A 56346-nucleotide genomic window follows, 5' to 3' on the forward strand; every position below is an offset into this window, starting at 1 on the left:
TCGAAAGACCTCAAGGCCGGCTGCGGCAAGGTCTCCCAAGTTTCTTCTTGACAGTCAGAGCAGAACAGCGTAATCCCATATATTCAAACGATTGAATATTTCAAAATCATTTCTGTTCCACCAGACCGGGCCAGTAGCGCTCGATCGCCGTCCACTATCATGACGCGCGCGCCCCGCAGCCCTGTTTAAGAGAGGTACTACCCTGCATGTGGTCTAGATTTGTCGCCCTGCCTGTGTTATTCGCCATCGGCTCCAGCTGCCTCGCTTTGTCTGCGACCCTTCCGTTACGGGAAGGCTGGGAACTCCAATCTGGCTGCAAGACTCCATCGCAAGGGGATGCTATCTCCACTGCCGGCTTCGACGCCAAGGGCTGGTCCACGGTCAATGTGCCGTCGACCGTCCTGGCTGCTCAGGTCGCCTCGGGAGAGTTCAAAGACCCTTACTACAGTGACAACCTCCGCAAGATTCCGGGAACGACTTACCCGGTCGGCGACAATTTTTCCAATCTGCCCATGGCCGCCGATAGCCCTTACCGCTGCAGCTGGTGGTACCGGAAGCAATTTAACGTGCCCGCCGCCGAGAAGGGAAGCAGACTCTGGCTGCGATTTGGCGGCATTAACTACCGGGCCAATCTGTGGGTCAACGGCAAGCGCATCGCCGAGGCGACCCAGGTGGCGGGTGCCTATCGCACGTATGAATTCGATGTTACCGAGAGCGCGCTTCCGGGGAAGACGAATGTCGTCGCGGTCGAGACTTTCGCTCCCACCGAAACCGATCTCGGCATCAACTGGGTCGACTGGAATCCCTGTCCGCCTGACAAAGACATGGGTCTCACTGGAGCCGTAGACTTGGTGAGCAGCGGTCCCGTAACCGTGCGCTCTCCGCTGGTAGTTACCCACATAACCGGCAGTGACGGAGCTGCCGCGGACCTTACCGCCTATGTGCAGCTGCACAACGCTTCTACCGAAGCGGTCAAAGGGAACGTTCTTGCAACCATCGCCGGCGTGTCATTGAAACAGGCGGTCGAGTTACAACCCGGCGAAGACAAGGAAATCCTCTTCGATCCGCAGACTTACCCAGAGCTACACCTCAAGCACCCAGCACTCTGGTGGCCGTATCAGATGGGCTCGCCTCACCTTGAGACAGCGTCGGTCTCCTTTGTAACCGCTGGAAAAGTCTCCGACGAGCAGTCAGTGCGGTTCGGTATTCGGGAAGTTACTTCAGAATTGACGGACAAAGGCTTTCGCCTATTCAAAGTCAACGGCAAGCCGATTCTGATTCGCGGTGCGGGGTGGTCCCAGGACATGCTCCTACGCGAGAATCCGCAGCACCTGGAACAGCAGTTTCGACTCGTCGAAGATATGCACCTGAACACTATCCGTCTCGAAGGGAAGTTAGAGACCGAACATTTTTTCCAGTTGGCAGATGAACAGGGGATTCTCGTGATGCTCGGCTGGTGCTGTTGCGATCAGTGGGAGCACTGGGACAAGTGGACCGCGGAAAATCACGCCGTCTCGACAGCCTCGCTGCGCTCCCAAATGTTGCGACTGCGCCATCACGCCAGCCTGCTCGTATGGCTCAACGGCAGCGATAACCCTCCTCCGGCAGATGTGGAGAAAACCTATCTTGATGTCGAATCTCAAACCCGTTGGCCAAATCCCATCCTGTCTTCCGCCACGCAAGCTCCTACAACGGTGACCGGGAAGAGCGGTGTCAAGATGACGGGTCCTTACGACTACGTCGCGCCGTCCTATTGGCTCACAGATGCGAACCGCTACGGCGGAGCCTACGGCTTCAATACCGAAACCAGTCCCGGCCCGGCGATCCCGACCTTAAGCAGCTTGAAGAAGTTCATTCCTGCAAGCAATATCTGGCCTCCAGACGATATCTGGTCTTTGCACTACGGAGGCGAGGGATTCAAGAAGCTTACCGTTTACAACGAAGCACTCGAGGCGAGCTATGGCCCGGCGAAAGACCTCGACGACTATCTTCGCGTCTCGCAAACCATGGCTTACACCGGCGAACGGGCCATGTTCGAAGCCTATGGCAGGAATAAGTACACTTCGACCGGAGTTATCCAATGGATGCTCAACAACGCTTGGCCATCGATGATCTGGCACTTGTATGACTACTATCTCGATGCCGGCGGCGGATACTACGGCGCCAAGAAAGCCTGCGAGCCCCTCCATGTGCAATATTCGTATGACGATCACAGCGTCTTCGTTGTGAACAGCGACTATCATTCGGCCGGCAAGCTGAATGTCAGCGTGGAACTCTACGATTTGCATATGCAAAAGCTGTATTCTCAGCAGGCGACGGTTGTTCCTGAATCCGACTCGTCTGTGAAAGCTTTGACAATTCCGCAAGAGCAATTCTCCGACAAGTCTCCGATCTATTTTGTCGAGCTGCTGCTCAAAGATGCGCAAGGAGCTACCGTCTCCCGGAACTTCTACTGGGTACCGTCGAAACTCACCGAGTTCGCATGGGAGAAAACCGACTACACTCATACGCCTGCCGTGAGTCATGAGGACCTTACTGCGTTGAGGCAATTGCCGAAGACCAAAATCGAATCTTCCCTGCAGGTTGAGAAGGATGGTACCTGGCGGGTCAACCTGCATAACCCTTCGACGGCGTTGGCCTTCCAGGTGAGCGTGGATGCAGTGGATGCAACCGGGCAGGATATGAGCCCCATGCCTTGGTCGGATAACTATGTCGAGCTGATGCCCGGAGAAACACGCACCCTTAGCGCCAAGCCGCCAGCTGCGAACGCCGGCGCTTCCATTGTGGTCTCCGGATGGAACATCCCTTCGGAAACCTTGAAGGCGGCCCCTCAAAAAAGCGTGCCTCAAAACAGCGCTATGTAGAGTTCGTCCGACCATCTGAACTAGTATTGTCCCTAAACGAAGGAGCTCGATGGCAGGCCCAACGACGCCGGCGACGACCGGCGCAACCCTTAAACGAAGTCTGCGCTTTCGCGACCTCGTTCTCTACGGCATCATTCTCATCCAGCCGACCGCACCGATGCCAAGTTTCGGGGTGATCTACCAGGAAGCTCGCGGCCATGTCGTCACCGCTATCTTATGTGCGCTGGTCGCGATGCTGTTTACCTCGATCAGCTATGGCCGCATGGCCCGCGTCTATCCGGAAGGCGGTTCGGCCTTTATGTATGTGGGACGAGAGTTGCACCCGGCACTCGGCTACATCACCGGCTGGTGCATGGCCATGGATTACATCCTGAATCCCCTGATCTGTACGATCTGGTGCAGCAAGGCCGCCCAGAACTTCTTGCCCGAAATCCCTTATGTTCTCTGGGCGATCTTTTTTGCCGGTTTATTTACTCTCCTCAACCTGCGTGGCGTGGAGACATCGGCGCGTATCAATGCGATGATGGCCGCTGCGCTAGGCGTCGTAATCGTTCTGGTCGTCGCTTCGATCCTCCGGTACCTGCTCAAGTTGCCGCACCAGCCCGGTTCGTTCTATACCACTCCCTTCTATGACCCGTCCACGTTCTCATCCAAGGCGCTCTTTCGAGGGACCTCGATTGCGATCTTGACGTACATCGGCTTCGATGGGATTTCGACTTTGACGGATGAGGCGAAGGACCCTGCCCGCAACATCCCGCGAGCGATTGTGCTGACCTGCCTCATCACCGGCGTGCTGGCCTCGATCGAAGTTTACCTGGCGCAGCTGGTCTGGCCCCGGGGGATGGCGTTCCCGGATGTCGATACCGCTTACGTCAGCATCTCCGGCCGGGCTGGAGGCGTGTTCATGTTTGCGCTCGTCAATGCTTCTCTGCTGCTCGCGACGATTGGCTCGGGAATGGCCTCGCAACTCGGCGCCGCCCGCCTGTTGCTCGCGATGGGCCAGGATGGCGCGATCCCCGGTAAGTTCTTCGGGGCGGTCCATCCCAAAAATCGGATACCGCGGAACAATGTCCTGCTCATCGGAGCGATTTGCTTGGCCGGCGCTCTCGTCTTCAGCTATCAGCTAGGCACGGAGCTGCTTAACTACGGGGCCTTGCTGGCCTTTATGGGAGTCAATGTCGCCTCCGCAGTTCTTGCTTGGCGGGCGGCGAGGCTGAAGCAATGGCTGCCAATCCTCTCGTCACTCTTCGGCTTCGCAGTCTGCTTTTTCATCTGGCTCAACCTCGGTCATCTCGCTCGCATCGTCGGCACGACCTGGGCGGTCGTCGGTATCATCTGCTGGGCGTTCTATGGACGCAAAGCAGGGACAATGCGAAAGGCTTCAACCGGAAACCCGCCCTACTAGACACTTTCGCTTCGAGTCTGCACGACGCATGTCAGTGCGCCATACCCGCCAGAACTCCTCGCATATAAGCGAAGCTGGAGGTCACGCCCGGCATTGGATCATCGCCGTGCACCTCATATTCAAGATCCACGAAGCCGTCGTAGTTGATCGCGGTGAGCGCCTCAAATATGCCGCGAACCGGCATAATACCTTCTCCGACTGCTACCTGGCTTTCTTTACTCTGAAAGTCGGTGAGGTCCTTCATGTGCATGTTGAAAAGCCGGGGTCCTACTTCATGGATTGCCTGGACCACGTCTGTGCCAGCACGGACTGTATGTCCAACATCAATGCAGCATCCGAGGCGAGCATCCATATTCTTGACGGCTTTCAGTACATCGAGCGGCGAATGCCAAAGCTTATCTTCCGGCCCATGATTGTGAATAGCGAATCGGATGTCGTATTCCTTGACGAACTTCTCAATTCGCGGAAGGACTTCGGGCGCGGGATCTCCGGCAACAATCACGGTGATACCCGCCCGTTTGCAATAATCGAACTTGCTTCGAATGTCTGCATCCTCGTCCTTGGGAAAATAGATGGTTCCGGCGGCATGCAGCTTGATCCCGGCCGCGGCATAGTCCGCGAGCGCCTTCGCCTCCTCCCCGGGATCCATAGGAAGGTGGTCCTTCACGTCTTTAGCGTTCAACGCAGAAACCTTGAGCTGCTTCATAAAGCCAATTAGCTGCGTTCGATTGAACTCACGAAAGGTATAGCTGGCGACGCCGAGATGGGTGGGGAGCATCCGCTCCTTTGTGGAGGCTTGCGCGACCGCTTGCGTATCACGCGATGTGAGGGATACTGCCGCGGCAAGAGTACCGGAACCAATGAAGTTGCGACGGGTGAGCTTATTGTTCATAGATGTGCATGTTCTCAAGATGTCCGTCCGACAAATTTCAATCTCTCGGCAGGACGCTTCTCATTATGCTACAAACCAGGCCCTCACGAGTCTGGCGTGCCAGCGATAAAGAACGCCCAAATTCCTGTCGACGGCCCTCGGCGCGTTAGAATTGAAGTGCGCAGAACGGTAATCTGCCTGTTCATTTGAAGGGGTTGTTGTTCCATGTCCAGTGCTCCTGCTCGCCCCCGAGACGTTAGCCCCTCCCGGCCGGAGCCCTTGCCCGTTGTTTCCGGTAAAGCGCGGGAAGCAATCGCCTGGTCCAGTTTTCTCTTTGCCATCCTGCAGAGCATTTGCACCTTCTTTGCCGCCCTGAGTGGTCTCCGTCTGGTGATCGGTATTGGGTCTTTAGCATTAAGCACCGGCGTTGTGACTTCTCTGGAGAGGCTTCATTCGGATTGGATCCGGGTGCCGATGATTGTGGTAGCTCTGGTCGGGGCGCTCCTGAATCTGGTCGTGATCATGCAGATACGACGCCTTCGCAATCGCCCTGCTTCGCGTTGGCGGCAGCGACCTTTGGACCCGCGAAAGCTTCGGATGGAACGCCTGCAGCTCATTCTTTCCTTCGGGACTCTGTCTCTTATCGTGATCGAAGAATACCTGCATTTCCTCAAATGTCATCACCTCTAGCAGCTAGCTACGCACGAACGCACCCGGCAAGTCGCGCCACAAAAACGTAATCTAAGTGTATGAGCAGGATCAAAGTCATTGGTGGTGGTCTCGCCGGCCCCGAGGCCGCCCTCACCGCAGCAAAATTGGGAATTCAGGTAGACCTGTATGAAATGCGGCCGGTCAAGATGACGCCGGCGCATGAGTCGGCAGAGTTTGGCGAGTTGGTTTGTTCGAATTCCTTGAAGTCGGAGAGCGAACACACCGCGCCCTGGCTCCTCAAGCAGGAGATGCGCAGGGCTGGTTCGGAGCTCCTCAAGTGCGCCGATCTAAGCGCTGTTCCTGCCGGCCATGCGCTCGCCGTAGACCGAGTGGAATTCTCAAGGAGAATCGCCGCCGCGATTGCCGCGGAATCCCTCATCTCCGTCCACCGAGAGGAAGTTACCACCCTCGATGCAGAGTCAGGGATTGTCGTTCTGGCGAGCGGGCCGTTAACTTCCTCCGCTCTCGCCGCCGAGATCGTCAGGCTTACCGGCAGCGAACACCTTGCTTTCTATGACTCAATCAGCCCGATCGTAGAGGCTGACTCGATCGATATGGAGCAGGTCTATTTCGCCGCCCGATACGACAAAGGAACTGCCGACTACATCAATTGCCCGATGACTCGCGAGCAGTACGACGCTTTCTACGACGCGTTAATGGCTGCAGAACAGGTGCAGGAGAAAGAGTGGGAAAACCTCGCTTATTTCCAGGCCTGCCTTCCGATTGAGCAGCTTGCCCGGAGTGGACGCGACACTCTACGCTTCGGCCCGATGAAACCTGTCGGTTTACGCAATCCTCGCACCGGAGAAACGCCCCACGCAGTGGTGCAGCTGCGATGCGAGAATCTGCGAGCAGACTCTTACAACCTCGTCGGCTTTCAGAACCACCTTAAGTTCGGCGAACAGGCGCGTATCCTGCGGATGATTCCGGGGCTTGAGCATGCCAAGTTCCTTCGCTACGGCCAAATCCATCGCAATACCTATATCAACTCGCCGACCGTGCTTACCGAGAAACTTCACCTTCGTAGTTGGCCAAACATTTTTATCGCCGGGCAGCTCTCTGGCGTAGAGGGTTATACCGAATCGATCGCCACTGGGATGCTGGCAGGAATGTACGCAGCGGCGGCGGCCGATGGCGTTGAGATCGCCACTATCCCACGCGAGACGGCGTTGGGCTCGCTGGTGAACTACATCAATCATGCCGAAGCCAAGCGCTTCCAGCCAGCCAACATCACCTTCGACCTGCTGCCTCCGCTCGAAGAATCCGTTCGCAAGAAAATCCGTGACAAACGCGAGCGGCACCGTCTGCAATGCGAGCATGCCCTGCAGCGATTTGACGAATGGCTGATGCAGTTAAGAATCGCAACATCCCATCGACAGGTCTGCTGAAAAGCGGTCCGGCTTCGAGAATGCATCTAACGCGCAGAGACCCCAATATGACTGAGCCGCTGTCGCATCTTCGCTCCCACATTGAGATCATCGCGAAACATGAGCAGGAGTTTCTGGAGCGCCGTACCCGGTCGGAACGGCTGGGCGATTCGCTCGGGACGTTTATCGGCAGCTTGACCTTCGTTGCAATTCATCTCTGCTGGTTTTCCGCCTGGATATTGTTCAATGTATTCCCGCTCGGGATCCAGCACTTCGACCCATTCCCATTTTCCCTTCTGGATTCGATTGTCGCCTTGGAGGCGATCTTTCTGGCCAGTTTTATCGTGATGCGACAAAGCCGGGCGAGCCGGCGCTCGGATGAGCGCGATCACCTCATGTTGCAGATCCTCATGCTGACAGAAAGAGAAATCACGGCCGTGCTCGGCGTAGAGCGCCTGCTCGCTGCCAGAATGGGACTCAAAGAAGTTGAAGCCAACGAAGAGATCGAGCAACTGAGCCAGGAAACATCAATCGACGAAGTTGCTCAAACGCTTCAAGAGCACTTGACTGAGGATTGAGTTACTGCGAGTTACTGAGCATTCAATCACTGAGGATGTGTTCTTTCCGCGGGAGCATCGTTGTTCGATCCCCGACTGCACTCGCACTCCGGCGCTCTTGAATCCGCCCGCTCAACGATTCCCCGTGAGACTAACCCGCGAGCTGAACCCTCAAGATGAAAGATACGAGCGCTGAGTCTGGTCAGCTCCGGAGGTCTGCCTTCTGAGCTAAAAGCTTGTACGCATCCCTTACCCTGCTTCTCGGTGTATTGTGTTCGCATGACTTCACTCTCGCCGCTTGATGCGCTCGGTCCGGCATTCCGCCGAACCCGCGAAGTGCTGGCGCAGCCTTTCCGGCTTGGGTTCTTTCTAAAGATTGCCCTTGTGGCGGCCCTGACCCAGCCAAGCTTCTACTCGATGTCGCTCTCCTATCCAACCCAGGGAGCCCAGTTTGCGGTTCTCCCGCACCTGGGCGGTCGCTCGAGTTTCGGGGAGTCGAGTTTTGCTGATCACTTTCTGACAGCGCCGCGATTAGCTGTCTTTGGGGCGGCTGCCTTGGTCGTCGGAGTGCTCTTCGCGCTGGCGGTATGGATCGTGCTCGCCTATCTATACTGCCGGCTGCGTTTCACGCTCTTCGACCTGGTTGTTTTTAAACGAGGCCGGGTCCGGCAGGCGTGGTCGGAGTATGGACACCCGGCTTGGCGCTACTTCGGCTTGGTGATCCTGGTTTCGCTTGCGTTTATGGTAGTTGCGGCTTTGATCCTGGGGCCAGTGGTGCTGAACCTCGTCCGGGTGATGCGGCCGTTGATCGCGGCGGGTACGAATGCCAATCCATTTCCCGTTCTCGGAGCTATGCTGCCTCTCATTGCAGCGATCTTTGGCGTAGTGGCCCTTTGGGCGGTGATCGATGCCTTGATGCAGGACTTTCTGCTGCCCCCGATGGCGATCGAAGATGCTCCGCTGGAGTCGGCATTTGCCAGATTTTTTACCTTGCTGAAGAACAGTTTTGGCTCGGTGGTGCTGTATGTTCTGCTGCGGTTTGCGGTAGGGATCGGCTTGAATTGGATATTGCTGTTGATCGTATTCGTCGGACTGTTGATAGCCGGCCTGGCTATTTTCGGGGTCGGCTTCTTGCTCTACCACGCCCTGTGGGCGAGCGTTCTTGGGCAGGTCGTCTGTGTTGCCCTGGCAATCGTGGTCGGATTCGCAGTCATTGTTGTTTATTTGGCGGCGATGGTCAGTGTTTTCGGGATCTCGGCTGTATTCAAACAGTCCTATGCGGTGTATTTCTTTGGCGGAAGATACTCAGCACTCGGAATCAGGCTTGAGCCGCCGCCAACGTTGGCATCGGTCGACCTCATTCCGCCGATGCCGGCGAATGAACCGCCGACAGATCTTTTCCCGTCTGGCGACACTCCGGCCGTCTGGTGACCAGAGAGAACGCCGGGCATCCCCCTACGGCTGGCCCTTCTGGTTTCTCGCGCGAACTTTGAACCAGATAGGAGAGCCTTCAAAGCCGAATGCGGCACGAACCTGGTTTTCGAGGAAGCGCTCGAACGAGAAGTGTAGCTTCACCAGCCGGTTGGCAAAGAGGATGAAGGTGGGGGGCGCCACCGCTGCTTGGGTCATGTAGTAAATGCGAATCTTCTGCGCCATCGGCACCCCGGCGCGCTGGAAGTCGACCTGTTCGAGGAACCGGTTCATCTGCCCGGTGGTAACGCGTTTCCGGCGCTCCTTGGCGACATGGTCGGTGACTTCAAGGACCTTCTTGAGATTATTGCCCCGCGACGCCGAGATGAAGATGAGCGGCGCGTAGTGGAGATATTTGAGCGCGTGCCGAACCTGCTCCTCGAAGACGTCCTTGTCGGCAGGCGGCTTTCCATCCGTCCGGGCGGTGGTCACCAGGTCCCACTTGTTGATCACGATCACGATCGACCGGCCGCTTTCATGGGCGTAACCGCCGATTGTCGCGTCAGCAGCGGTAACCCCCTCTTGCGCATCGATCACCAGCAGGGCAACGTCGGCGGCTTCGAGATGGCGGCGGGCCATCACCACGGAGAGCTTCTCGGCCATCTCGTGGGTCTTGCCCTTGCGGCGGATACCGGCAGTGTCGACAATGCGGAATCGGGAACCCTGGTAGTCGATGACTTCGTCGACGGCGTCCCGAGTCGTGCCGGCAATCGGGGAGACGATGGCGCGGCTGGTTCCAGTAAGGGCATTGAGCAGCGTGGATTTACCGACGTTGGGGCGTCCAATGATGGCGACTTTGGTCTCGAACTGCTCGAATTCGCCGTGAGTTCTGTGGAGATTCCGTTCGTCTTCTTCCGCGGCTTCAACCTCACTCGCGGCTGTCACTTCATCGACCGGCGCTTCAACTATAGGAAGCGCCTCGAAGACCGCATCGAGCAGGTCGCCGATGCCAAGGGAGTGTTCGGAGGAGATGGGGAAGATGGTTTTGAAGCCGAGTCGGCGGTAGTTTTCAGCGGCAGCGGTCATCTGCTGGGTGTCGATTTTGTTGACCGCCAGCATGACCGGCTTGCCGCCGCGCAGCAGAAACTTGGCGAGGTCGTAGTCGGGCGAAGCAAGTTCGGTCCGTCCATCGACGACCATCACGATCACGTCAGCCTCGTCGAGCGCGACGCGGGCCTGACGGTGAATCTCTGATGGGATCAGCGCCTCGTCGTCGGGAACCATGCCGCCGGTGTCGACGATGCGCGCGGCCCGGCCCATCCAGCGGACCTCGCCATAGATGCGGTCGCGGGTGATGCCTGGTTCGTCTCCGACAATCGACCGGCGGGTTTCGGTGAGCTTATTAAAGAGCGTGGACTTACCGACATTTGGCCGCCCGCATATGGCGAAGAGCGGCTCGTGATCGGCGCTGCCCGGTTTATCGGGCACATCCCGGCGGTCCTTGCGGGCCTTTGACGGGGTTGGAGCGTAGAAGGCGAGGTCGGCTTCGGCGACTTGCTCGGGCTCGGGCTTCGCAGCGACCGGGCGCTTGCGGCGAGCTGATTTGGTCAGGAATCTGACTGGCTTCGCTTCGACAGCGTCGGTGCTCGCGGCTTTCTTGGGGCGCGGGGCGGCATGGCCCCGGCGGACGGCTTTCTCTTTGGCGGCTACTTTGCGGGCTGTCTTCTTAGCGCCGTCGCGATTTCTTTTGACTGCTTTCAATGTTTCTACCTATTTGAATGGTACAGATACCTCAGTGAAACTGCCTGGAGTTGCAGCATCCTAGGCTGTTGCGTAACTCAATGCAGCAGATCGCTGCAAGATGCAGAACGGCCACGCTTGAGAAACGACCTCACTTTAGGCCGCACAACCATCGCCCGAAACGCTGCAGATAAACGTCTGTCTCGATTATCCTGCTATCACTGACGGTGCAATTCGGCCGCCGCCAAAGGAGCTACTGGCGCGATTGATCTCTGCGAAGAACACCATGATATCGTTCGAATCAATGCCGGCGTTGTCGAGCGCTTCGACCAAGCCTGCCAGCAGACGCGTCTTCTTGTCGGCCTCAGTCCCGGAAGACACAAGGACTTCGATCATCAATATCCTTTCCGTTCGGGGTTTCGGCAAACCAGGATAGGTAAGATCGACTCTCAGGTCGGCCTGCTCAAGAGAAAGAAAGCGTTGAAACATGTCGTCGTCGGGATACCCTGCCTTAACGCTTGCTTCGTGTATGGCACGGGAGATCGCATTTTTTTCGTCAGCGGTTCTGCCCGCTTTCATTGTGACAGTGAACAATGGCATGAGAGTTTCAATCATAAAGGATTCCATAAGCCAACGTGCACTGCCGAACGTCCGGCAGCAACAATGCGATCGTCCAGGAACTGCCGCCATTGGTCATTAAGACCTTCCAAGTACGACTAAGGAGGTTCTGCGATTCGTCAGGTCTTGTTGGTATCGGATGTTCTTGTCGGTGGTCGATGACTTCGAATCCAGCTAGTTCAGCCGCATCGATCACGGTACCACTGGCGAGTTCCTCCCACTATGGGAACGCGCTTCCTTTAGCGTATGGCCTAGGAGATAGCTGGCTAGACCCGCGGCGTTCGTTATCGAAGAATCAACACCGCACGGCGCAGCAGCATTAGATATGCTGTTGTCGCGAATGCGAGCGCGAGCGCTGAAATCGTTAACGAAATAGGATCAGTCATGTTCGCCGCTTCTCTATTATAGGAATAAGCGATGCTGATCAGGATCGCGGATTCCGTCCACTTGCCAATCGACTCCCCAACAGCGACTGCGATCCCATCCCTCTACGACTTCTTCGCGCCGGGCGGCCTGCTCTCGCGTTCGACGCTGCCTTACGAATTTCGCAAAGGGCAGTTGGAGATGGCGCAGGCGGTCGAGCGTGCGCTCGATGAAAAAAGCCATTTGATCGTCGAAGCGGGTACCGGCACCGGTAAGACGCTCGCCTATCTCCTGCCGGCGTTGCGTTCGGGACGCCGAGTGATCATTTCCACGGGCACGAAGAACCTGCAGGAGCAGCTATTTTTCAAAGATGTGCCGTTTCTTGAGTCTCTGCTTGGGCCGCTGAGCGTTTGCTATATGAAAGGCCGAACAAACTACCTCTGCCGGCACAAGCTCTATCAGATCACCAAGCAGCCAATCCTCAATGGCCTCGAGGAGATCAGCCAATATAACGCCATCGCCGAGTGGGAGAAGACGACCGAGACCGGCGACCGGGCTGAGATCGATGAGCTGCCGGAGGCGAGTCCGCTCTGGGCGAAGCTGGACGCGCGGAGCGAGGCTTGTCTTGGTTCATCCTGTCCGGACTACGAGCGCTGCTTCATAACCGAGATGCGGCGCAGGGCGCAGGAAAGTGATGTCATCATCGTCAACCATCACTTGTTTTTCGCCGATCTGGCGGTGAAGCAGCAGGCGCAGAATGCTCCTGACGCCGGAGTGCTGCCGGAGGCGAGCGCCGTGATCTTCGACGAGGCGCATGAGCTCGAAGACGTCGCCTCGAGCTACTTCGGCATCAGCGTCAGCAACGTAAAGTTCGAAGAACTGGTTCGAGACCTGGAGATCACGCTGCGGTCGAAGTCTTCGCTCGGTGGTTCCGTGCAGTCGGCCGGGCAATTGCTGCGGGAGCGGGCGCGCATGCTCTTCGCGGTCCTGCCTATCGGCATTGGCTACGGCGGCGGAGAGGGGCGAATGGCCTTCGAGGGCCGGGAGGAGTTTCTCGAGGCGCAGGGCGACATCTATTTGGGCGTGATGAACGCGCTGCATCGCCTCGAGGGGGAACTCGAGAGGTTGCGCGGTGTGGAGGAAGCGTCCGCGCTGCGTAAACGCACGGCTGGGATCCGCGAGCAGCTGAAGTTCCTGATGGAAGCGGACAGCAATAATACGGTCTTCTGGATCGAGCGTCGCGCTGGCCGTGGACGTGAAGGTGGCAGGAATACGTTTCTACAGGCCACGCCGATCGATATCTCCGAGCTCCTCGGCGAGGTGCTTTTTGAGAATTTTCCAACCGTGGTCCTGACCTCCGCAACCATGACCGTACAGAGCGGCTTCGCCCACCTTCGTAAGCGTTTGGGGATGCAATCGGCACGGGAGTTGGTCGTGCCCTCGCATTTCAAATACGACCAGCAGGCCATCTTGTATCTTCCAGCCGACATGCCCGACCCGCGCGATCCAGGCTTTCAGGATGCCGCGGTCAAGCGGATCCGGCAGGTACTGGAAATTACCAAAGGCCGCGCCTTTTGCCTTTTCACCAGCTATAGCCAGATGCGGGACTTTTACGAGCGACTCCTCGTGCAGCTGAGCTATCCGCTTCTCTTACAGGGAACGGCGCCCCGCAAGGCGCTGCTGGAGGAGTTCAAGGTAACTCCAAACGCGGTGCTGTTTGGGACTTCAAGCTTCTGGCAAGGCGTCGATGTGCAGGGGGAAGCTTTGAGTTGCGTCATCGTCGACCGGCTGCCTTTCGCGGTCCCCAGCGATCCCGTAGTCGCGGCCCGCATGAAGGCCATCGAGGCTGGCGGTGGCGCACCTTTCTTCGACTACCAGGTGCCGTCAGCGGTGATTACGTTGAAACAGGGCTTTGGCCGGCTCATTCGATCGCTCGAAGACCGTGGCGTCCTGATGCTGCTCGACCCTAGAATTCAACGGCAGCGGTACGGGCGGGTTTTTCTGGAGAGCCTGCCCCCATACCGGACGACCACCGATATTCGTCTCGTGGAACAATTTTTCGAAGCGGGTGCAGTCGCTTCGAAATCAGCGCCGGGAGCGTCGTAGGATTGGCAATAGGTGGCGGTATGTCTCGCAATCTCTATGTCCTCGGTGCGACGCTCTTCGTATTTGCAGTCATCTCCTTTGGCATGACCTTTACCACCGGGCCCTACCAGATCGGGCTGCCCGGGAACGGCTCGCTGTGGAAGACGGTCGCGCTCTTCGTGCTGCTGGCAGCGCTGCTTTCAGTCTTAGCCGGGGTGATGACGCATATGTTCGAGCAGGTGGACCGGCGGGCAGCGCAGCGAGCGGCAAGAGAGCGGGAGGGGCGCCGTTAGATCGTCTTCACTTCAGGTACATACAAGGGAATTGGTCAGGGCGTCGCGGGCGGCCAGGCGCGAAAGTCGTCAGCCGCCCGATTTGCCAGGCAAAAGCCAGGCACAATAATCATTATTGAGGCTGGGGAACGATGCGCAGGTACGGCTTTACCGTCTTCCAGCCGTCGGCGTACTTCTCCCTCGCCTCTTCATCGGAGACCGAGGGTAAGATGATCACGTCTTCGCCTTGCTGCCAGTTGGCCGGAGTCGCCACCTTGTGTTTCGCGGTCAGCTGCATAGAATCCAGCACTCGCAGGATCTCTGGAAAATTGCGGCCGGTGCTCATCGGGTAGCTCAGCTGCAGCTTGATCCGCTTATCCGGGCCGATGATGAAGACGGTTCGGACGGTCGCATTATTGGCCGCTGTCCGGCCTTCTGAGCTGGCGCCCGCGTCGGCGGGAAGCATGTCGTAAAGCTTGGCAATCTTGAGCTCCGGGTCGCCGATCATTGGATAGTCGACGCGATGACCCTGCGTCTCCTCGATATCGACAGCCCACTTCCCGTGGCTGGAAACGGGATCGACGCTTAAGCCGATGACCTTGCAATGGCGCTTCTGAAATTCGGGATAGAGGCCGGCGACGCTTCCGAGTTCCGTGGTGCAGACCGGGGTAAAGTCCTTCGGATGAGAAAAGAGCACCGCCCATCCATCTCCAATCCATTCGTGGAAATGGATCGTTCCTTGGGTCGTCTCCGCGGTGAAATCTGGGGCAATGTCGTTAATCCTGAGTGACACGCAAAATCTCCTTCTTGCTTGTTTCTTATCGTTAGACGTCTTCAAGCGCCGGTTAGCAGCTAAGTCTTGTCGACATCCTGGTTGCAGGGCAAACGCGCTCCCTTGCGCGTTAGCAGATTTTAAGTAGTTGGCCGCGGTTTAACGGCGAAAAACTGAACCGGCACCGGCGCCCCAGATGGGTCGACGAGACCTGGGTTAATGGCTTTGATGTCCGTCAATGACGGGATGTCTACAAAGTGCACGAGGTTGTCGCCGGCGGTGCCGACAAAGAAAGTCTCGTTGTCAGGACTGAAAGTTCCAGCGAGTGGCACGGTCGCGGTTCCGGACAGCGGCACCGTCCCCACGGTCCCTTGGGTGAACGCAGGTGACAGCTGATAGTAGGGCAATAGCGCCTGGCCGGTGTTGGACTTGCCGGTGTAGGTCACGAACGCGATAGTCGAATTTGACGAAGCAACCACCTGGTCGATGGCAGTCGGCGCGATCGAGGCCGGAAGCGCCGGGTTGAAGACCGTACTCGTATTGAACTGCAAACCAGCCACGGTATTGATGCTGGGTCGAATGCAGGTCCCGCTGGCAGCCGTGGGACTGTTCCCGGTGGGTACGCCGGGAGCGTCAAGCGTTCCCAGAAAAATGTCGGTCAGGTTGGTAGTGTTGGCGCCGAGAACATGCAGCCGGTCCGTGCTCGCAATGACGTGGTCGGTTGCGGGAAGCACGGTCCCCGGTATGAGCGCCGAGGGGTAATAATCGAACGGATTCACCGTCGTATTGGGGCAGAAGCCATAGGCCGTCGTCCCCGTTCCGGCTGGGCCGCTGAGAAAGATGCCCTCCGCGGGAATGGTCACAGTCAGATCGGGCGAGCAGAAGGGTGAAGTTCCGGAGTTATCCAGGGTGCAGCCGTCGCCGTTCTGAGTGGGGAGGTTCGGGTAGACGCTCCATCCGGTCAGGGTGTTGTGGATGTAGAGCGCATTGGGCCCGGTGACATAGAGGGTCTTTCCATCGGGACTGAAGACAGCGCGAGTGGCTAAACCGCCGATCGAGGTGTTAGCACCGGTCGCGGCGGTATAAAGATAAATGACTTGGCGAACCTGGTCGGCGATCACGACGGTACTCGAATCGGGAGAGACGGTGAGCACGACGCCAGGAACAGTGGTGTCTTCCTTGGTCAGCGAGTTGCTGCTGGCGCTGTACTCCATTAGTTCGCGGTAATTGCCGAAATAGAGATTTGTCCCCGCCGGATCGATGACCATGGAGTTCGGCTTGTAGGGCAGCTTGATCGGCGAGCCGATAGTGCCCGTACTCAGATCGATCGGTTCGAAGAACGACGACTGCGGACTGGCCATCCATAAGAAATTACTGATGCGGCCGGTTGAGGTGATCTGCACCGAATTGCCAACAATCGGAACACCGTTCCCTTGCTGCCCAATCTGGGTAATGATCGAGGGATTGCAGGTGGGTGGGTTGCATACTGCTGTAATCGCAGCCGTGGACGGGAACGTGGTAGTGACGCTACCCCCGCTGCCGACGGAAATCTCCTGCGAATTCGTTGACGAGTAGTCCAGGGCGACGCCGGTGATCTGATTGCCCTGGGTGTCTCGAACCACGGTAGCCAGGGGCACCGGAGTTCCCGGAGTTACGGTTCCGACGGTGCCGCCGTTGGTGCTGGTGATGGTGCTCGGAATCTGCAGCTGGATCGAAGCCGGGGGGCATGTATAGAAGGTTCCGGCGGTGGAGCTGACATTGGAGATCGCGGCGGTGATCGCCGTCGAACCCGGCTGGTGCGCGGTCGCGACGCCGTTCGGATCGATCGTAACGACCGTGGAATTGACCGGGGTGTAGGTCAGATGGCCAAGGTTCGCCGTGCAATCAGGAACGCCATAAGGATTGCCGGGAGGCGCGCAAAAAGGCGTTTGACTGGCGCCGTTGCCGATAAATGCCGTGGCGTCCAGCTGCGAGGTTTGGTTCTGTGAGAAACATCCGGTGAAATTCGATACATTTGCCGGCGCCGCCGTGTCGAGCTGGATCGTCGTCACCGGAGGATGCACATAAACAGCGACAGTGTTGCTGGTGACTCCAGCTCCGGAAGCCGTCATCAAGGCGACGCAGGTATTTCCCGTGCAGGCGGACTTCATCGCCTGCGCCGTGGGTGGCGTGCAGATCGTGAAGTCGGCAATGCCGCCCGGGCTCGTCCGGTTCCAGGTGCCACCACAAAGAGCGCCAGTGGGCGAGACGTCCGCGAGATTCAAATTGGTGGTGCCGTAGGTGTAGGAACCGACTGTCTCTGACCCGCCATTACAGTTGGTTGCGGTAGGAGCCTGTAACTGCCCGGTTTGTCCATAAGCCAGCGAAATACCGGTCGTTGCCGGTTGCAGACTGATCGCGGCGACCTGGTTCGTCTTCAATCCGTATCCGAAGCCCGTCTTATTGCAATAGTTGTTGGGATTGGTACCGGCACAGCCTGCGATCGAAAAACCTACTGGAAGGGAAAACACGAGCAACAAACTCAAAATCAGGAACCGCTTCATGAAACCTCCCCGTCCAGGCAAACTCGCAGCGTTGGACGGTCACACCACTTTGAAAGTAACCCTGAGTGTAAAAGGTGTAACGGGTGGAAGCAACTTCCGCCGCGGCGGATCGGGCGGCGGCTCGCTTCAGGCATGGTCTTCATCGTGGCAGGTCAGGGCAGACAAATTCCTTGTCGATAGCAGTGAAGGTCATTTCGCGGACCTCGCGACTGCCGAATGCCAGGGTTTGGCGGAGATGCAGGCTCTGGTCGTCGACCGCAGAGATGATGGCGGTGAACGCCAGTCGTCCGTCCTCGGTGACATCGATTGCGTCGGGAACTTTTGGATTGGCTTTCCAGGTCGCAATTCGATAGGTCTCAACGCACGAGGTCTCGAGCAGGGTGCCGCCGGGCATAAAAATATAGATGCTCGCCGAGGCGGAATTCGACATGGCGCTGGTGATCCGCCATATGTGGGCGAAAAGCGGACCGGGCTCGGAGTTCGCACCGCCAGCGGACTCGGCGGTTTGCGCTGACACGGCACCGGTGACGAGGAGGAGCAAACATAGAGTTTGGCGAAACATAAACTGTCTCCAATTGAGGACCCCACTCAGGATTCCGGACCCGCGCCACCAGAGTGTCACTGAGCAGGCATGTATTTCTGAAACCAAGCCAGGGCGCGGGCGATCACGTCCCTCTGGTGTTCGGGATCGACGAAGTGGTGGCCTTCATTCGGGTAGACGACCAGTTGGGCTGGAACGTGCTGGGCTTTTAGCGCGTGCCAGAACTCAAAAGACTGTGGCGCCGGGCATTCGCCATCGCGGTCCCCAACCACCGCAAGCGTTGGCGTCTTCACGTTGTGAATGAAGTTAATGGCAGACATCTTCGCGTAAACTCCAGGATCGTCATAGACCGAGGCGCCCATGAAGGGAGTCATCCACTGGTCAATCGAATTCTGGCCGTAATAGCTCTGCCAATTGGAGATGCCGGCGCCGGCGACTGCAGCGCGGAAGCGGTTGGTCTGGGTGACAGCGAACATCGTCATAAATCCGCCGTAGGACCAGCCGGTGATGCCGACGCGCTCGGGATCGATATTGTGCGACTTGGTGACGGCGTCGACTCCGGCAAGGATGTCGCGGAGGTCGCCATAGCCAAAGTCCTTGCGGTTGGCCTGGGTGAAGGCTTCGCCCTGTCCATAGCTGCCGCGGGGGTTGGGCATGAGCACGAAGTAGCCGAGGGCGGCGAACGGCGCAGGGCCGTAGCCAACCTCGGGCCAGCGAGGGAGTTCGGCGGAGGATGGTCCTCCATGCACATGGACGATGAGCGGGTACTTCTTGGCGGGGTCGTAGTCGGCGGGGTAGAGAAGCCAGCCTTGGACGTTGAAGTCTTTAGTTGCGTCGCTGGCTGGGATGGTGGGGGAAGGTTGAATGGAGCTAATCCATGTGATGGATTCAGCTTTGCCCCAGGCTGGCTTCAGGCTGTCGTTGTAGTGGGTGATTTGCTGCGGGTGATAACAGTTGCCCTGGCACTCAGCGTCCACGCTCTTCTCCACCCACACTTCCGGCGGCGAAGCAAATGAACTCTCTATGTAAAAGAAATTGTCGGCCCATCTCGACAGGCTGAGATCAAGGGTACCGTCTCCAAGCTTCGCAGGCGCAGTGAAGTCTTCAACGATTCTTAGGACTTCTGAGGAACCGGGTTTTTGCATGATGGTGCTGAGGCGGCTGGAACCGCCAACTATTTCGGTAAATTCAATCTCGCCGGGGATCCTCCAGTAAATCCACGCGGCGGTGGAGGTTCGCCCCATGGTTAAGTTGACTGGCGTTCCACCTCCTGCTGCAACGACATACACGTCGCCGCCGGTCACGCCCTGATCGGACATCAAACCCCCGATGAAGGCGATTGACTTGCCATCTGGCGACCAGCGGGGCACGGCGATCTGCAGGCCATGAAGTGGGCCGAGGGTGTTGGCGGGGTCGAGGATGGAGGTTGGCTTGTCGCTGACGATAGGTTGGGTGTAAAGCTGGGCGACCCACCAGTTATTCTCTCCGGGTGGAGGCGCCGCAATGTAGGCTAGCTCTTGCGAACCGGGCGACCAGTCGAATTCGTAGGTGTAGAGGCTGGCAGGTGTGATCTGGCGGACCTGCCCGCTGGCTATATCGGCCTCGGCCACCCGTTTAATTTCAAGGCCCTCCTCGCCAATGACTCCAGCAGGCGGTTTCTCGGCGGCGAGCGGACTCGCGCGGCGAGTGGCTCCTTCGACGTAGAGGAATCCAAGTTCTTTGCCATCAGGCGAGAAGGCCGGCGCTTCCGGGATCCCGGGAAGATGAGTCAGGCGTCGAATCTTGGGTTTGTTGCCCATTTCGGCCAGATAGAAGTCAGCCTGCGTTTTATTCTCCCCAGCACTCTGACAATCCGAGAGGAAGGCCAGCGTCTTCGAATCTGGCGACCAGGCGAGGCTGCCTTCCACGCAGAGTTCGCCCTTGCTTCCGGCGGTGATCCGGATCGGCTTCTCGGGCGAGGTTCGGGGTGCAACTTCAATCTCGCTGCCCGAGCGCTTGCCTTGTTCTTCTCCATCGACGACCCAGGCGATGCGCGCGCCGTCTGGCGAGATCGCCGTCTGATAGAGGTTGCGCACTTTGCCCAGATTGTCGATCAGGCTATCGATGCGGGGATCGCGCCGGGCGTTCAGGTTCTGCGCCTTCAAGTTCACGGTACAAACAGCGCTAAGGACTAAGGCGGTGCAGACAAGGACTTTACGGGCGATAGTAGGCATTGATGAGCATGGTAGCAGCGATGGCTTTGTTCGTGTCTTCCGCCACGGCCTGCCATAGGCCATACAAGCGATGCCCATACTTCGCGAGACCAGCTCTGCAGGAGTTCTCCACTCCCCATCCTCCACTTTGAAGGGTGTCTTGACCGGGGAGTTGCGAATTGATATCTTTAAGAAGTTCCGCGAGACAGCTCTTGCCGGATATTTTCGGGCGAGAGCGTTTGTTTGTGTCCGCAGAAAGCCTCAATCTGATCTATACTTATTTGAGGCAGTTGCTTTGCCGTTTTAGAGCAATTGCTGAGGCTATAGATCGTTGTAGTGCCTCTCTGGGCCTTCCCTTCCGATCTCTGCAGGTTAGAGACACAAGGCGAATCGCATTGGAGTCTGCGCTACCTGCCACCTTGGTGGGCTATGCAGACCGGAACCACCGAAACGGAGTTGGCCTTCCCAGGCCTCTTTCACTTGAAGGAACCGGGAAGCGCTCAGCCACCGTCGTGGTTTGAGTCAACGGGTTATGTAAGGCTACTGCACGCGGGGACGGGTTGCGGGCGGTAGAAGTGAGTTGGGCATTCAGAGTAGATCGCGGGCGGCTTGCGCGATCATCTGATGCCTGTGTGAAATGCGTGGGTTTTGCAGCTTTGAGGAGTCAGGTTTGCCGACATTTAGTCAATTAGTCCGGAAGGGCCGCACTGCGCCGAGATATAAGACGGCCAGCCCGGCATTGCAGGGTTCGCCGCAACGGCGTGGAGTTTGTACGCGCGTCTACACCCAGACCCCGAAAAAGCCGAACTCGGCGTTGCGCAAAGTTGCGCGCGTCAAGCTCACCAACGGGATCGAAGTGACCACCTACATCCCAGGCATCGGCCACAATCTGCAGGAGCACTCGATCGTCCTCATTCGCGGCGGTCGTGTGAAGGACCTGCCGGGGGTTCGCTACCACGTGGTGCGCGGAACACTCGATTCGGTCGGCGTAGCCAACCGCAAGCAGAGCCGGTCGAAGTACGGCGCTAAGCGCCCCAAGGCCGCCGCTAAGTAAGGACCAGGGACTCGCCGTCCAGGCGTACGCGCCCATGGCGCAAAAGTCTGGACGAATCAATTGAGCAAGTGAAGTTATTGAGATAAGGGAACTATGCCGAGAAAAGGTCATATCGCGAAACGGGAAGTCGCAGCCGACCCCGTGTACAACTCGACGCTGGTGACGAAGTTTGTCAACTCGATGATGTGGGGCGGCAAGAAGTCGACCGCGCAAAACATCTTTTATGAGGCAATGACGAACCTCGAATCCCGCGGCGGCGATGAAGCGCTGAAGCTCTTCAAGAAAGCGGTTGAGAACTGCAAGCCGCTGCTCGAAGTGAAGTCGCGCCGGGTTGGTGGCGCGAACTATCAGGTGCCGATCGAAGTGAATCCGGAACGGCGCACTTCGCTCGCGATCCGCTGGCTGGTGAACTATGGCCGGGCGCGCGGCGAAAAGGGCATGGTCGACAAGTTGACCAACGAGCTGCTTGACGCAGCTAACGGCCGCGGAGCCGCGATGAAGAAGAAGGAAGACATTCATCGTATGGCCGAGGCGAACAAGGCGTTCGCGCATTATCGGTGGTAAAGAGAAGTTTCCATAGCAAGAAAGCTTTTCAGTGACAGTTGTCAGTCCGTAAATTAGGACAAGCTCGCCGGAAGCTGGCGGGTCAAGCAGGGTAAGCAAAGGCAGGCCATGGCCTGCGAGAGTGAGAGATTCAAGTGCCGCGTCAAGTACCTCTAAATCGTTGCCGGAATATCGGAATCATGGCGCACATCGACGCCGGGAAGACGACGACCACCGAGCGCATCCTGTTCTATACCGGGATCACGCACCGGATCGGCGAAGTGCATGAAGGCACGGCAACCATGGATTACATGGAGCAGGAGCAGGAGCGCGGCATCACGATCACCTCCGCCGCAACCACCTGCACCTGGAAAGACATTCGTATCAACATCATTGATACCCCGGGCCACGTTGACTTTACCGCTGAGGTCGAGCGGTCGCTACGGGTGCTCGATGGCGCAGTCGCCTTGTTCGACTCCGTCTCGGGTGTGCAGCCGCAGTCGGAGACGGTGTGGCGGCAGGGTGATAAGTACAAGGTCCCCCGGATCTGCTTTGTCAACAAGATGGACAAGGCCGGCGCTGATTTCGAGCACGTGATTGAAACCATCCGCAAGCGGCTGGGCGCGCGTCCAGTTGCCATCCAGATTCCGATTGGCGCCGAGGCCAACTTTAAGGGCGTCATCGATCTGATCGAGATGAAGGCGATCCTGTGGCACGACGAGACCATGGGCGCGCAGTACGATGTTGAAGAGATTCCCGAGAACCTGCTCAAGAAGGCGGAAGCCTTCCGCATGCAGCTGGTTGAGTCAGTCGCCGAGAACGATGACGACATGCTGCACAAGTTCCTCGAAGGCGAGACCCCGACGGCGGCCGAGTTAAAGAAAGCCCTACGCGGCGCGACCATTGCGATGAAGGTCTTCCCGGTACTCTGCGGGACCGCCTTCAAGAACAAGGGTGTGCAGACTCTGCTTGATGCGGTGGTCGACTATCTGCCGAGCCCGCTCGACGTGCCCCCGGTGGTTGGTATCGATCCTGATGATCCCGAAAAGCAGGTGATTCGCGAAGCCAAGGACGATGCGCCGTTTTCGGCGCTCGGCTTTAAGCTGATCAACGATCCCTTCGGCAAGCTCGGTTTCATCCGCGTCTATTCGGGCCATTTGAAAACCGGCGACACCGTGCTCAATCCGCGTACCGGCAAGACCGAACGGATCGGGCGTCTGGTCAAGATGCACGCCAATAAGCGCGAAGACATCACCGAGATCTATGCCGGCGACATCTGCGCCTGTGTTGGTTTGAAGGAATTGAAGACCGGTGACACCCTCTGCACTCCGAATGATCCGGTGGCGTTGAGCGCTATCAAATTCCCGGACACGGTCATCTCGGTCGCCATTGAGCCGAAGACCAAGGCTGACCAGGAGAAGATGGGAATGGCGCTGGCTAAGCTGGCCGATGAAGATCCGACCTTCAAGGTCCGTACCGATGAAGAGTCTGGGCAGACGATCATCAGCGGCATGGGCGAGTTGCATCTTGAGATCCTGGTCGATCGCATGAAGCGCGAGCACAAGGTCGAAGCCAATGTCGGCGAGCCCCGTGTCGCCTTCCGGGAGACCATCCGCAAGATCGCCGAGGCGGAAGGCAAGTACATCCGCCAGACCGGTGGTTCGGGCAACTACGGACACGTCAAGATTCGTCTGGAGCCGAACGAGCCAGGCAAGGGATTCGAGTTTATCAACGAGATCAAGGGCGGCGTGGTTCCGAAGGAGTACATCAAGCCGACCGAGCAGGGAATCCGCGAAGCGTTGCATGCCGGGGTGCTTGCGGGCTACGAGCTGGTCGACTTCAAGGCCGTACTTTATGACGGCAGCTACCACGACGTCGACTCGAACGAAATGGCGTTCAAGATCGCCGGTTCGATGGCCTTTAAGGAAGCCGCGAAGAAGGCCAGTCCGGTGCTGCTCGAACCGATGATGGCCGTCGAAGTGACTGTTCCTGAAGAACACATGGGCACGATCATCGGCGATATCAACTCCCGGCGCGGGCGTATTGAGGGCATGGAGCATCTCGGTGGTTCGCAGGTGATCAAGGCAATGGTGCCGCTCAAGGAGATGTTCGGATACGTCAACGATATCCGCTCATCGACCCAGGGACGCGCCTCCTACAGCATGCAATTCGCCCACTATGAAGAGGCGCCGCGGATGATCTCGGACGAAATCATTGGCCGGAGCCAGGGTAAGTAAGTTCAGGTTGGTCAAGCTCAGCCTGCATCCGCAGCGGCTTGGTGAATAGAAACGCAGCAGCTTAAGTGTCAGTAGAGGAATAAAGGGGACGAGATGGCGAAGGAGAAGTTTGACCGTTCGAAGCCGCATGTGAATGTTGGGACGATCGGGCACATTGATCATGGCAAGACGACGTTGACGGCGGCGATCACGAAGGTGTTGTCGAAGCACAACCCGAACATCAAGTTTCGTTCGTTCGACACGATTGACAATGCTCCGGAAGAGCGGGAGCGCGGTATCACGATTGCCACGGCGCACGTGGAGTATGAGACGCCCAACCGGCATTATGCGCACGTCGATTGCCCGGGCCACGCTGATTACATCAAGAACATGATCACCGGCGCGGCGCAGATGGATGGCGGGATTCTGGTGGTTGCGGCGACCGATGGTCCGATGCCGCAGACCAAGGAGCACGTGCTGTTGGCACGCCAGGTTGGCGTTCCTTCGCTGGTGGTGTTCTTGAACAAGTGCGATGCGGTCGATGATCCTGAATTGATTGACCTGGTCGAGATGGAAGTTCGCGAGCTCTTGTCGAAGTACGATTTTCCGGGCGACGATGTGCCGGTGATTCGCGGTTCGGCTCTGGGCGGCTTGAACGGCGAGCCGGAGTGGGAAGCGAAGATCGATGAGCTGATGGACGCGGTCGACAAGTACGTGCCGCTACCGGCGCGGGCGATCGACCAGCCGTTCCTGATGCCGATCGAAGACATCTTTTCGATCTCGGGACGCGGCACGGTGGTGACCGGGCGTATCGAGCGCGGCAAGGTGAAGGTGGGCGAAGAGGCTGAGATTGTCGGCTTCCGCGACACTCGCAAGACGGTTGTGACCGGCGTCGAGATGTTCAAGAAGCAGCTCGATGAGGGTCTGGCGGGCGACAATGCCGGACTGCTGTTGCGCGGCATTGCCAAGGAAGATGTCGAGCGCGGCATGGTGCTGGCGAAGCCCGGATCGATCAAGCCGCACACCCAGTTCAAGGGCGAGATTTATGTCTTGTCGAAGGAAGAAGGCGGTCGGCATACTCCGTTCTTTAACGGCTATCGTCCGCAGTTCTACTTCCGCACCACCGACGTGACCGGAACGGCGAAGCTGCCGGAGGGCACGGAGATGGTGATGCCGGGGGACAATGTGCAGCTTGAGATTACGCTGCATACGCCGGTGGCGATGGAGAAGGGCCTGCGCTTCGCAATTCGCGAAGGCGGCCGCACGGTCGGCGCCGGGACGATCTCGGAAATTATCAAGTAACAGCGCCACACTGCGTGTGGCAAGCGGTTCAGCGAATGCATAGCAGCAAGTCAGCGGAGGAAGCAAAGTTCGCTGGCTTGCTGGGCGAACCAAGTGAGCCGCTGACTCGCTAAGAAGATCGCGAAGCGAGCTTCGCTTAAAGGAAGATTGACATGGTAGGACAAAGAATCAGGATCCGGCTCAAGGCTTACGACTATCGTGTGCTCGATACTTCGACGGGCGAGATCGTAGACACCGCCAAGCGGACCGGGGCGCAGGTGGCGGGGCCGATTCCGTTGCCGACGATCAAGAATAAGTATTGCGTGCTCCGTTCGCCGCATGTCGATAAAAAGTCGCGGGAACAGTTCGAGATTCGTACCCACAAACGGCTCATCGACATTCTCGAGCCCACTCAGCAAACCGTGGACGCGCTGATGAAGCTCGATCTGCCGGCTGGCGTGGACGTCGAGATTAAGGCATTCGAGAAGTAGGATTGCGGTCCAGGCGAACGTGCCTATGGTACGGACGCTGACCTGGGAAGTTGATAGCACTTAGACCCCGGCAGTGCCTGCAACCGCGGGCATGATGAGGAGGAGAGACGATGGCAGTTACAGGAATTCTAGGCAAGAAGATCGGGATGACGCAGGTATTTGACGAACGGGGAGAAGTGCACCCCATCACCGTCCTGCAGGCCGGCCCTTGCGTGATCACGCAGTTGAAGACCCTGGCCAAGGATGGTTACGATTCGGCGCAGATCGGCCTGGTCGAGTTCGTCAAGGGCTCCAAGGTGAATAAGGCGCAGGCAGGGCACTTCGCGAAGAACAACGTTCCTCCTGTCAAGCTGCTCAAGGAAGTTCCGGTAGAGGTTCTAGCCACTACGGGCGAGGTCGTTCAGGACGCTGAGGATGGCAATGGCGCAGGCAACGGCAAGATGAAAGCCGGAGACAAGGTCCTGGTCGACATCTTCTCCGATGACAAATATGTCGACGTGAGCGGCACCAGCAAGGGACGCGGATTTGCGGGCGTCATTCGCCGGCATGGTTTCGGCGGCGGCCCGAAGTCCCATGGGCACATGTTCCAGGTGCAAGGTTCAATCGGCGCTTCGTCCTTTCCGTCGCGTGTCTTCCCCGGTCAGAGAATGCCGGGGCATATGGGTGCGGCCAGCGTGACCGTCCGCAACCTGCGCATACGCGGCATTGACCTGGACGAGAACTTGTTGATGGTTGAGGGCGCGGTTCCCGGTCCTCGCGATGGCTATGTGCTGATCTCAAAGTCGAAGGCTCCTCCTCGCGAGCGCCGTGGCTTCGGCGGTTCGGGCACAGTCGATCCATTGAAGGCATCGAAGAAGGCTTCAGGCGGCAAGGCCCCGGCCAAGGGCGGCGCCAAGAAGAAGTAGGGCTGGCCGTCCAGGCACAAGCACATCGTTGCAACGGAATGATTTTCAGCTAATGGCGAGAGGCCGATTTTGGCCTTCGAAAGAGAAGAAGATGGCGAACTTAGACGTAATAGATCTCGGCGGACAAAAGGTAGGCTCGATAGAGCTGGCCGAAGAGGTCTTTGGTCCGAGCCAGGCGAACGAGGCACTCCTTTGGGAGGCGGTCAAGCACTATCGTGCCGCTCTTCGCCAGGGGACAGCCGCGACCAAGAACAAGAAGTTGGTCTCCGGCGCTGGCAAGAAGCTTTGGAAGCAAAAGGGTACTGGGCGCGCGCGAGTCGGCTCAATCCGCTCCCCGCTCTGGCGGCACGGCGGAACGGTGCACGGACCGCAGCCGCGTTCTTACGACTACGCTTTTCCGCGCAAGAAGGTGCTTGGCGCGTTGCGCGCCGCGCTGGCCGCCAAGCTGGCCGATGGCAAGCTGACCGTCGTCGAGAGCCTGGAGCTGAATGAGCCGAAGTCAAAACTTTACCGCGCGGCGCTCGACAAGCTCGAAGCCAAGCGTACGACGTTGCTGGTAGAGAGCGGACAGGCGCTCAGCGAGAAGCTCTACCTGGGTTCGCGCAACTTAAAGAATGTTGAACTGGTGCTGACAACGGAAGTTCATCCCTACGATCTTCTTCGCTATGAGCGCGCGATCTTCTCCCGCTCGGCGATAGAGAAGCTCCAGGAATCTTTGAAGAAGACGGTCTCCAAGCGTCGCCTCGCGGCCGCGCAGACCCAACCGGAGGTAGCGTAAATGGCTACGACCTATACGACGATTCGCCGCCCGTTGATTACCGAGAAGGGGCTGGGCGTCAAAGAAACTGAAGGCACGCTGGTCTTTGAGGTCGCCGCGGATGCCACCAAGACCTCGGTGAAACAGGCAGTCGAGGTGCTCTTTAAGGTGAAGGTCGCGGCGGTGCGTACCGCCAATTATGCCGGTAAGGAACGGCGGCGGGGTAAGTTTTCCGGCTTTCGTCCAGACTGGAAAAAGGCCTATGTTCGCCTGAGGGCCGGCGAGAAAATGCCGGAATACGTGAACAGTCTCTAGGTCGAAGATTTAGAGATCGGACGAAGCAGTAAGGCAGTGGGAGGAACGCTCTCCCGTTCTGCGAACAGGATTACGGGCGGTTGAGTTCGAACCGCCAACTAAGTTGGGCAAGGAATTTAGCGATGCCAATCAAGACATACCGACCGACAACACCGACGCTTCGTTTTAAGACGACGCTGGTCAATGACGACTTGACGACAGACAAGCCGTACAAGCCGCTGTTGGCAGTCAAGCAGCGCACCGGCGGCCGTGCCAATACCGGCCGGATCGCGGTTCGCCATCATGGCGGCGGCCATAAGCAGAAGTTGCGGTTAATCGACTTCAAACGGGACAAGTACGGGATCCCCGGGAAGGTCGCGACGATCGAGTACGATCCGAACCGTTCCTCCCGCATCGCTTTGATCAGTTATGCGGACGGAGAGAAGCGCTACATCCTGCAGCCGGTCGGCCTGAAGGTCGGACAAGTGATTACCAGCGGGCCTGAGGCGGATATCCTCATCGGCAACGCGTTGCCACTCAAGAATATTCCCGCCGGTACGACGGTGCATAACGTCGAGCTGCGGCCCGGGAAGGGCGCCCAGATGGTGCGCTCGGCTGGATCTTCCGCGCAGCTGGTTGCCAAAGAAGGCGATTACGCGCTCTTGAAGCTGCCTTCCGGGGAGACTCGCAAGGTGTTGGTTGAATGCATGGCGACGATCGGCCAAGTGGGCAATACCGATCACGAGAATGTCTCGATCGGCAAGGCGGGACGTAATCGCTGGAAGGGCATTCGTCCGGCAAACCGCGGCGTTTCGATGAATCCGGTCGACCATCCGCACGGTGGTGGTGAGGGCAAGACTTCGGGCGGCCGGCATCCGGTCACCCCATGGGGTCAGCCGACGCGTGGTTACAAGACTCGAAACAACAAGCGGACGGACGCGTTCATCGTGAGCCGGGCCAAGAAGTAGGAGCGATTAGCAGATGGCACGTTCGACAAAGAAGGGTCCATTCATCGATACCCACCTCACGGTAAAGATCGAGGCGTTGAATCAGGCGAATGACAAGAAAGTAGTGCGCACCTGGTCACGGCGTTCGACGATCCACCCGGACTTCGTGGGCCACACGATTGCTGTTCATAACGGCAAGAAGTTTATTCCGGTCTATGTGACTGAGAATATGGTCGGTCACAAGCTCGGCGAGTTTTCAGCCACGCGCACGTTCAAGGGCCACTCAGCCAAGGCTTCGGAGTCGTCGGCCAAGCCCCGGTAGTTTTCGATTTTTCGAAGTTTGAGAAGGTAAGCCATGCAATTGGATACGAGAGAGTTTCGGGCCGAGGCCAAGTTCCAGCGAGTGTCGCCCCAGAAGGCGCGCCTGGTGCTGGAGTTGATCAAGGGCCGCCGGGTAGAAGACGCCATTAACACGGTAATGTTCACCAAGAAGGGTGTCGCTCCGCTGGTCGAGAAGGTGTTGCGTTCGGCGGTGCAGAATGCCAACTATCTGAGTGAAGAGCAGGGTCTCGATGTCGATGTCGACAACCTTTATGTGAAGACCGCTCTGGCCAATGACGGTCCCCGGATGAAGCGGATTCGGCCTGCTCCGATGGGCCGTGCCTATCGCTATCAGCGCCGCTTGTCGCACATCGTGATCTCGGTCGCAGAGCGAAAGACCCTCGGCCTGGTTGAAACCGTAGGCGAGAGCGATGCGCCTACAGCCAAGAAGAGGCTCACCAGGAAGCCGGCCAAGAAAACCGTGACCCGGAGTGGTGCCGCCAAAGGCAAGAACTGGAACAAGAAGGCGACATCGGGCAAGTAAGTCAGGCGACGCCAGAACTACAGTCGCAACCGGGCCGAGTTGGCCCACGAAGTAGACGGACAAGGATCAAAGAGGAAACTATGGGACAGAAAGTCCACCCTTACGGATTTCGGCTCGGAGTGAACAAGCCGTGGAAGTCGCGCTGGTTCGTCGAGCGCGATTACGACAAGCTGCTGGTCGAGGACGTTCATCTGAAGCGCGAGCTGAAGGAGAAACTCAAGGCCGCCGGAGTGAGCTCGGTCGAGATCGAGCGCCCCGGCAACAAGCTGCGCCTGATCATTCGCACTGCGCGCCCCGGCATCGTGATCGGGCGCAAGGGCGCGGAGATCGACAAACTGAAGCTCGAGTTGCAGAAGCGGACCAACCGGGACGTTTTCATCGATATTCTCGAAGTGAATAAACCGGAGCTCGACGCCCAGCTGGTCTCCGAAAACATTGCTTTGCAGCTCGAAAAGCGGGTCGGCTTTCGCCGCGCCATGCGCAAGTCGGTGGATTCGGCGCTGCGCTTCGGCTGCAAGGGCATCAAGGTCCGGGTCTCGGGCCGCTTGAACGGGAATGAGATCGCCCGCTCTGAGTGGTATCTGCAGGGCCGCTTGCCGCTGCACACGCTGCGCGCTGACATCGATTACGGCTTTTCCGAGGCGCATACGACTTACGGCATCATCGGCGTCAAGACCTGGATCTATCGCGGCGATATCTACGAACAAAAGCGCCGTCAGCCGCAGCCGGTAGGTACCTCGGTATTTTAGGACTCTCCGTCACCCGCGGGTTCGAAGCTTGTGGGGCGGAGTTGAACCAAAGGGTTGAACCGACTAGTTGAAAGCTAGCGGCTAAAAGTTAAAGGCTGGTTTCGTTATGTTGATGCCAAAGAAAGTGAAGTTCCGCAAGCAGCAGCGCGGACGAATGACGGGTAAGGCGTGGCGCGGTTCGGAGTTGTCGTTTGGCGACTTCGGCCTCAAGGTCATGGAGTGTGGGTATATTACTGACCGCCAGATAGAGGCCAGCCGTATTGCGATGACCCGGTTTATCAAGCGTGGTGGCAAGATTTGGCTGCGGGTCTTCCCGGACAAACCGGTCACCAAGAAGCCGGCCGAAACCCGTATGGGTAAGGGTAAGGGCGCGCCCGATCATTGGGTCGCCGTCTGCCGCCCGGGCAAACTGCTCTTCGAGATGGAGGGCGTGTCGTCCGAGATGGCGCAAGAGGCGATGCGGCTCGCGGCCCACAAGCTTCCCTTGAAGACGAAGTTCGTGCAGCGTCATGATGCCAAGGTCGTTGCCGCGGCCAAGTAAGACGAGTGGTTCCGAGTAGTCGAGAAGTCAACGAGAGAGATACGAGATGGAAACCGAAAAGATCCGCAATCTGAGCGATGGGGAGTTGGTCGAGCAAGAGCGTCAAGCCGCCGAGCAGCTCTTCCGTCTGCGCTTTCAGATGAAACTGGGGCAGAACGAGGGTGTCAAGAAGGTTCGCGAGCTGCGCAAAGACGTGGCCCGCATCAAGACCATCGCCCGCGAACGCGCGTTGGGGTTGCACGGCGCCACGCCAAAGAGTGAACCCTCCTTGCCGCCGGCCAAGAGCAAGAAATCGAAGAAGGAGGCTCGCTAAGTTATGTCCGAAGAAAATGCAGGCACAGTCGCCACCAGCGCTGCCGCTCCTACCGAGAAGCAGGCCCGTCGCAACGAGAAGGTTGGCCAGGTCGTCTCGACCAAGATGCAGAAGACGATCGTCGTCGAGATCGAGATGCGCAAGGCCCATCCAAAGTACAAGCGCGTCATGAAGACCAACAAGAAGTTTTACGCGCACGACGAGCAGAACTCAGCCCGGGTTGGCGATATGGTCCGGATTCGAGAGACCCGCCCGTTGAGCAAGTTGAAGCGTTGGCAGTTGGAAGAGATTGTTCGGCGTTCCGCGCTGGCCCAGGCCGAAGATGCGGCCGCTGCGGCAAAGTTGGCTTAGCGATCGTTGCGGTAGGGTATAGGTTTCTGCGGTAACGCTGGCCAATAAGACCGGCGGTAGAGGGAGACGAAGATGGCAGTACAGATGAGGACCATGCTCGCGGTAGCCGATAACTCCGGCGCACGCAAGCTGCAAGTAATCCTTCCGCTGGGTGGGTCAAGCGGCAAGAAGGCCGGTCTTGGCGATGTAGTCACGGCGGCGGTGAAGGAAGCCTCTCCCGACGGGCAGGTCAAGAAGGGCAAAGTGGTGAAGGCCGTCATCGTCCGGACCCACAAAGAATATCGCCGCCGGGACGGGACCTACATCCGCTTCGACGAGAATGCCGCGGTGCTGATCAACGATGCCGGCGAGCCGGTAGGCACCCGCGTCTTCGGACCGGTGGCCCGTGAGCTCCGCGAAAAGAAGTTTTTGAAGATTGTTTCGCTCGCGCCGGAAGTCATCTAGGCCGCGCCGCAAGTGATCTAGCTTCGACGGATCCCGCTCTAGCAGCGGACCAGAGTAAAGGAAGAGTGATGCCGAGTTTGAATATACAGCGCAATGATCGGGTCCAGGTGATCGCAGGCAGCGACCGGGGGAAGCAGGGCCGTGTCCTGCGCGTCATTCCGGACAGCAACAAGGTGTTGGTCGAGCACGTTCACATCGTGAAGAAGAACGTTCGCCCGAATCCTCAGAAGAACATCAAAGGCGGCATCGCCGAGCAGGAGGCGGCTGTCCACGTCTCAAACGTTATGTTGATTTGCCCTAACTGCGGGCCGTCGCGAGTTGGACACAAGTTCGAGGGCGACAAGAAGGTTCGGGTCTGCAAGAAGTGCGATCAGGTCATTGAGACCAAGGGCAAAAAGAAGTAGGCCTGGCGCGGTCGCGAATAGGCGGCCTTGAGCACTCGACGTAGGGCTTGAGCACTTGACGTAATAGATGAATGCTTCACGCAACGGTAAAGGGCGAGTTCGGCCGAATCCGAGACCGTGAGAATGGAAGAGACAAGATGGCAGCGAGATTGAAAGAGAAGTATTTGAAGGAACTCAAGCCAGCGCTCCAGAAGGAGCTTGGTTTGGACAACCCCATGGCGGTGCCAAGACTCGAGAAGATCGTCGTCAATATGGGGCTTGGAGAGGCCACCCAGAACGCCAAGATGCTGGATCCGTTGGTGAACGACCTTGCACTGATTACCGGACAAAAGCCAGTAACCACCCGGGCGAAGAAGTCAATCGCCGCCTTCAAGCTGCGCGAAGGGATGCCGATCGGCGCTATGGTCACCTTGCGCGGAGACACGATGTACGAGTTTCTCGATCGCCTGGTTTCTGTGGCTCTGCCCCGCGTCAGAGATTTCAAGGGCGTCTCGACCAAGAGCTTCGATGGCCGAGGAAACTACACGATCGGCGTGCGGGACCAGCTGATCTTCGCCGAGATCGATTACTCCAAGGTGGATAAATTGAAGGGGATGAATATCACGATTGTGACCTCCGCCCCCGATGATAACTCGGCACGCGCCCTGCTACGGCAATTCGGCATTCCCTTTAGGGCGGCTGCGTAGCCAAAGCGTTTTACCGGGGCTACGTCGTATTTTGAACTAGGCGGAAACGCTGCAACTTTAGTTAAGAGGAAGCATGTCAACTACAGCGAAGAGGGTGAAGGACGCTCGTAAACCCAAGTTTTCATCGCGCCAGCATAACCGCTGCAAGCTTTGCGGCCGGCCGCGCGCATATATGCGCAAATTTGGATTGTGCCGCCTGTGCTTCCGGCAGCTGGCCTTGCGCGGCGATATTCCAGGCGTGACCAAGTCGTCCTGGTAGTGGTATCAGCGGTCCTGTATTAGGCGCCGCGGTTTGCACCATAGCGGTGCCAAAGACATTCCTGCTGGTTCTCCGTGCAAGCGAGCGCGGAGCGAACGAGGGATGAAGGAGAGACGATGAGTTTGACCGATCCAGTAGCAGATTTTCTGACCCGCATTCGCAACTCGATACGCGCCCGTCACCAGAAGCTCGATGTTCCCGCCTCGAAGCTCAAGACGGAGATAGCTCGCATCCTTAAAGAGGAGGGCTATATCGCCAACTACAAAGCAGCCGAGGAAGACGGACGGGCAGTACTTCGGGTCTATCTGAAGTATGGCGCGAACAACGAAGCAGCAATCCGCGATCTTGCCCGGGTCTCGCGTCCCGGATGCCGCGTCTATGTGGGCCGGGATGAGATTAAGCGTGTCCAAGGTGGTCTCGGAATCAGCATCATGACCACCCCGCGTGGCGTGATGACCGGCAGGCAGGCAAGGCGCGAGCGCGTAGGCGGCGAGATCCTCTGCGAAGTCTGGTGAGGACTAGCCGTCCAGGCGCACCGGCCTTCGGCGCAGTTGTTACTTAGTTTGGGATTGACGTGGCGGATAGCCACGGGCTGCAGTGGAACGAAGAGGTTGAAGCAAACGACCTCCGGGACTCGCAAGCCATGAAGGATTGAACTATGTCGCGTATAGGAAAGAAGCCGATTCCGTTGCCTGCCGGTGTCAAGTACGCCGTGCACGGAAACCTGATTGTGGTAGAAGGGCCGAAGGGCAAGGTCGAACAGCCTATTCCGATGGGCATCAAGCTCGAGACGAAAGATGGTTTCGTTTTGGCATCTCGGGATAACGATTCGCAGGCGGCCATTCACGGTCTGACCCGGGCTCTGGTATCGAACGCCATCGAAGGCGTGACCAAAGGCTGGTCGAAGGACCTCGACATCGTTGGGATTGGCTATCGTGTCGAGTTAAAGGGTAAGAACACCGTCGTCTTTACGCTCGGCTACTCGCATCCGATTGAGTTTGTTTTGCCGACCGGCATTACCGCCGTCATCGATCCGAAGCAGACCCGCATCACGGTAAGCGGCATAGATCGGCAGAAGGTCGGCCAGGTCGCGGCTGACATGCGTTCGCTGCGCAAGCCCGATCCTTACAAGAATAAGGGCGTGCGCTATGCCGACGAAAAGCTGAAGAAGAAGGTTGGCAAGACCGGTGCGAAGTAAGTAAGCGCCTGAGTCTAGGATTACCAGGCTAGACCGAACGGTGCCGTAGGGCGGCTCCGCTTTTAGGAAGGAAGACAAGAGAATGATTCCGCAGAGAAAAAGAAATGCGATCCGGCAGCGTGTGCACGACCGCATCCGGGCAAAGTTGGAGGGGACGACAGAACGTCCCCGACTGAACGTCTATCGGTCATTGAACCATATCTATGTGCAGGTCATCGATGACTCTCAGGGTGTAACCCTGGTTTCGGCATCGACGGTGCAGGCCAAGATCAAGACCGGCGGCAATGTCGCGGCTGCCAAGGAAGTCGGCAAGCTGGTCGCTGAGCGGGCGCAGGAGAAGGGCATTAAGAAGGTCGTCTTTGATCGGGGCGGCTACTTATATCATGGTCGAATCAAGGCGCTGGCCGATGCGGCCCGAGAGTCGGGATTAGAGTTTTAGTTATCGGGTTCGGCGCGGCGGGTGCCGGCCAGAAGGAATCAGGAAGCGAATGGCAATGCTTAAGAAAAAATTGGATGCCGGGCAATATAACCTGAAGGACCAGGTTGTCGCCATCAATCGTGTGACCAAGGTGGTCAAGGGCGGCAAAAATATGTCGTTCGCCGCGCTGGTCGTGATCGGCGATCCGTCGGCAGGGGTCGTCGGCTATGGATCCGGCAAGGCGAAGGAGGTCCCGCAGGCGATCCGCAAGGGTATCGAATCGGCGAAGAAGAACCTCCATCATGTCAACCTGACCGAGTCGACCATTCCCCACCAGGTGCTCGGACGCTATGGTTCAGGACAAGTGCTGTTGAAGCCGGCTCCCGATGGTACCGGTGTGATCGCGGGCGGCGCGGTCCGCGCCGTGATGACCTCGGCAGGCGTACAAAACGTACTTACCAAGAGCCTGGGGAGCGCCAATCCGCATAACGTGATCAAGGCGACCTTTGATGCCCTGATTCAGCTGCGCAATAAAGCCGATGTGGCGGCGATGCGCGGCAAGACAGTTGAGGAGCTATAGTCATGGCAGAGACGCCAGCAAAGGCAATGCTGAAGATCCAATATTTCCGTTCGATGATCTGCACTCCGGTTAAACACAAGAGTGTCGTCAAGGGGCTCGGATTTACCAGGCTGAACCAGATCGTCGAGCGCGAAGATACCCCCTCGGTGCGCGGTATGGTTAAAAGGATCCCGCACCTTGTCCGGATAGTAGAATAGGACTATCTGTAAGCAGTCAGTAAGTGAGCTAGCCAGCAAGTTCGCGGCAGAAGAGTGCCGCCAAAATCAAGCGAGTCGGTTGGATGAAAAGCCAGCCGGCGTTGAGCGAGGAATACAATGCCGACAAATCTGTCGAATTTAAGAGCGCCGAAGAAGGCGAACAGTAATAAGAAACGCGTGGGCCGCGGTATGGGTTCGGGCATGGGCAAGACCTCTTCACGCGGACATAAGGGACAGCGTTCGCGTTCCGGTTCGCGTATGATGCGGGGCTTTGAAGGCGGCCAGATGCCGCTTCACCGCCGTCTGCCTAAGCGTGGATTCACCAATATCTTCCGCACCGAATATACGGTTCTGAACCTTGACCGCATCGCCGAACTCGGCGAGCCCGAATTGACTGTCGAGAAGCTGGTTCAACATGGACTGCTGAAAAAGCGCAGTGAGCTGATCAAAGTCTTGGCGACCGGCGAATTGACTGCCGCCATTACCGTCTACGCGCACAAGTTTTCGAAGGCCGCGCAAGAGAAGATCGAGAAAGCCGGCGGTAAAGCCGTACTGATCGGTGAGATCGAAGTCTCGCCTGCTTAGTGGCCAAAGAGGTCCGGGGAAGTTCAAGATCGTAGCTGGAAGTGCCGATTTATGTTTGAGAAAATCGCAAATATCTTTAAGATCCCCGACCTCCGCAAACGGGTGTTATTCACCCTCGGGTTGCTGGCGGTTTACCGGCTAGGCAGCTTCATTTCAACTCCAGGGGTGAACCCGCAGGTGCTGGCGCAGTTCTTCAACCAGCAGGGCGGCAGCGCACTCGGGCTGGTGGACATGTTCAGCGGCGGCAACTTGCGCCGCCTGACCGTTTTTGCCCTCGGCATTATGCCGTACATCACCGCGTCGATCATCTTCCAGTTGCTGACGGTCGTCTATGAACCCCTGGCCAAGTTGCAGAAGGAAGGTGAGCTCGGGCGCCGCAAAATCACGCAGTGGACGCGTTATACCACCGTCATCCTGGCGATCTTCCAGTCCTTCGCCATTGCCGTTGCCCTGAACCGCGGTTCGGGCGGAGTTCCATTTGTCATCAATCCAGGCGCCGGTTTTATTTTGATGACAGTGCTGACTCTCACCACCGGCACGGCATTCATTATGTGGCTAGGCGAGCAGATCACCGACCGGGGCATCGGCAACGGCATGAGCCTGCTGATCTTTGCTGGCATTGTGGTCGGTCTACCGCGCGGGATTGCGGATCTGGTCGAGAAAGCGCGTACTCAGGCATTCGGACCATTCACCGTGCCCGCCTTGATCTTGCTGGTCGCTGCGATGGTGGCGATCGTGGCCTTCATTGTCTTTGTCGAGCGTAGCGAGCGCCGCATCCCGGTGCAGTACGCCAAGCGCATCGTAGGCCGCCGGTTGATGGGTGGCCAGTCGACCCACCTGCCGCTGAAGGTCAACTCTGGCGGCGTGATGCCAGTCATCTTCGCCGCCTCCGTTCTCTCCGCGCCCCTGCTCTTTGCGAACGTTGGCTTTGTTCGCAACAGCGGCTTTCTCACGAGGGTATTCGATGCGCTGCATCCGGGCGAGCCCTGGTATGAGCTGATCTACATCGGCGCAATCATTTTCTTTGCCTATTTCTATATTTCGATTGTCTTTCGCCCCGACGACATTGCTGACAACATGCGGAAGTACGGGGGATTCATTCCGGGCATCCGTCCCGGGAAGCGCACCTCCGACTTCATCAACGACGTGTTGACCCGCATCACCCTCGTCGGCGCAATTTACCTCATCATCATCTCCCTTGTCCCCCAGATCCTGATCAGCGGAATTCACCTGAATGATCTGTGGTTGATCGGGCCGTTCTTTGAGCGATTGCCAACCTGGGTCACGCACGGGCTCAACCTGAACTTCTATTTTGGAGGTACATCTCTGCTTATCGTGGTAGGCGTAGCCATGGATACAGCAAACCAGGTCGAGTCGCAATTGATCATGCGGCACTACGAAGGCTTTTCTCCGAAAAGTGGGCGGATACGCGGAAGGCGGGCGTGGTAGGTGGATACGCAGCTCACCGAAAGTGCGGTTGCGACCGCGTCCGGGACACCCTTTGTTCCCGGCCCCATCCTGCTGGTTGGACCTCCTGGAGTCGGTAAAGGGACCCAGGCCAAGGTCATCATGAGCGCCTGGCATGTTCCGCAGATCTCAACCGGCGACCTGCTCCGCGGCAACGTAAGCGCTGGAACGGAACTCGGTCTGCTGGCGAAGCAGGTCATGGGTCGAGGCGAGTTGGTCTCAGACGATCTGGTGAACCGGATGGTCGCCGTTCGTCTCCGCGAGCCTGACTGCGTTCAAGGTTTTGTCCTCGACGGTTTCCCCCGCACCATCGGGCAGGCCGCGTGGCTGGATACCTTTCTCGAGCGCGAGTGCCATACGCTGCCGGTGGTTGCCATTCAGTTGAAAGTCGATTACACTCATTTAGTGCGTCGAGTTACCGGTCGGCGCAATTGTCCAACCTGCGGAAGTATCTACAACGTCTACTTGCAGCCGCCGAAGACTGACGAGCTTTGCGATTTGGACGGCACTCCGCTGCAGCGGCGCTCAGACGACACCGAAGAAGTTTTCGCGGAGCGTCTTCGTAGTTACGAGGCGCAGACTGAACCGGTCGTTGCCCATTACCGCGCAATGAACCGGCTTGCTGATTTGGATGGAGATCAACCGGTAGATGCCGTGACTGCCGGAGTCCTAGCCGCAGTGAAGCGGTTAAGGGGCCGATAGAGCATGGCGATCATGATTAAAACGCTGCAGGAGATCGAGAAGATGCGCCGCAGCGGCGCGGTGGTTCGTGAGGTTCTGGATACGGTGCGCGGCGCGGTCAGGGCCGGTGCTACCACCCTGGATCTGGAAAAGGCAGCTGAGGCAAAGATTAAGGAACTGGGCGCGGTCGCTGCTTTTAAGGGCTATCGCGGTTATCCCTGCGTTCTCTGCACTTCGCTGAATGAAGAGGTCGTCCACGGTATCCCGTCAAAAAACCGGGTTCTGCGCGACGGAGACATTGTTTCAATCGATTGCGGCGTGGTCGTGGATGGATACTACGGTGACTCGGCAATCACAGTTGCTGTCGGCGAGCATGTCACTCCAGAGGTCAAGCGGCTGCTGGATGTGACCAAGGCGTCGCTTGAGAGTGCGATCGCGATCGTGAAGCCGGGAGCGACCCTTGGTGACATCGGTGCTGCCGTGCAGGAAGTTGTCGAGGCGGACGGCTTCAGCGTCGTCCGGGATTTTGTGGGCCATGGTATTGGCACCCACATGCACGAAGACCCGCAGGTTCCGAACTATGGGCGGCGGGGCCAGGGTACCAAGCTTCGTCAAGGAATGGTGCTGGCGATCGAGCCGATGGTCAATATTGGCGGGCCAGGCGTCCAGGTTTTGAAGGACGGTTGGACGGCAGTGACCGAGGATGGAAGTTTGAGCGCCCATTTTGAGCACACGGTGGCCGTGACTCAGCAGGGTGCAATGGTGTTGACGCAGTAGGTCGGGAGCCTTGCCTGCCGGATGAGCGCGGGCGGAAACAGGATAAGGTTTGTCGAAGGAAGATGCAATTGAAGTCATGGCGGTGGTCGTTGAAACCCTGCCGAATGCGATGTTCAAGGTGGAGCTCGAGAACAAGCACCAGGTGTTGGCGCATGTCTCTGGCAGGATGAGAAAAAACTTCATCCGTATCCTACCGGGCGACCGGGTGGCCATCGAGTTGAGTCCGTATGACCTAAATCGCGGACGGATCGTTTATCGCTATAAGTGAGTTGCAGGTCAGGAGCAGTAATGAAGGTTCGTGCATCGGTAAAGAAGATTTGTGATAAGTGCAAGGTCATTCACCGCCGCGGGGTGGTTCGTGTGATTTGCGAGAATGCCAAGCACAAACAGCGCCAGGGCTAATCTCCGGCGCCTCGTTTGTTGATGGTTCAACCAGGTGGGTCGAGCCGGAACGGCTGAAAGTAGCTGTCCGGCAGGGGCTAGTTAGCCGAAGTCAGGCTTGCGAAGAACCCCGACGCCTTCGAGAGAAGGCGGCGATCCACGAATCCGCCATTCCGAAGTCGGAAGGGCAATCCTCCTCGGCAGCAAGCTACCGGGGAGACATAGAAGAGGGTTAAGGTATGGCACGTGTTGCTGGAGTCGATCTGCCGCGTAATAAACAAGCGCGCATCGCACTCACTTACATTTTCGGGATTGGCAATCCTCGCGCCCTCCGCATCCTGACCGCTGCGAACGTTGATCCGTTCAAGAAGGTCCAGGATCTGGGTGAGGATGAGGTCAATCGCATCCGCCAGATTATCGAGGAAGAAGGCCAGGTCGAGGGCGACCTGCGCAAAGATATCTCGATGAACATCAAGCGGCTCATCGACATTCAGTCGTACCGTGGTCTTCGTCACCGCCGGAACTTGCCGACTCGTGGACAGCGCTCGCATACCAATGCGCGCACTCGCAAGGGTCCACGTAAGGGCACCATTACTGGCAAGAAGAAAGTGACGGGTAAATAACCATGGCCAAGCCAGCACAGAGCAGTGGCGGCAAGTCGGCCGCCGGCAAGAACAAGAAATTCAAGAAGCGCGAGCGCAAGAATGTTCCGTACGGTCTGGTCTACATTCAGGCGACGTTCAACAATACGATCGTGACCATTACCGACGGCCAGGGCAACACGTTGTCGTGGAAGAGCTCTGGATCGCTGGGCTTCCGCGGATCGCGAAAGGGAACTCCGTTCGCGGCCCAGCAAGCGGCGATCAATGCGGCCAACATGGCCCGCGATCATGGTCTGCGCTCGGTCGATGTCCGGGTCTCCGGGCCGGGTTCGGGGCGTGAATCCGCGGTACGTGCACTTGCAGCGGCAGGCCTCGATGTCCGCTCCATTCGCGACGTTACGCCGATCCCGCACAACGGCTGCCGGCCACCTAAGCGGAGACGTGTCTGATGCCGCTCGAGATGCGCACCCGCTGCGAACGCTGCGGAGCGCCTCTCGACTTGCGAAGTGAAGCTTTTATTTGTAGCTATGAATGTACTTTTTGTGCCGAGTGCGCCGCCAGCCTGAATGCCCGATGTACGAATTGTGGCGACCAACTGCTGCAGCGCCCGAAGCGACTAAATGAAGCGTGTGGATGCGGACGATAGCGTCAACATCAGCGACACGCTCAGTAGCAGGATAAGAACGTTGGACCGGGACGAAGGACGATCGATCCGCAAGGGTCGTGGCATCTGTAAACCGGTCGGCCTCTGAATAAGGAGATTTGAATTGGCACGTTATACCGGACCAGTCTGCCGCCTTTGCCGTCGCGAGGGCATGAAGCTTTTCCTGAAAGGGCCGAAGTGCTTTACCGACAAATGCCCGATCGAGAAGCGTAATTTCGCCCCCGGCCAGCACGGCCGCGATCGTAAAGCCAAAATCGTAGGTTACGGCTTGCAGCTTCGTGAGAAGCAGAAGGCAAAACGTATCTACTTCACCCTCGAAGGCCAGTTCCGCGCTTACTACGAGAAGGCATCGCGCACTCCCGGCGTGACCGGTGAACTGCTCTTGCAGCAGCTGGAGCGGCGTCTGGATAACGTCGCCTTCCGTCTCGGCTATGCCAGCTCGCGTCGCCAGGCGAGGCAGATCGTTCGCCATGGCCACGTTGAAGTGAATGGCCGCAAGGTGAATATTCCTTCGTATCAAGTGAACGTTGGCGACGAGATCAGGGTACGCGAGTCGAGCAAGAATCTGACCGTGGTCGAGGTGGCCCGCGAATTTGCCAGCCATCAACACTCTCCGGCCTGGCTGCAGATCGATGCGGCCAACCTTTCCGGCAAAATCGTCGCGCTGCCGAAGCGCGAAGATGTCAACCTGCCGGTGAACGAGCAGTTGATCGTCGAACTTTACAGCAAGTAAGTTGAAGCGTGGGAGCTGGCGTAACCTCCAGCTCCTACAAACGAAAGTGCAGTTCAATCTAACCTGGAGAAAACAGGCGCAGCCGTTGCAGAATGCTTCGCGACGATCGCTCGCGCAGGAGAAACGCTTATGTTGTGGAGAGGGTTCCAAAAGCCAAAACGTCTTGCAGTCGAAGCCGAAACACTCACCGAAAAGTACGGTAAGTTCAGTGCTCAGCCCTTTGAGCGCGGATTTGGCACGACCATCGGGAATGCGCTACGCCGCACCCTGCTGTCCTCTATCGAAGGCGCAGCCGTGACCGCCGTCAAGATCGAAGGAGTTCTCCATGAATTCCAGTCGATCACTGGAGTTGTCGAGGACGCGACCGACATCATCCTTAACTTGAAACAGATTCCATTCAAGTTGAGCGGCGAGGGTCCGAAAGCGCTCTATCTGCGCGCCGAGCAGCCCGGTGTCGTCACCTCCGGCATGATTGAGGCCGACGGCGACGTAGAGATCCTGGACAAGGATGTCTACATTGCGACCGTGAGCGAAGGTGGCAAGCTGGACATGGAAATGCGCCTGAAGCGTGGCCGCGGTTACATCTCCGCTGATAAGAATTTCGACTCCGACCTGGGCTTAGGATTTATTCCGGTCGATTCAGTCCACTCCCCGGTTCGCAAGGTGAACTATGCGGTCGACGCCGCCCGTCTCGGTCAGATCACCGACTACGACAAGCTGACCCTGGAAGTCTGGACCAACGGCTCGGTGCTTCCCGCTGATGCGATCGGCCTGTCGGCGAAGCTGCTCAAAGACCACATGAGCATCTTTATCAATTTCGAGGAAGAGATTGAGACCGAAGGGCATATGGAGGACGGACGCTCGCCGCACCGCAACGAGAACCTGAACCGATCCGTCGAAGAGCTTGAGCTGTCGGTTCGCAGCTATAACTGCTTGAAGAATGCCAATATTCAGACCATCGGCGAGCTCGTTCAGAAGACCGAAGCCGAGATGCTGAAGACCAAGAACTTCGGCAGAAAGTCGCTCAACGAGATCAAGGAAATCCTGGCGCAGATGGGTCTGTCGCTGGGCATGAAGATCGACGAACACGGCAACGCGGTTCCTGGCCCGACCAGCGTTCTTCCTGCCGCTACCTTGGCCGCGAGCTACAACCGGTTTGACGACGACGATGACGATGACGCCGACGGTCTGGACGATGACCTCGACCTCACCCTTCAATCGGAGCCGGAGAACTTCTAAATACCGGGACCACGGACCAGCGGGAGTTCAGGCTGGTCCGTCGTCCATAAGATTCGTAAGAATAGAGAGACATCGCCATGCGCCACCGCAATGCAGGATATAAACTCGGACGCAACACCAGCCACCGCCGCGCCTTGCTGCGCAACCTGGTGACCTCGATCGTGATGGAAGATCGCGTCCATACCACGATAACCAAAGCGAAAGCCGCCCGTCCCCACGTGGAACGGCTGATCACTCTTGGCAAGAAGGGCGACCTGCATAGCCGTCGTCGCGCCTTGTCCTACCTGATGACTCGCGAAGCAGTCACCCGTCTCTTCGAAACCGTGGCCCCTCGTTATGGCGATCGGAATGGCGGCTATCTGCGGATCGTCCGCACTGGTTTTCAGAAGGGCGATGGCGCCGAAAAGGCGTTCATCGAGCTCCTGGGAGCCGAGCAAATTCTCGATGAGAAACGGCAGCAGCGCGCCGAAGCTCGAGCCAAGCGCCGGGAAGAGGCGCAAAAGGCGATGGAAGAGCAGCAGCCTCCGGCTGAAGGCGCCGCCTAGTCTTTCCCGGTTTAAGCCTACGGAGAACGCACCCGCCCGGGTGCGTTCTTTTTTGCGCTGGCGAAATGTAGTCTAGAGTGATCCATGACCGATGGATCAGCTAACAACAGACGAGGAGGCCAACCGGCTCAGCTACAAAAGGGTGAGCGTCTGGCTGGATTGGGGCTCGCAGTATCTTGGTGCTGGAGTTCTCCGGCTCCAATTGATTCTGATCGTCCTCGCGATCGTGATTTGGATGTTTCTCAAGATCGTTGGGGCGACCGCGTGGCTACCGGGAAATCTCTTCTTTACGATTTGCATCGGGAATCTGGCGTCTGCGCTCGTTTATAACGCGCGCTTCCTTTATGCCAACAAACCGGCCCCATGGAATTGGTTGATATATGTCGGAGTTATCATCGCGGTCGGAATTACCGCGAGCGCGATTGCTGAGGCCGCCTTTCTTTTTGTCTTTCGGCGAACCTTCTCGGATTTTGCCAAACGCGTGATTGCGGATGCTCCGATTGGAACGCTTGTCACTCTCGTCTTCAGCGTTGTCTCCTACCGATTCGATCAACAGAGAGAGAAGTTTGAGGCCGGCCAACGCGAGCTGCAAGGGCAGGTGCAGCTTGGGCAATTAAAGGAGCAAACTCACGAGGCCGAGTTGGCGCAGGCGCATGAGATCCAGCGGCATCTGCTGCCGCTGGAAACCCCGCAGATTCCCGGCTTCCAGATCGCTTGCGCCTGGCAGCCTGCCAAGTCGGTGAGTGGCGACTACTTCGACGTGCTGGATCTAGGTGCTGGAAGGCTCGGCCTCTGCATCGCGGATGTATCCGGGAAGGGCATCACCGCGGCGCTGCTGATGGCCAACTTGCAGGCATCGGTCAAAGCGTTCGCTCCAGAGGCCGCGAGTCCAGCGGCCCTGTGCGCAAGACTGAACGGCGTTCTCTGCGATACGGTCGCCCCCGGTAAATTCGTCACCTTGTTCTATGGGGTCGTGGATACGCAACAGCGGCAGTTGCATTACGAGAATGCCGGTCATTGTCTTCCGCTGGTGGTACGCGGCGATGGCTCCGTACTGCTGCCAGCCAGCTACAGTGGCGTATTGGGTTTGTTTTCCCACTGGACCTATCAGGACAGCCAATTAGAGTTGGAATCCGGCGACTGTCTGGTCTTGATCACCGATGGCGTCCTTGAGGCGGCGAATGCAGAGGAAGAGGAGTTCGGATATCAGCGGCTGATCGATGCTGTCGAACAAGCTCGCCAAACCGGGGCGCATGGCATCCGGAGCGCGATCCTCACCGCAGTATCAGTGTTCTGCAACGGGAAGTTCGATGATGACGCGTCCCTGATCGTTGTGACCGTGGAATAGAGCAGCAAGGCGGTTGAACGATGTGCCGCAAGGTACCTATGCTGGGCCGTGAGAAAAGCTTCGTGAAGCGGGCTCGGCCCATTTCGCGTTCATGGCTCCGGCAGAGATAGATCAGCCGTGAAATTTCTCTCCACGCTCCAACATGGCGACCAACTGCTCGATCTTTCGTATGCGCGTCTCCACTCTTTTGACCGTTTGGATTCGCCACAGCACCGCATACCGGTTGGCGCGATTGAGGCTCTCGAAAAATGCTTGCGCCTTCGGGTGTTCATCCAATGCCGCCTGCAAGTCGTCAGGCACGATCGCGCCCGCTGGTGAGTCGTAGGCCGCATCCCAGCGACCGTTCTTCTTGGCATTCTCGATGGCTGCGAAACCGGCTGGCTTCATGGCGCCGCTCGAGATCAGCGCCAGCACTTTGTCCCGGTTAATCTTTGACCAAACGCTTCGGTTTGAACGCGGCGAGAATCTTTGCAGCCACGCCTGGTCGCTCTCCGGTTTTCTTTGTCCATCGATCCATCCGTAACAGAGAGCTGTTTCAAGCGCCTCTTGATAGGAGACGGATTGGAGGCTGGAGTTCTTCTTCGCCAATCGAAGCCACAACCCGGTGCTCTCTACGTGGTGTCGTTCCAGCCACTCGAGCCAAGTCTCTTTCGAGGGAAAGAGGCGTATGAGAGAAGAATCCATATCCCGAATCATCCTCAAATCTCCTGGCCGGAAGAGGATTCCCCCTACCCGACGTGCCGCTACTCGACGTGATAGTTCGGCGCTTCCCTTGTGATGATGACGTCGTGAACATGGCTTTCCCGCAGGCCGGCATTGGAGATGCGGATGAAGCTCGAATTCTCCTGCAACTCGGTGATGGTTCCGCAACCGAGATAGCCCATCCCGGAGCGCAATCCGCCCACCAGCTGAAATACCATCGCCTCCAGCGGTCCGCGATGTGGGACCCGCCCCTCGATTCCCTCGGGAACGAACTTGGCCAGGCGGTTTCCGCCATTACGTCCGAGGGTCACCACACTTTCGCTTCGGCTGAGCTCCGCTTCGTCGAGGTCCCGGGAGCTTTGAAAGTAGCGCTCCCCTGAGCCTTGGGTCATCGCTGACAGCGATCCCATGCCGCGGTAGGCCTTGAAGGAGCGGCCCTGATACAGAATGGTTTCGCCGGGGCTCTCATCCACACCGGCGAACAAGGAGCCGATCATGATGGAACTCGCCCCCGCCGCAATTGCTTTGGTAATGTCACCGGAATACTTGATCCCGCCATCGGCGATGATCGGAATGTCGTGTTTTGAAGCAGCACGGTAAGCGTCAGAGACGGCAGTGATCTGGGGAACGCCCACTCCAGTGACCATGCGAGTGGTACAGATCGACCCGGGCCCGATACCGACCTTCACCGCATCCGCGCCAGCGTCGATCAGGGCGAGAGCTCCCTCGTAAGTAGCTACATTGCCGGCAAGTAACTCGACATTGGGGAAGGCGTTCTTGACGTCTCGAACTGCCTGAAGGACGCGCGTCTGGTGGCCGTGCGCGGAGTCGATCGAGAGCACGTCGACCTGCTCACGGACCAGCTCGGCGGCGCGCTCGAGATAGTCGCCGGTCGCCCCGAGCGCCGCTCCCACTCGCAGCCGGCCTTGCTCGTCCTTGGTGGCGTTGGGATACTTGAGCTTCTTCTGAATGTCCTTGACCGTGATCAGGCCTTTCAGTTCATAGTCGCCATTGACGACCAACAGCTTCTCGACGCGATGTTTGTGGAGAATCAGTTCCGCTTCTTCAAGCGTCGTGCCGACCGGCACCGTAATCAAATTCTCCTTGGTCATGACATCGCCGATCGGGATGTCGGTGCGAGTCTCGAAGCGCAGATCGCGGTTGGTGAGAATGCCGACCAGCTTCTTGCCCTTGGTGACCGGAACTCCGGATATCTTGTACCGGCGCATCACTTCGAGAGCGTCGGCGATCAGCTGTTCAGCGGAGATGGTTACCGGGTCGACAATCATGCCGCTTTCGGAGCGCTTCACCTTGTCGATTTCGCCCGCCTGCTGCTCGATGGTGAGATTGCGATGCACAATCCCCAGGCCGCCCTGTTGCGCCATGGCGATGGCCATGCGCGATTCGGTTACCGTATCCATCGCGGCGGAGAGCAGCGGGGTATTCAGAATGATCTTGCGGGTGAGGCGTGTCTGGGTGCTGACTTGAGCAGGGACGACTTCGCTGAATGCGGGGACTAAAAGGACATCGTCAAAAGTAAGGGCTTCACGTACCGGCGTTTCAATCATGATTGTATGAAAAAGCCGGCGTGGCAGCGGGCGGAATTGCGGGCTGGCAGGCTGCTTTTATGTATTGTAGTGGGGTACGGTGGGGAGGGCAAACTTTGGGAAGTAGCGGGCAACGCTGCTGATGCCGCCACTTCCGTTCTACTCGGTTTGACTTGGGTTGCCCGCGGACCATTCGTGCCCCGATAAGGCTCCGTCTTCGCCGGTATCGGGTCCTGGGCACTTCGAGCAAGCGCCGTTTGGTTTTCGACGCTACTCGTGTGCGCACCGCATTGAATTCTCCGCCCAATCGTCGTATTCTGTAATAGCAGACGAAGTTGTCCCTAGCATGACCGTGCGGAATCCGGTGGCGAGGAGCGATGAGTGGGCGTAAGCCCACTTTTTCTTTGGGGCAAAATTTGCGAAGACTTGGGCGAGCAAAAGGCGAAGAACACCTGTTCGCATCGTTGAAGGTGCTTACGGCGTATGGCGGTTGAGCTGGAGAAAATTCGCGCGGCAGCGGAAAGGGTAGCCGCTTCCCATGGCCTCGATGTTGTGGATGTGGAGTACATCTCTGCTGCGAAACAGCGAGCGCTACGGGTGTTTGTCGAGAAGAATGCCGGAGAGCGCGCTAGGTTGGCCGAGGCGGCGAGGCTCGCTGGTGAGGCCGAGGCGGCCGAAGAAGGACGGATCCCCGTAGCCGTCGCTAGGGGAACGCTAAGCATGGACCAGCTAGCCTGGGTAACCCACGAGGACTGTGAACAATTCAGTGTGGATTTTGGCACGCTGATCGACGTGGAAGACTTGGTGCCCGGCGCGGAATACACGTTGGAAGTATCGTCTCCAGGGTTGGAGCGCAAGCTTTTTGGTCGCGCCGATTATGAACGCTTTCGCGGCAGCCTGCTGAAGGTTCAAACCTTTCAGCCGGTGAACGGCAATCGTCATTGGCAAGGCCGTCTGACCGAAGTTAGGGAAAGCGCGGTGGTGCTCGATCTGAGTGCCGTTCGCCAAAAGGGCAAGAATAAGAAAGTTGTGGCCCCGGAAGTCGAGTTGGAGCTGGCAAACATCGAAAAGGCGCAGTTGGTGGCCGAAGTCTAATGCGGTTAGGCAGCACGGCGTTCTACGACATTTCAAGTAAGTTTCCTTAGTGGTTGGGTCGAGAGAGAAGAACTATGGCGAGTTTGCTTTACCAGAGCATTGAAGCTCTAAGTCGGGAAAAAGGGATCGATCCGGAGATCGTCGTTAGCGCCGTTGAGGATGCGATCGCCCTGGCAACCAGAAAGTATTACAAGACGCAAGAGAATATGCGCGCCGAATTGGACAAGGAAACCGGAGAGATCCGGGCTTATGTCTACAAAACGGTGGTCGACGATCCGGTTCCCGCTGCCGAAGGCGAAGAAGGTACCGAGAGTGCATCCACGCTGGAGGATCCGGTCAATCAGATAGCTTTGACCGAGGCCCACGCGCTCTCTCCGGATGTCGAAGTTGGCGGTGAGATTCGCTACTACAAGCCGACCGACGTCCTCGGCCGCATCGCTGCGCAGATGGCGAAACAGGTGATCTTTCAGAAGGTCCGCGAAGCCGAACGCGACACCATCTTCAATGAGTACAACCATCGCATGGGCGAGATCGTGACGGCCGCGGTCAAGCGGGTCGAGCTGCAGGACGTGATCTTCGATCTCGGCAAGGCGGAAGCCCGCATGCCAAGGCGGGAGCAGTCGCGTTTGGAGCAGTTCTCGGTCGGCGAGCGCGTAAGGGTCGTTCTGTTGCGAGTCGACCGGGCTGCAAAAGGCCCCCAGGTGATCGTCTCGCGGGCCGTCCCTGAACTGGTGCAAAGCCTCTTCCAGAGCGAGGTTCCCGAGATCTACGACGGCACAGTTGTCATCCGCGCCACGGCCCGTGAGGCCGGTGAGCGCACCAAGATCGCGGTCATGTCCCGTGATAAGGATGTCGATCCGGTCGGAGCGTGCGTTGGCATGAAGGGTATGCGGGTGCAGTCGATCATCCGCGAGTTGCGCGGCGAAAAGATCGACATTATCGAGTTCAGCGAAGAGATCACCACCTTCGCCGAGAAGGCTCTGCAGCCGGCGAAAGTCAGCCGCGTCAGTATTGCCGACCTAGGGGAAAAACAGCTGGAAGTGATCGTCGATGACACCCAGCTTTCGCTTGCCATCGGCAAGAAGGGACAAAACGTCCGGCTCGCGGCCAAGCTGCTGGGTTGGAAGATCGACATTAAGAGCGAGGAAGAGAAGCGCCAGGAAGTCGAAAATCAGATGACCGGCATGAGTGGCGGCCCAACTACCGCGATTGAGCAAGTAAGCGAATTGGGCGAAACGATCATCCAAAAGCTGGTGGCCGCGGGAATTACTACAGTTGAAGCCCTGGCAGACATGACGCCGGAGCAGCTGGAAGAGATTCCGGGCATCGGGGAGAAGACTTTGGAGAAGATTAGCTTGGCGGTTCGGCACTACTTCGGCGAATACGAGCCGGGAGAAGCGCGGGCAGTGTCCGCAGAAGAGCAGACGCGTTTGAGCGAAGAGGCTAGCCTCGATGAAGAGATCGACGCACTCACCCAGGATCTTACGCAGGAGGGCGAGCAGCGGGTCAGCGATGACGGCTCAGGCCACATCACCGACGAGCTTGCCGAGGAACGGCTCGCCGAAGTCACTGAAGTAGGTCCGGATCTCGACACGGAGGGCGGCGAATCCCTGGTTCCCGGACGCGAGGATGTGAGCGAAAGGATCGTCGAAGATCAGCCGCATGATTTGATTCGAGGTGAGTTTATCGCTGAAGACGCGATCCTCGAAGGCAATATCGAAGAGATTAAAGATGAAGGGCGGCCAGAAGTGGATGACGAGACAGAGTTGAAGACCGAGCCGAAAGAAGGCGGCGCATAAATGCGCTGTCTTTTGATCAGTCGTAAGGGCGCGTTTTTTCGAGTTTCAGAGGATAATAGTAAGAGCGTTTATACCCAAAGCCGAGGATTTCAGATGAATAACTAGGCGACATGGGGTCGGCGCATTAAAGGGGCGGATGAGTAAAGTTCGAATCAATGATCTGGCGCGCGAGCTGGAAGTCAAGAGCCGGGAAATCCTGGAGACTCTGACTGCCGTTGGCGTAACCGAAAAGAAGACCCATTCAAGTTCGCTGGAAGGCGACGAAGCCGAGCGTGTGCGCGCCTATTTGCGGCGAGGGAATCGCGGCTCCGGCGGCCAGCACCATGCCGGCGGCAATGGGCAAAAACCGAAGATTGACTGGTCACAGGTCTCGAAGCCTGGCGATGCGATGCGGGAGATCCTGCGCCGCAAAGAAGAGGCTGCGGCTGCTTCCTCCCAACCCCGCCCCGTGACCGCGCCTCCAGCCGTCTCCACGCCCCCGCCGGCGCCCCCTGCCGTCGCGTCGGCATCTCCAGTGGTTCCCGCCCGGCCTGCGTTTCCGGCACAAGCTCAGCGGCCTGCCCCACCGGCGCAAGTCGCGCCTCCAGCGCCGCGCAGAATCGTTCCGCAGCCGCGTCAGGAGCCGAGGATTGTGGCCGCGCCGCCTTCTGTTCCCGCGATTGCCGCCAAGCCCCCGACCGGCCCGGTGATAGCGAGGCCGCCAGTCGCTACCGGCATTCCGAACCAGAGCGAAGTCCGGCCACTACCAGCGGCAGTGCCGTCGGCTCCAGTTTTTGTAAAGCCTCCAGTTCAGGAAGCGCCGGCTGTTGCTGTCGCTGTCCCACCAGTTGCCAGGGTTGAACCGGTTGCTCCTGCAGCAATTCCACTTGCTGCTCCTCCGCCTGCGGCTCCCGCTCCAGTGGCCGCCGCCGATGCGCCGGCGATTGCACCCGCACCCGCGGCGCCCGCTGCTGATTCAGTTGCGGCTCCTGTGGCTCCGGTGACACCACCCGTCAATGTCAGGCCCGGACCGCCGCCACCGGCGCCGCGTCGCGTCATCATGCCGCAGACCGGGCCGCGTCCCGTGTATTCGGCGCCCGCGCCGCCACCCCCGCCGCCTCCACGTCCTGCTCCTGTATCCGGGCCAATGGCCGGGTCCCAGCAGGGCGGAATCCCTGGTGGTCCCGGCGGAATTCAGCGCGGACAGCCGATCTTCCAACGCAATCGTCCCGGCGGCTCGCCGGGGTACGGCCAGCGGCCGCAAGGCAGCGGTCAGCCTTATAACACCGGCGGCGCACCAGGATCTCCTGCCCGGCGGCCGATGCACCCGACTCGCAGTTCCCCCGCTGGTGGACCTCCCGGAGCCCGTCCCCCCATGGGCGGCCGTCCCGGCTTTCCGCCCCGTCCCGGCTTCGGTGCTCCCCGTCCGGGCCCCGGCGGCGCTGCTGGCTTAGTTCCGCCTCCAGGCGAGGCTCCGCGTCCGCAAAGACCGAGTGGCCCACCACGTGGCCGCGGCGGCAACCGGCGCTACGAGAAGACCAAAGAAGGCCCAATGAAGGGCTTTCAGCCGCCACCACGTTTCGGCGGCATGCAGATGTCGCGGGAACCCGCGCCAATTACCCGCACCATTACCGTCACCGAGGGAATCAGCGTCAAGGACCTTGCGGAAAAGCTGGGTGTCCGCGGCAAGGATTTGATCGCGACGCTGCTCATGCGCGGTGTCTTTGTCACCGTGAATCAGTCTCTCGACGCCGAGCTCGTCAAGGATGTCGCGCGTCAGTTTGGCGCCGACACTCAGGTCATCACCTTTGAAGACCAGATGGCAAACGAGGCGATCGAGAACCTGCTGCAGCAGCCCAATCCGGACGAGCTTGAAGTCACCCGGCCGCCGGTGGTTACGGTCATGGGTCACGTCGATCACGGCAAGACTTCGCTGCTCGACGCGATCCGCGAAACCGACGTAGCGGCTGGCGAAGCCGGTGGCATCACCCAGCATATCGGCGCCTACAAGGTGAAATTCGCCAAGGAAGGCTCGCCCGCTTCCGGTCGCGAGATCGTCTTCCTGGACACTCCAGGCCATGAAGCCTTCACTCGTATGCGTGCCCGCGGCGCGAAGGTGACGGACATAGTCGTCATTGTCGTCGCAGCTGACGACGGAGTGATGCCGCAGACCTTGGAAGCTGTCGATCACGCCAAGGCTGCCGGTGTTCCGATCATCGTCGCGGTTAACAAGATCGACAAGCCGGATGCACAGCCAGACCGCGTCAAGCAGCAGTTGAGCGACCGTGGGCTTGCCCCCGAAGAGTGGGGCGGTAGCACCGTCTTCGTCGAAGTATCGGCGAAGAAGCGGCAGAACCTCGACCTGTTGCTCGAAATGATCTGCCTGGTCGCGGACATACAGAACCTGAAAGCAACTCCAGACCGGTCCGCCGTCGGTACCGTCATCGAAGCCAAACTCGATCGCGGCCGTGGCGCCGTGGCCACCATCCTCGTACAGAATGGGACGCTGCGGAACAGCGACAGCTTCATCATGGGCAACACCTTCGGCAAGATCCGTGCCATGTTCGACGATCGTGGGCGCTCAATCAATGTCGCTGGACCTTCAACGCCCGTTGAGATCTTAGGTCTCGAAAGCATGCCGGACGCTGGCGATACCTTCCTGGTGGTCGCGGATAGGGACAAAGCCAAGGGCGTCTCGCAGTTCCGCAAGATGCGGGAGCGTGAGGCCACATTGGCCAAGTCTTCGCGTGTTTCACTCGAAGGACTGGCTGAGCAGATCAAGCAGGCCGGCGTCAAGGAACTACCGCTCATTCTGAAGGGCGACGTCACCGGTTCGGTCGAAGTGCTGGCCGACTCCCTGCAGAAGATGTCGACGGAGAAGGTGCGGATCAAGGTCATTCACACCGGGGTCGGTGCGATCACCGAAAGCGATATCCTGCTCGCATCGGCATCGAACGCGATCATCATCGGCTTCAACGTGAGACCCGAACGGAAGGGAGCCGATCTCGCCGAGCAGGAAGGCGTCGAGATTCGCTTGCATTCGATCATTTACGAGCTGCAGGACGAGATTCGCAAAGCCATGCTCGGTCTGCTCGATCCGGTCTTCAAGGAAAACTACCTGGGCAAGGCGGAAGTGCTCAATATCTTCCGCATTCCCAAGGTCGGAACCATTGCCGGCTGCCGCGTTTCTGATGGGGTCCTGCGACGCGATGCGGACATCCGTCTCACCCGTGGTGGCGAGCAGGTCTTCAAGGGCAAGTTGAACTCCTTGAAGCGGTTCAAGGACGACGTCCGGGAAGTCACCAGCGGCATGGAGTGCGGCATTGGAATTAACAACTTCAATGACATTCAGGTCGGCGATCAGATCGAGGCGTTCGTCACCGAGCGAGTCGCTGCGGAGTTGACTGCGCAGTAAGCCTACAACCGCAACATAAAGGGCATCCGGACGCAAGTCCGGATGCCCTTTTTCTTTGCTTAGCCTGAATCCGCTAGTGTCCACAAACGGACATTGCGGATTGAAATCGGCCAACCGGGTCGCCGCCTTCAATCCTTCGCCGTGCAGCTCCTCCCGCTGAATGAACAAGTTGCATTCCCGGCGGTATGGCCGAAGACGTGCACACTTCCTAGGCAATGGATATCGCCAGGCCTGACATCAAACGCAAGAAGACCCAACGACAGGTTGTGATCGGCATCGTCGCAGTGCTGGTACTGGTCGGGGTTGCATTCGCTGTCTCCAAGCTGAAACCAGCCGCCCCCTCCGTCGAACGCGGCACGGTTTGGACCGACACCGTTAAGCGCGGGCCAATGCTGGTTCAGGTGCGCGGCCTGGGCACGCTTGTCCCCCGCGAAGATCGCATCCGTGTTGTGCCTGCCGAAACCGACGCGACCGTGTTACGAATCCTCGTGCTTCCCGGAGCCAAGGTGCAGCCCGACACCGTGATCATGGAACTGGCCAGCCCCGAAGCCGTACAAGCGGCCCAGGACGCGGCCCTGCAATTGAAAGAGGCGGAAGCCGACTTCCACAACTCCGAAGTGAAGCTGCAGAGCGACCTGATGGACCAGAAGTCCTCAGCGGCAGACATTCACGCTCAGTATTCGCAGGCCCAGCTGCAGGCAAAGACCGACAAGTCGCTCTACGACCTGGGCGTGATCAGCGGACTTCAATATTCCGATTCCAAGGGCAAGGCCGACTCGCTCGTGACCCAGGACGACCTCGGGCGGCAGAAGATCGAGATCAACGAGAAGGCCTTGCAGACCCAAGCGGCAGTGCAGCGGGCCAAGGTCGATCAGGCACGCAGCCTCGCCGTCCTGAAGCAAAGAGATGTGGATGCTTTGAGCGTGCGAGCGGGCATTAATGGGGTGCTCGTCGATATTCCTCAGATTTCTGATGGCCATCCGCTCCAGGTAGGGACGCACGTGACCGTGGGTACCTCCTTGGCCAAGATTGTCCAGCTGGATCAACTGAAGGCCTCGTTGAAGATAGCCGAAACCCAGGCACGCGACATCCTGGCCGGCCAGCCGGCAGAGATCGACACGCACAACGGAATTATTCCCGGCAAGGTGACCCGAATCGATCCTGCGGTACAGAACGGAACCGTCACCGTTGACGTAGAACTGCAGGGGGCTTTACCTCTGGGGGCGCGGCCTGACCTGAGCGTCGACGGAACCATCGATCTCGAGCGGATGACCGATGTTCTCTTTGTGGGGCGTCCAGCCTTCGGCAATGAGAACAGCACGATCAGCCTCTTCAAGGTCGATCCTGACGGCAAGGGTGCGGTGCGCGTTCCGGTGAAGGTCGGGCGCGCCTCGGTGAACGAAATTCAGGTGCTGGACGGATTGCACGAAGGCGACACCGTCATTTTGTCCGACATGTCGCGCTGGGACAACACGGATCGGATCAGGCTCGACTAGAGAGATGAACAGCTTTGTTCTCGAGTAAGAGCCGGGATATGCCCCTATACGACTTACCGAATGGCGAACAGTAACTCCGCTTACGCTCTTAACACACTTCGCGAGGAGAGACAGAAATGGCACAAGCGCTGATCCAGATAGAAGAGCTTACCAAGGTCTTCTACACCGACGAAATTGAGACCCATGCCCTCTCCGGCATTCACTTGACCATCGACAAAGGAGAATACGTCGCGATGTCGGGCCCTTCGGGCTGCGGCAAGTCGACACTGCTCTCGATCATCGGACTGCTTGACACTCCTACCGGCGGAAAATACCACCTGAACGGACATGCGGTTGAAAGCCTTAACTTCGCCCAGCGCTCCCGCATTCGCAATCAGGAGATCGGTTTTATCTTTCAGAGCTTCAACCTGATAGGAGATCTCACGGTCTATGAGAATGTCGAGCTACCGTTAACTTATCGCTCCGGAATGACCCAGACGGAGCGGAAGCGCCGGGTTCAGGAGTCGCTCGAGCGGGTTAGCATGGCTCATCGCATCAAGCATTATCCGTCGCAGCTCTCCGGTGGTCAGCAGCAGCGTGTCGCTGTTGCCCGCGCCCTGGCCGGCTCGCCCTCGATCCTGCTGGCTGATGAGCCTACCGGTAACCTCGATTCCCGCAACGGGGAAGCGGTGATGGAGCTGCTCCAGAACCTGCATAGCGAAGGCGCCACCATCTGCATGGTGACCCACGATCCGCGTTTTGCTCGCCACGCGGACCGCAACGTTCACCTCTTCGATGGCAAGGTGGTTGCCGAAGGCGACGCCCTCGAGATGCTCGAAGCGCGCTAGGATCTCGGGCCAGGACTTAGGGGCCAGGACCTAGGGACCAGAATTTAAAGACCAGAAGTTAGGACCCGGACTAAGGACTCGGACTAAGGACTCGGACTTAGGCATACCGGCTTAGGGACACGGTACCGAGGAGGTTAGTGTCCGCTGGATCATAAGTTCGTTTAGACCGATACCGTCATCCTGAGCGAAGCGAAGGATCTGCGTTTCAGCGATGTGCATCCCGCTAACCTTTTGTCTCTGATAGAAAGAACCTTCGCCTGAGAGCGCCAGAGACTGAGAAAGAAGAGTAACAACTGACGGCTGAGAACCAACTTGGCTCGGAGAGGGAAGACAATGCTGCAGGATCTGAACTATGCGCTGCGGCAACTGCGCAGAAGCCCGGGATTCACCCTGACCGCTCTGCTAACGCTCGCCCTGGGCACCGGCGTTACCGCAGCGGTCTTCAGCGTCATCTACGCGGTGATGATTCAGCCGCTCCCCTACGATCATCCTGAGAGGATCATCGTTCCGCAGACTTACTCCCCTCAAGGCTACGAACAAACAGCGTCTTATCCGGAATACTTGGATTGGCGGAAGCAGAGCCATTCCTTCTCGGCACTGGCCGCATTCAGGCCCTACCGAAGAATCAATCTCGACGGACCGTCCGGCCCAGTTTCCTTG

General features: G+C 58.2%; 61 protein-coding genes (1 of these 61 cut by a window edge). 51 read left to right on the forward strand and 10 right to left on the reverse strand.

Annotated features, from left to right (window positions below; translation table 11 throughout):
* The first annotated feature begins 206 nt into the window (after nt 1-206).
* Nucleotides 207-2864, forward strand: a complete 2658-nt coding sequence (locus ACPOL_RS22220) for a glycoside hydrolase family 2 protein (protein ID WP_114208988.1) — start codon at nt 207-209, stop codon at nt 2862-2864.
* A 49-nt stretch (nt 2865-2913) separates the two neighbouring features.
* The gene (locus ACPOL_RS22225; RefSeq protein WP_114208989.1) at nt 2914-4269 is read left to right on the forward strand and encodes an APC family permease; all 1356 of its coding nucleotides are present in this window, start codon (nt 2914-2916) and stop codon (nt 4267-4269) included.
* A 31-nt stretch (nt 4270-4300) separates the two neighbouring features.
* Here the strand turns inward: ACPOL_RS22225 and ACPOL_RS22230 are convergent, their stop codons facing one another.
* Complete coding sequence (locus tag ACPOL_RS22230) at nt 4301-5161, reverse strand: sugar phosphate isomerase/epimerase family protein (RefSeq protein ID WP_114208990.1); 861 nt, start codon at nt 5159-5161, stop codon at nt 4301-4303.
* A gap of 204 nt (nt 5162-5365) precedes the next feature.
* Here ACPOL_RS22230 and ACPOL_RS22235 point away from each other — a divergent pair, with 204 nt between their 5' ends.
* The 4 genes from ACPOL_RS22235 (at nt 5366) to ACPOL_RS22250 (ending at nt 9206) form a co-directional block, all read left to right on the forward strand.
* Nucleotides 5366-5830: a hypothetical protein gene (locus tag ACPOL_RS22235; RefSeq protein ID WP_114208991.1), complete on the forward strand. Its 465-nt coding sequence runs from the start codon at nt 5366-5368 to the stop codon at nt 5828-5830.
* Between the two features lie 59 nt (nt 5831-5889).
* Nucleotides 5890-7239, forward strand: coding sequence for a methylenetetrahydrofolate--tRNA-(uracil(54)-C(5))-methyltransferase (FADH(2)-oxidizing) TrmFO (gene trmFO / locus ACPOL_RS22240; protein WP_114208992.1), 1350 nt, complete (start codon nt 5890-5892; stop codon nt 7237-7239).
* Nucleotides 7240-7286: 47 nt separating this feature from the next.
* Nucleotides 7287-7796 (forward strand): DUF1003 domain-containing protein, encoded by a 510-nt coding sequence (locus ACPOL_RS22245; RefSeq protein WP_114208993.1) that lies wholly within the window; start codon nt 7287-7289, stop codon nt 7794-7796.
* Between the two features lie 258 nt (nt 7797-8054).
* Nucleotides 8055-9206, forward strand: a complete 1152-nt coding sequence (locus tag ACPOL_RS22250; protein ID WP_114208994.1) for a DUF7544 domain-containing protein — start codon at nt 8055-8057, stop codon at nt 9204-9206.
* A gap of 24 nt (nt 9207-9230) precedes the next feature.
* On the opposite strand, the gene der is transcribed toward ACPOL_RS22250, so the two are convergent.
* Together der and ACPOL_RS22260 are read right to left on the reverse strand one after the other, a co-directional pair.
* Complete coding sequence (gene der, locus ACPOL_RS22255) at nt 9231-10946, reverse strand: ribosome biogenesis GTPase Der (RefSeq protein ID WP_114208995.1); 1716 nt, start codon at nt 10944-10946, stop codon at nt 9231-9233.
* 186 nt (nt 10947-11132) lie between these two features.
* Nucleotides 11133-11540 (reverse strand): tautomerase family protein, encoded by a 408-nt coding sequence (locus tag ACPOL_RS22260; RefSeq protein WP_161557516.1) that lies wholly within the window; start codon nt 11538-11540, stop codon nt 11133-11135.
* Nucleotides 11541-11960: 420 nt separating this feature from the next.
* On the opposite strand from ACPOL_RS22260, the gene ACPOL_RS22265 reads away from it, so the two are divergent.
* Together ACPOL_RS22265 and ACPOL_RS22270 are read left to right on the forward strand one after the other, a co-directional pair.
* Complete coding sequence (locus tag ACPOL_RS22265; RefSeq protein WP_114208997.1) at nt 11961-14012, forward strand: DNA repair helicase YoaA; 2052 nt, start codon at nt 11961-11963, stop codon at nt 14010-14012.
* A gap of 20 nt (nt 14013-14032) precedes the next feature.
* Complete coding sequence (locus tag ACPOL_RS22270) at nt 14033-14284, forward strand: hypothetical protein (RefSeq protein ID WP_114208998.1); 252 nt, start codon at nt 14033-14035, stop codon at nt 14282-14284.
* Nucleotides 14285-14396: 112 nt separating this feature from the next.
* On the opposite strand, the gene ACPOL_RS22275 is transcribed toward ACPOL_RS22270, so the two are convergent.
* The 5 genes from ACPOL_RS22275 to ACPOL_RS35560 form a co-directional block, all read right to left on the reverse strand.
* The gene (locus tag ACPOL_RS22275; protein WP_114208999.1) at nt 14397-15056 is read right to left on the reverse strand and encodes a peroxiredoxin; all 660 of its coding nucleotides are present in this window, start codon (nt 15054-15056) and stop codon (nt 14397-14399) included.
* Between the two features lie 119 nt (nt 15057-15175).
* Entirely contained in the window at nt 15176-17578 is a 2403-nt protein-coding gene (locus tag ACPOL_RS22280; RefSeq protein WP_114209000.1) for a YncE family protein, read from the reverse strand.
* A gap of 139 nt (nt 17579-17717) precedes the next feature.
* Complete coding sequence (locus tag ACPOL_RS22285) at nt 17718-18140, reverse strand: hypothetical protein (RefSeq protein WP_114209001.1); 423 nt, start codon at nt 18138-18140, stop codon at nt 17718-17720.
* A 56-nt stretch (nt 18141-18196) separates the two neighbouring features.
* Entirely contained in the window at nt 18197-20332 is a 2136-nt protein-coding gene (locus tag ACPOL_RS22290) for a S9 family peptidase (protein WP_114209002.1), read from the reverse strand.
* A complete protein-coding gene (locus tag ACPOL_RS35560) occupies nt 20313-20444 on the reverse strand; it encodes a hypothetical protein (RefSeq protein ID WP_275066494.1) in 132 nt (43 codons plus the stop codon). Before ACPOL_RS35560 ends, ACPOL_RS22290 begins: the two co-directional genes overlap by 20 nt.
* 537 nt (nt 20445-20981) lie before the next feature.
* Between ACPOL_RS35560 and rpsL the strand changes: the two genes are divergently transcribed.
* From rpsL to ACPOL_RS22475, 37 genes are all read left to right on the forward strand, one after another.
* Complete coding sequence (gene rpsL, locus ACPOL_RS22295; protein WP_114209003.1) at nt 20982-21365, forward strand: 30S ribosomal protein S12; 384 nt, start codon at nt 20982-20984, stop codon at nt 21363-21365.
* A gap of 93 nt (nt 21366-21458) precedes the next feature.
* The gene (gene rpsG / locus ACPOL_RS22300; RefSeq protein ID WP_114209004.1) at nt 21459-21929 is read left to right on the forward strand and encodes a 30S ribosomal protein S7; all 471 of its coding nucleotides are present in this window, start codon (nt 21459-21461) and stop codon (nt 21927-21929) included.
* Nucleotides 21930-22063: 134 nt separating this feature from the next.
* Nucleotides 22064-24145 carry an elongation factor G gene (gene fusA / locus ACPOL_RS22305; protein WP_114209005.1) on the forward strand — a complete coding sequence of 694 codons (2082 nt, stop codon included), beginning with the start codon at nt 22064-22066 and terminating at the stop codon, nt 24143-24145.
* A 93-nt stretch (nt 24146-24238) separates the two neighbouring features.
* Entirely contained in the window at nt 24239-25426 is a 1188-nt protein-coding gene (tuf, locus tag ACPOL_RS22310; protein WP_114206378.1) for an elongation factor Tu, read from the forward strand.
* A gap of 152 nt (nt 25427-25578) precedes the next feature.
* Complete coding sequence (rpsJ, locus tag ACPOL_RS22315) at nt 25579-25896, forward strand: 30S ribosomal protein S10 (RefSeq protein WP_114209006.1); 318 nt, start codon at nt 25579-25581, stop codon at nt 25894-25896.
* A gap of 110 nt (nt 25897-26006) precedes the next feature.
* The gene (gene rplC, locus ACPOL_RS22320) at nt 26007-26801 is read left to right on the forward strand and encodes a 50S ribosomal protein L3 (RefSeq protein WP_114209007.1); all 795 of its coding nucleotides are present in this window, start codon (nt 26007-26009) and stop codon (nt 26799-26801) included.
* A gap of 91 nt (nt 26802-26892) precedes the next feature.
* Nucleotides 26893-27579 (forward strand): 50S ribosomal protein L4, encoded by a 687-nt coding sequence (gene rplD / locus ACPOL_RS22325; protein WP_114210981.1) that lies wholly within the window; start codon nt 26893-26895, stop codon nt 27577-27579.
* On the forward strand, nt 27580-27873 hold the full coding sequence (locus tag ACPOL_RS22330; protein WP_114209008.1) for a 50S ribosomal protein L23: 294 nt from the start codon (nt 27580-27582) through the stop codon (nt 27871-27873).
* A 122-nt stretch (nt 27874-27995) separates the two neighbouring features.
* Nucleotides 27996-28820 (forward strand): 50S ribosomal protein L2, encoded by an 825-nt coding sequence (rplB, locus tag ACPOL_RS22335; RefSeq protein ID WP_114209009.1) that lies wholly within the window; start codon nt 27996-27998, stop codon nt 28818-28820.
* Nucleotides 28821-28833: 13 nt separating this feature from the next.
* Entirely contained in the window at nt 28834-29121 is a 288-nt protein-coding gene (gene rpsS / locus ACPOL_RS22340; RefSeq protein ID WP_114209010.1) for a 30S ribosomal protein S19, read from the forward strand.
* A gap of 33 nt (nt 29122-29154) precedes the next feature.
* On the forward strand, nt 29155-29664 hold the full coding sequence (gene rplV / locus ACPOL_RS22345; RefSeq protein WP_114209011.1) for a 50S ribosomal protein L22: 510 nt from the start codon (nt 29155-29157) through the stop codon (nt 29662-29664).
* Between the two features lie 80 nt (nt 29665-29744).
* Entirely contained in the window at nt 29745-30413 is a 669-nt protein-coding gene (gene rpsC / locus ACPOL_RS22350; protein ID WP_114209012.1) for a 30S ribosomal protein S3, read from the forward strand.
* 106 nt (nt 30414-30519) lie between these two features.
* A complete protein-coding gene (rplP, locus tag ACPOL_RS22355) occupies nt 30520-30954 on the forward strand; it encodes a 50S ribosomal protein L16 (protein WP_114209013.1) in 435 nt (144 codons plus the stop codon).
* Between the two features lie 46 nt (nt 30955-31000).
* On the forward strand, nt 31001-31267 hold the full coding sequence (rpmC, locus tag ACPOL_RS22360; protein WP_114209014.1) for a 50S ribosomal protein L29: 267 nt from the start codon (nt 31001-31003) through the stop codon (nt 31265-31267).
* Between the two features lie 3 nt (nt 31268-31270).
* Nucleotides 31271-31618: a 30S ribosomal protein S17 gene (gene rpsQ, locus ACPOL_RS22365; protein ID WP_114209015.1), complete on the forward strand. Its 348-nt coding sequence runs from the start codon at nt 31271-31273 to the stop codon at nt 31616-31618.
* A 72-nt stretch (nt 31619-31690) separates the two neighbouring features.
* The gene (gene rplN / locus ACPOL_RS22370) at nt 31691-32062 is read left to right on the forward strand and encodes a 50S ribosomal protein L14 (RefSeq protein ID WP_114209016.1); all 372 of its coding nucleotides are present in this window, start codon (nt 31691-31693) and stop codon (nt 32060-32062) included.
* 68 nt (nt 32063-32130) lie between these two features.
* A complete protein-coding gene (gene rplX / locus ACPOL_RS22375; protein ID WP_114209017.1) occupies nt 32131-32466 on the forward strand; it encodes a 50S ribosomal protein L24 in 336 nt (111 codons plus the stop codon).
* Between the two features lie 137 nt (nt 32467-32603).
* Nucleotides 32604-33152, forward strand: coding sequence for a 50S ribosomal protein L5 (gene rplE, locus ACPOL_RS22380; protein ID WP_114210982.1), 549 nt, complete (start codon nt 32604-32606; stop codon nt 33150-33152).
* 73 nt (nt 33153-33225) lie between these two features.
* Nucleotides 33226-33411 carry a type Z 30S ribosomal protein S14 gene (locus ACPOL_RS22385; RefSeq protein WP_114209018.1) on the forward strand — a complete coding sequence of 62 codons (186 nt, stop codon included), beginning with the start codon at nt 33226-33228 and terminating at the stop codon, nt 33409-33411.
* A gap of 116 nt (nt 33412-33527) precedes the next feature.
* Entirely contained in the window at nt 33528-33926 is a 399-nt protein-coding gene (gene rpsH / locus ACPOL_RS22390) for a 30S ribosomal protein S8 (protein WP_114209019.1), read from the forward strand.
* 143 nt (nt 33927-34069) lie between these two features.
* Nucleotides 34070-34609 (forward strand): 50S ribosomal protein L6, encoded by a 540-nt coding sequence (gene rplF / locus ACPOL_RS22395; RefSeq protein ID WP_114209020.1) that lies wholly within the window; start codon nt 34070-34072, stop codon nt 34607-34609.
* An 82-nt stretch (nt 34610-34691) separates the two neighbouring features.
* Complete coding sequence (gene rplR, locus ACPOL_RS22400) at nt 34692-35048, forward strand: 50S ribosomal protein L18 (RefSeq protein WP_114209021.1); 357 nt, start codon at nt 34692-34694, stop codon at nt 35046-35048.
* 49 nt (nt 35049-35097) lie between these two features.
* Nucleotides 35098-35607 carry a 30S ribosomal protein S5 gene (gene rpsE, locus ACPOL_RS22405; protein WP_114209022.1) on the forward strand — a complete coding sequence of 170 codons (510 nt, stop codon included), beginning with the start codon at nt 35098-35100 and terminating at the stop codon, nt 35605-35607.
* 2 nt (nt 35608-35609) lie between these two features.
* Nucleotides 35610-35804: a 50S ribosomal protein L30 gene (gene rpmD / locus ACPOL_RS22410; protein WP_114209023.1), complete on the forward strand. Its 195-nt coding sequence runs from the start codon at nt 35610-35612 to the stop codon at nt 35802-35804.
* Between the two features lie 117 nt (nt 35805-35921).
* Complete coding sequence (rplO, locus tag ACPOL_RS22415; protein WP_114209024.1) at nt 35922-36389, forward strand: 50S ribosomal protein L15; 468 nt, start codon at nt 35922-35924, stop codon at nt 36387-36389.
* Nucleotides 36390-36440: 51 nt separating this feature from the next.
* On the forward strand, nt 36441-37838 hold the full coding sequence (gene secY / locus ACPOL_RS22420; protein ID WP_114209025.1) for a preprotein translocase subunit SecY: 1398 nt from the start codon (nt 36441-36443) through the stop codon (nt 37836-37838).
* On the forward strand, nt 37839-38558 hold the full coding sequence (locus tag ACPOL_RS22425) for an adenylate kinase (RefSeq protein WP_114209026.1): 720 nt from the start codon (nt 37839-37841) through the stop codon (nt 38556-38558). It abuts the gene before it with no gap.
* A gap of 3 nt (nt 38559-38561) precedes the next feature.
* The gene (map, locus tag ACPOL_RS22430) at nt 38562-39314 is read left to right on the forward strand and encodes a type I methionyl aminopeptidase (protein WP_114209027.1); all 753 of its coding nucleotides are present in this window, start codon (nt 38562-38564) and stop codon (nt 39312-39314) included.
* Between the two features lie 49 nt (nt 39315-39363).
* On the forward strand, nt 39364-39582 hold the full coding sequence (gene infA / locus ACPOL_RS22435) for a translation initiation factor IF-1 (protein ID WP_114209028.1): 219 nt from the start codon (nt 39364-39366) through the stop codon (nt 39580-39582).
* A 20-nt stretch (nt 39583-39602) separates the two neighbouring features.
* Nucleotides 39603-39716, forward strand: coding sequence for a 50S ribosomal protein L36 (gene rpmJ, locus ACPOL_RS22440; protein WP_013581269.1), 114 nt, complete (start codon nt 39603-39605; stop codon nt 39714-39716).
* A 218-nt stretch (nt 39717-39934) separates the two neighbouring features.
* Complete coding sequence (gene rpsM, locus ACPOL_RS22445; RefSeq protein WP_114209029.1) at nt 39935-40318, forward strand: 30S ribosomal protein S13; 384 nt, start codon at nt 39935-39937, stop codon at nt 40316-40318.
* 2 nt (nt 40319-40320) lie between these two features.
* Nucleotides 40321-40746 carry a 30S ribosomal protein S11 gene (gene rpsK, locus ACPOL_RS22450; RefSeq protein WP_114209030.1) on the forward strand — a complete coding sequence of 142 codons (426 nt, stop codon included), beginning with the start codon at nt 40321-40323 and terminating at the stop codon, nt 40744-40746.
* Between the two features lie 11 nt (nt 40747-40757).
* Nucleotides 40758-40943: a DUF1272 domain-containing protein gene (locus tag ACPOL_RS36500; protein WP_414633389.1), complete on the forward strand. Its 186-nt coding sequence runs from the start codon at nt 40758-40760 to the stop codon at nt 40941-40943.
* A 121-nt stretch (nt 40944-41064) separates the two neighbouring features.
* Nucleotides 41065-41694 (forward strand): 30S ribosomal protein S4, encoded by a 630-nt coding sequence (gene rpsD / locus ACPOL_RS22460; protein ID WP_114209032.1) that lies wholly within the window; start codon nt 41065-41067, stop codon nt 41692-41694.
* Between the two features lie 129 nt (nt 41695-41823).
* Nucleotides 41824-42933 carry a DNA-directed RNA polymerase subunit alpha gene (locus ACPOL_RS22465; RefSeq protein WP_114209033.1) on the forward strand — a complete coding sequence of 370 codons (1110 nt, stop codon included), beginning with the start codon at nt 41824-41826 and terminating at the stop codon, nt 42931-42933.
* A gap of 77 nt (nt 42934-43010) precedes the next feature.
* Complete coding sequence (gene rplQ / locus ACPOL_RS22470) at nt 43011-43478, forward strand: 50S ribosomal protein L17 (protein WP_114209034.1); 468 nt, start codon at nt 43011-43013, stop codon at nt 43476-43478.
* A gap of 91 nt (nt 43479-43569) precedes the next feature.
* Nucleotides 43570-44826 (forward strand): PP2C family protein-serine/threonine phosphatase, encoded by a 1257-nt coding sequence (locus ACPOL_RS22475; RefSeq protein ID WP_114209035.1) that lies wholly within the window; start codon nt 43570-43572, stop codon nt 44824-44826.
* Between the two features lie 111 nt (nt 44827-44937).
* Here the strand turns inward: ACPOL_RS22475 and ACPOL_RS22480 are convergent, their stop codons facing one another.
* The gene (locus tag ACPOL_RS22480) at nt 44938-45510 is read right to left on the reverse strand and encodes a YdeI/OmpD-associated family protein (protein ID WP_114210983.1); all 573 of its coding nucleotides are present in this window, start codon (nt 45508-45510) and stop codon (nt 44938-44940) included.
* Between the two features lie 59 nt (nt 45511-45569).
* On the reverse strand, nt 45570-47096 hold the full coding sequence (gene guaB, locus ACPOL_RS22485) for an IMP dehydrogenase (RefSeq protein ID WP_114209036.1): 1527 nt from the start codon (nt 47094-47096) through the stop codon (nt 45570-45572).
* A 462-nt stretch (nt 47097-47558) separates the two neighbouring features.
* On the opposite strand from guaB, the gene ACPOL_RS22490 reads away from it, so the two are divergent.
* The 6 genes from ACPOL_RS22490 to ACPOL_RS22515 form a co-directional block, all read left to right on the forward strand.
* Complete coding sequence (locus tag ACPOL_RS22490; protein WP_114209037.1) at nt 47559-48170, forward strand: ribosome maturation factor RimP; 612 nt, start codon at nt 47559-47561, stop codon at nt 48168-48170.
* A gap of 74 nt (nt 48171-48244) precedes the next feature.
* Entirely contained in the window at nt 48245-49969 is a 1725-nt protein-coding gene (nusA, locus tag ACPOL_RS22495; protein WP_114209038.1) for a transcription termination factor NusA, read from the forward strand.
* A gap of 136 nt (nt 49970-50105) precedes the next feature.
* The gene (infB, locus tag ACPOL_RS22500; RefSeq protein ID WP_114209039.1) at nt 50106-53363 is read left to right on the forward strand and encodes a translation initiation factor IF-2; all 3258 of its coding nucleotides are present in this window, start codon (nt 50106-50108) and stop codon (nt 53361-53363) included.
* 215 nt (nt 53364-53578) lie between these two features.
* Nucleotides 53579-54859: an efflux RND transporter periplasmic adaptor subunit gene (locus ACPOL_RS22505; RefSeq protein ID WP_114209040.1), complete on the forward strand. Its 1281-nt coding sequence runs from the start codon at nt 53579-53581 to the stop codon at nt 54857-54859.
* A 116-nt stretch (nt 54860-54975) separates the two neighbouring features.
* Nucleotides 54976-55686 (forward strand): ABC transporter ATP-binding protein, encoded by a 711-nt coding sequence (locus ACPOL_RS22510; RefSeq protein WP_114209041.1) that lies wholly within the window; start codon nt 54976-54978, stop codon nt 55684-55686.
* Between the two features lie 333 nt (nt 55687-56019).
* Nucleotides 56020-56346 carry the 5' end (the start) of an ABC transporter permease gene (locus ACPOL_RS22515; RefSeq protein WP_114209042.1) on the forward strand. It continues 2085 nt past the right edge of the window, so 327 of the gene's 2412 nt are visible here — the first part of the coding sequence; it begins with the start codon at nt 56020-56022; its stop codon lies beyond the right edge, outside the window.

It is taken from the genome of Acidisarcina polymorpha, from assembly GCF_003330725.1.
Classification (GTDB): Bacteria; Acidobacteriota; Terriglobia; order Terriglobales; family Acidobacteriaceae; genus Acidisarcina; species Acidisarcina polymorpha.

Bases quoted from the DNA above. Each gene is read 5' to 3' on its own strand.
- ACPOL_RS22465 (WP_114209033.1), top strand. From the start codon at position 41,824: ATGTTGTGGAGAGGGTTCCAAAAGCCAAAACGTCTTGCAGTCGAAGCC.
- rplX (WP_114209017.1), top strand. From the start codon at position 32,131: ATGCCGAGTTTGAATATACAGCGCAATGATCGGGTCCAGGTGATCGCA.
- ACPOL_RS22290 (WP_114209002.1), bottom strand. From the start codon at position 20,332: ATGCCTACTATCGCCCGTAAAGTCCTTGTCTGCACCGCCTTAGTCCTT.
- ACPOL_RS22220 (WP_114208988.1), top strand. From the start codon at position 207: ATGTGGTCTAGATTTGTCGCCCTGCCTGTGTTATTCGCCATCGGCTCC.
- rpsM (WP_114209029.1), top strand. From the start codon at position 39,935: ATGGCACGTGTTGCTGGAGTCGATCTGCCGCGTAATAAACAAGCGCGC.
- rpsS (WP_114209010.1), top strand. From the start codon at position 28,834: ATGGCACGTTCGACAAAGAAGGGTCCATTCATCGATACCCACCTCACG.
- ACPOL_RS22490 (WP_114209037.1), top strand. From the start codon at position 47,559: ATGGCGGTTGAGCTGGAGAAAATTCGCGCGGCAGCGGAAAGGGTAGCC.
- ACPOL_RS22330 (WP_114209008.1), top strand. From the start codon at position 27,580: ATGGCTACGACCTATACGACGATTCGCCGCCCGTTGATTACCGAGAAG.
- rplN (WP_114209016.1), top strand. From the start codon at position 31,691: ATGGCAGTACAGATGAGGACCATGCTCGCGGTAGCCGATAACTCCGGC.
- rplP (WP_114209013.1), top strand. From the start codon at position 30,520: ATGTTGATGCCAAAGAAAGTGAAGTTCCGCAAGCAGCAGCGCGGACGA.
- ACPOL_RS22475 (WP_114209035.1), top strand. From the start codon at position 43,570: ATGGATCAGCTAACAACAGACGAGGAGGCCAACCGGCTCAGCTACAAA.
- ACPOL_RS22265 (WP_114208997.1), top strand. From the start codon at position 11,961: ATGCTGATCAGGATCGCGGATTCCGTCCACTTGCCAATCGACTCCCCA.
- ACPOL_RS22270 (WP_114208998.1), top strand. From the start codon at position 14,033: ATGTCTCGCAATCTCTATGTCCTCGGTGCGACGCTCTTCGTATTTGCA.
- ACPOL_RS36500 (WP_414633389.1), top strand. From the start codon at position 40,758: ATGCGCACCCGCTGCGAACGCTGCGGAGCGCCTCTCGACTTGCGAAGT.
- rpsE (WP_114209022.1), top strand. From the start codon at position 35,098: ATGGCAATGCTTAAGAAAAAATTGGATGCCGGGCAATATAACCTGAAG.
- ACPOL_RS22245 (WP_114208993.1), top strand. From the start codon at position 7,287: ATGACTGAGCCGCTGTCGCATCTTCGCTCCCACATTGAGATCATCGCG.
- nusA (WP_114209038.1), top strand. From the start codon at position 48,245: ATGGCGAGTTTGCTTTACCAGAGCATTGAAGCTCTAAGTCGGGAAAAA.
- rpsK (WP_114209030.1), top strand. From the start codon at position 40,321: ATGGCCAAGCCAGCACAGAGCAGTGGCGGCAAGTCGGCCGCCGGCAAG.
- infB (WP_114209039.1), top strand. From the start codon at position 50,106: ATGAGTAAAGTTCGAATCAATGATCTGGCGCGCGAGCTGGAAGTCAAG.
- ACPOL_RS22280 (WP_114209000.1), bottom strand. From the start codon at position 17,578: ATGAAGCGGTTCCTGATTTTGAGTTTGTTGCTCGTGTTTTCCCTTCCA.
- tuf (WP_114206378.1), top strand. From the start codon at position 24,239: ATGGCGAAGGAGAAGTTTGACCGTTCGAAGCCGCATGTGAATGTTGGG.
- ACPOL_RS22250 (WP_114208994.1), top strand. From the start codon at position 8,055: ATGACTTCACTCTCGCCGCTTGATGCGCTCGGTCCGGCATTCCGCCGA.
- rpsQ (WP_114209015.1), top strand. From the start codon at position 31,271: ATGTCCGAAGAAAATGCAGGCACAGTCGCCACCAGCGCTGCCGCTCCT.
- rplO (WP_114209024.1), top strand. From the start codon at position 35,922: ATGCCGACAAATCTGTCGAATTTAAGAGCGCCGAAGAAGGCGAACAGT.
- ACPOL_RS22230 (WP_114208990.1), bottom strand. From the start codon at position 5,161: ATGAACAATAAGCTCACCCGTCGCAACTTCATTGGTTCCGGTACTCTT.
- rplQ (WP_114209034.1), top strand. From the start codon at position 43,011: ATGCGCCACCGCAATGCAGGATATAAACTCGGACGCAACACCAGCCAC.
- rpmD (WP_114209023.1), top strand. From the start codon at position 35,610: ATGGCAGAGACGCCAGCAAAGGCAATGCTGAAGATCCAATATTTCCGT.
- ACPOL_RS22260 (WP_161557516.1), bottom strand. From the start codon at position 11,540: ATGATTGAAACTCTCATGCCATTGTTCACTGTCACAATGAAAGCGGGC.
- ACPOL_RS22385 (WP_114209018.1), top strand. From the start codon at position 33,226: ATGTCAACTACAGCGAAGAGGGTGAAGGACGCTCGTAAACCCAAGTTT.
- rplC (WP_114209007.1), top strand. From the start codon at position 26,007: ATGGCAGTTACAGGAATTCTAGGCAAGAAGATCGGGATGACGCAGGTA.
- guaB (WP_114209036.1), bottom strand. From the start codon at position 47,096: ATGATTGAAACGCCGGTACGTGAAGCCCTTACTTTTGACGATGTCCTT.
- rpsG (WP_114209004.1), top strand. From the start codon at position 21,459: ATGCCGAGAAAAGGTCATATCGCGAAACGGGAAGTCGCAGCCGACCCC.
- rpsJ (WP_114209006.1), top strand. From the start codon at position 25,579: ATGGTAGGACAAAGAATCAGGATCCGGCTCAAGGCTTACGACTATCGT.
- rplB (WP_114209009.1), top strand. From the start codon at position 27,996: ATGCCAATCAAGACATACCGACCGACAACACCGACGCTTCGTTTTAAG.
- ACPOL_RS22225 (WP_114208989.1), top strand. From the start codon at position 2,914: ATGGCAGGCCCAACGACGCCGGCGACGACCGGCGCAACCCTTAAACGA.
- rpmC (WP_114209014.1), top strand. From the start codon at position 31,001: ATGGAAACCGAAAAGATCCGCAATCTGAGCGATGGGGAGTTGGTCGAG.
- rplE (WP_114210982.1), top strand. From the start codon at position 32,604: ATGGCAGCGAGATTGAAAGAGAAGTATTTGAAGGAACTCAAGCCAGCG.
- rplD (WP_114210981.1), top strand. From the start codon at position 26,893: ATGGCGAACTTAGACGTAATAGATCTCGGCGGACAAAAGGTAGGCTCG.
- rplR (WP_114209021.1), top strand. From the start codon at position 34,692: ATGATTCCGCAGAGAAAAAGAAATGCGATCCGGCAGCGTGTGCACGAC.
- secY (WP_114209025.1), top strand. From the start codon at position 36,441: ATGTTTGAGAAAATCGCAAATATCTTTAAGATCCCCGACCTCCGCAAA.
- ACPOL_RS22235 (WP_114208991.1), top strand. From the start codon at position 5,366: ATGTCCAGTGCTCCTGCTCGCCCCCGAGACGTTAGCCCCTCCCGGCCG.
- map (WP_114209027.1), top strand. From the start codon at position 38,562: ATGGCGATCATGATTAAAACGCTGCAGGAGATCGAGAAGATGCGCCGC.
- ACPOL_RS22285 (WP_114209001.1), bottom strand. From the start codon at position 18,140: ATGTTTCGCCAAACTCTATGTTTGCTCCTCCTCGTCACCGGTGCCGTG.
- rpsH (WP_114209019.1), top strand. From the start codon at position 33,528: ATGAGTTTGACCGATCCAGTAGCAGATTTTCTGACCCGCATTCGCAAC.
- rpmJ (WP_013581269.1), top strand. From the start codon at position 39,603: ATGAAGGTTCGTGCATCGGTAAAGAAGATTTGTGATAAGTGCAAGGTC.
- rplF (WP_114209020.1), top strand. From the start codon at position 34,070: ATGTCGCGTATAGGAAAGAAGCCGATTCCGTTGCCTGCCGGTGTCAAG.
- ACPOL_RS22505 (WP_114209040.1), top strand. From the start codon at position 53,579: ATGGATATCGCCAGGCCTGACATCAAACGCAAGAAGACCCAACGACAG.
- rpsC (WP_114209012.1), top strand. From the start codon at position 29,745: ATGGGACAGAAAGTCCACCCTTACGGATTTCGGCTCGGAGTGAACAAG.
- ACPOL_RS22510 (WP_114209041.1), top strand. From the start codon at position 54,976: ATGGCACAAGCGCTGATCCAGATAGAAGAGCTTACCAAGGTCTTCTAC.
- rplV (WP_114209011.1), top strand. From the start codon at position 29,155: ATGCAATTGGATACGAGAGAGTTTCGGGCCGAGGCCAAGTTCCAGCGA.
- trmFO (WP_114208992.1), top strand. From the start codon at position 5,890: ATGAGCAGGATCAAAGTCATTGGTGGTGGTCTCGCCGGCCCCGAGGCC.
- ACPOL_RS22480 (WP_114210983.1), bottom strand. From the start codon at position 45,510: ATGGATTCTTCTCTCATACGCCTCTTTCCCTCGAAAGAGACTTGGCTC.